Raw genomic sequence first — 57,671 nt, 5'->3', positions numbered from 1 at the left:
ATTCCATCGGCCGATTATTTATTGCTTTTTCACAGTCAGGGTTATAAAGATGCTTTGTATCCTGTTTCTATTCAAAATACTTTAGCATTAGATTTAGGAACCATTTTGTTAGAATTAGATCAGGTTGCTGACCAACAGGCAGCCGTCATCCAACTTTTTGAAGACGATTTAACCGATGACAACAGCAGTTCCGAAAACACTTCAGGATTATTGCAATCTTCCAGAGATGCTTTTCAACAGGCAGCTGCCTTTAACTGGGGACAGGCCCGTTTTAGAATTCGTGGTTTGGATAGTGAAAATGCCACTACAATGATTAACGGCGTTACAATGAACAAACTTTATGATGGCAGACCCAATTGGAATAATTGGGGCGGACTCAATGATGCCACGCGAAATCAGGAATTTTCCATTGGAACTGCTCCGTCTGATTATACTTTTGGAGGGATTTTGGGAACGCAGCAAATCAATACTCGGGCTTCTATTTATCGAAAAGGAAACCGAATTACATTATCAGGAACCAATACCAATTACAATGGCCGAATCATGGCAACTCATGCTTCGGGAATGAGTAATTCGGGTTGGGCTTACGTTATTTCGGCAGGAAAACGTTATGCTCAGGAAGGACATTTTGAAGGTACTAATTATGATGCGAATTCTCTTTTTCTTAGTATCGAAAAAAGATTGAACGACCAACATTCGATAAATATAACTGGATTTTATACGCCAAACGAACGCGGGAAAAATTCGCCCAACACTGCCGAAGTGACTAATTTAACCAACGAAACTTACAATTCGTATTGGGGATATCAAAATGGGAAAAAAAGAAATGCCCGGGTAAGAACGGTTGATGAACCCATTGTGATGTTGAATCATTATTTTAAGATAAATGATCATACGAATTTGAATTCGGCGGTGTTGTATCAGTTTGGAAAAATAGGCAACAGCAATATTGATTATCAAAATGCCAATAGTCCTGATCCTACTTATTTTAGAAAAATGCCGAGTTATTATACCTCTTTATATGCCGCAGATAATGGAGAATTCTCAGGCGAATTTACTCCGGATTATGCGAATGCTGAGAAAAGTAGGTTGGCATTTTTGGCCAATTCTCAGATTGATTGGGAGGCGATGTATCGGGCGAATCGAAATCCTGTGATTGATGAACATTCGAATATTATTGGTTACGAAGCCGCTCAAAGTCATTATGTTTTATATGAAGACCGAGCAGATGATAAAACGATAGCGTTTAATTCTAACTTTAATTCGCAGGTTTCTGAAAATTTGATTATGAACGCGGGAATTTCATATCGGGATTTGAAATCGCATAATTATCAAAAATTACTGGATTTATTAGGCGGTGCTTTTTTTGAAGATATTGATGGATTTTACAGCGGCAGTCAAGCCCAATCGGATTTAAATAATCCAAATCGCCAAGTTAAGGTTGGAGATACTTATGGTTATAATTATAAACTTTCGGCCGCTGTTTTAGAAGCTTTCACTCAGTTTAAATTTTCGTATAATACTATTGATTTCTATTTGGCACAATCTTTTTCCAGAACTAACTATCAACGCGAGGGTTTGTATAAAAATGGAATTTATCCGACGATTTCCTTTGGCAAAAGCCAAAAACTGAACTTTGAGAATTTTGGTTTTAAAGGCGGAATGCTATTTAAAATTTCAGGAAAACAATCCTTGAATTTGAATGCTGCCCATTTGACCAAAGCACCTAATTTAAGAAGTAGTTTTTCGAATGCCCGATTGAATAATACCGTAGTTGATGGTTTAGAAAGTGAAATACTCAATAGTGTTGATGCGACTTATGTTTTTCGAACTCCAAAACTAAAAACAAGATTGACAGCCTATTATTCGACCATTAAAGATGCTACTAAAATTAGCTTTTTTTATGCCGAAGGAATATTTGATAACGAAGCAGGTTATAGCAATACCAATGCTTTTGTGAGTCAGACGCTGACGGGGTTAGACCGGAAAAACCTTGGAGCCGAATTGAGTTTTGAATACCAAATAAATCCAACTCTCAAAACGAGTTTTTCAATGGCTTATGGGCAATTTATTTATGATAGTAATCCGAATGTGGGCATCAATAATGATGCGGTGGCCACGGTAGAAAATACAAATCCGTCTTTTGATTTTGGTACGGCACTTTTAAAAAATTATAAACAAGCGGGAATGCCGCAACAGGCGTATAGTTTGGGTTTGGAATATCGCGATCCAAAATATTGGTGGATAGGGACGAATGTTAATTATCTGGCGGAGAATTATATTGATGTTTCGCCTATTTCCAGAACCAATCGGTTTTATACCAACCCTGCGAGTGGATTTCCTTTCCCGGAAGCTACTGAAGAAAGAGCAGCCGAGTTATTAAAACAGGAAAAATTTGACCCTGTGAGTTTGCTCAATTTAATTGGTGGAAAGTCCTGGCGTATTAAAGGAAAATTTCTGGGACTTTTTGTGAGTATCAATAATGTGCTGGATAGCCAATACAAAACCGGCGGATACGAGCAAGCGCGGAATGCTAATTTCAGGCAACTCAATCAGGATGTTTCCAGTGGCACACCTTCTTTTGGAAACAAATATTTCTATGGATACGGCAGGACATATTTTGTGAATCTCAATTTTAGTTTCTAATTTAAAATTTTGGTTATTATGAAAAATTATACTTTTCAGTTTTTATTGATGATGCTAGTTCTGGGAGCTTGTGCAAATGACGCAACAGAGATTCCGAAACTCATTTGTAATCAACCCGATATTCCCGTAAACAAAACAGTAGCTAATATTAAAGAAACTGCTGCCGAAATTGTTGCTCAATATCCTTATGACGATGTGATCGAAGCCTATGTGGTTTCGAGTGATGAAAAGGGTAATTTTTTTAAAAGCATTTCGTTGCAAACTTTGGCTACAGCCACAACTCCTGCAGTGGGATTTAGTGTTCCTGTAGATGCAACTAATTTGTATGTTGATTATCGTTTAGGAAATAAAGTATATGTCAAATTAAAAGATCAATATACCGATTTGTATTATGGTGGTTTGCGCATTGGTAGTTTGTATGTGAATGCTTTTAACCAAGGCGGAGTAGGGCGGCTTTCGCAAAACGATTATAAAAAGGTCTTGCATGCTTCCTGTACCAATGTCAAAGAAGAGCAATTGGTGCGTTCAGTTGATTTAGGCGAAATTAACGATAGCCATTTGAACACACTCATTGAATTATCGGATGTACAGTTTACAGAGCCAGCCATTGGACGTCATTATTATGAAGAAACAAATGATGTGGGCGGTGCGACTAACTGGAATTTGGTAGACAAAAATGGAAATCAAATGATTTTTAGAACCAGTAGTTATGCTGATTTTTCGAAAAATATTGTCCCTGCCGGTAGCGGAAAAGTAAGAGGTGTTTTGACTAAATATGCTAACGATTATCAGTTAATTGCCAGAAAAGAATCAGATGTTACTATGACAGGAAAACGCCAAATTCCCTTTTTTATTGAAGATTTTCAAACGGTTTCCGATGGTACTAATTTAAGTTTACCTGGCTGGGGTAATATTAGAGAAACTGGAGCTATTTTTTGGAAAGGAGGTATTACATCGACTAATGGTTATGCCGAATTTGCTATAACGGGAACTAAGGTAGCTTCAAATATTGTTTGGTTGATTTCGCCAAAAATTGATATGGATACGCATACTAATGAAAAACTTTCGTTTAGAACAGCCCAGCATCATTTAGATGTAGATTCGCCATTAAACACATTGGAAGTTTATATTTCGAAAAATTTTGATGGAGTGAACATTAATACCGCAACCTGGACCAAACTTGCAGCAAAAATTCCCACTCAGGCTACGCCCTGGTATGAGTTTATTGGCTCAGGTGCTATTGATTTATCAGCTTATACCGGAAAAATTAATATTGCTTTTAAGTACATTGGCTCTGGAACTAATTTAGCTTTAGATGGTGCTTTTCAGGTAGATGATGTACAGATTTATGGAGATTAGTTATTGATAAAAACGGCTCGTAATGAAAAATCACGAGCCGTTTTGAAAAATAATTTGTAGCAAAATATACTTAGACTTTATTCATAAGTATAATTTAACACTGATGAGGAATACGAACCGTGTTTATCAATTGTATTAATTTTTATTTGATAAGTAGAGTTCAATTTAACAGCAAAATCAGCTAGTGATGTTTGAGTTTGATTTGTTAAAGAAACTTTTGAAACATTATCTTCTTTGATAGAGATATCATATTTTAATTCGTTAGTATTAGAATCTTCATCTTTACCTATCCAAGAAAGACTAGCCATACTTGTGCTGCTGTTTATATTGAAATTAATAACAGCTGCATAGGGAACATAATTACCAATAGGTTTTCCTGGTGTGGTAAAAGAGTGAGTTGTACTTAGATTTTCTCCATCTGTATTTTTAGCAGTAATTGTCCAGGAATAGGTTTTTCCTTTATCAAGAATTGCTTTGTGAGTAGTGGTTGAAAGCGTTTGGTTAACCACTAGATTTCCAGCCTGAGTAATTTTTAAAATATAGCTATCTGCATGAGAAGCTGCTCCCCAGCTGAAATTAATTTCGGCTTTAGTATCATCATTAGCAATTACTCCAAAAGCGGAACAAGTTTCGCCATTAACAGGCAATGCTAAAATTGATTTTTCAGGTAATTTTACTTCTGGTTCAGCAGGAGAATCGCCTCCGCTTCCACAAGAAGCGATTAATCCTAATCCTACAAAAAGGAATATTGTTTTGATATTTATAATTCTCATTTTAAAATTACTTTAAATGTTTCTATTACTGCTCCTTGTGTAACTTTTACAAGATACATACCTGGTGCAAACCCTTTTAAACTAATGCTTTTTGTGTTTTGAGCATTTTCTTCAATTAATAAATTACCGGTAATATTGTAAATCTGGATTAGACCATTTGTAATACCTTCAAAATTTACTATATCGGCAGTTGGGTTTGGATGTATTCGTACAGATAGGCTGGCAGAAAAAATATCCTGTACCGTTCCCTGACATTCGCTATTTGATGTTATAGTTACTGTATTAGTTTCTTTTAGCAAATTAGAATCAATATCAATTTTAGAAGTTTCACTAGAAGCTGTAGTGTAGGTTTTGGCAACTCCGTTAACTGTTACTTCATATTCACTACTGCCAGAAACCGTATAACTAATAGTTTTGTCAGTTTCAATTCTTTTAGCTGTAATAGCGCTAATTTCGTTAACTAATATTCCAAAACTTTGCTCGAATGCTATAGATGGAATGGTAACTGTAACTAAATAATTGCCTGCGGTAAGATCTGATTTTACCCAATTAGTGCTTGTTGACATGTTAGTATTAACCGATTGGTCAACTCCATTACCTTTAATCGAAATAGTATAAGCATAGTTGTCCATGTTAGTAGCAACGCTAATTTCACCGTTGCCCTTGCCTGGACAACTTGGTGTTTTCACAAATGCTTTAATTATTGGAGTAGTATGACTGAATCTAATTTTAGTTGCAGCAGTATTAATTTGCGGCGAAATATTTCCGGCTAAGTCAGTAATGTCAATCGTAAAAGGAATGTTTCCTGCAACATCTGTAGTTAGCATTGTATAAGTTGCTCTAAAAGAAGTAGAGGAAATAGCAGTAACGCTTACATTATGACCTGCAATGGTTACCAATGGTGTTTTTACAATTTCAGAAGAAGTGAAATTTAATGTTACAATATCTCCATCTTTTGCAATACTGTTATTTGTATTGTTTGAGGTGAATGTAAGTGTTGGTACTGTAGATGGAGTTCGGTCAAAAGTAACCGTTTTTGCATCAGTAACTGTATTGACTGTTATTCCGGAATTTCCTGCAGTGTCTTTAAACTGGATTTCAAATGGAATAATTCCTTCAGTGTCTGCATTTGTTAACTGATAACTAACACTGTAATTGTTATTACCAAGATGGTCGGCAGCAACTACATATCCAGCAATACTTACTCCTGGATTAGTGATACTTTCAGAAGCAGTAAAGTTTAGAGTAACGATGTCTCCTGTTTTTGCTAAAGTAGTAGCAGCATTATTTGAAACAATAGATACTGAAGATAAAGTAGGTACAGTACGATCAAAAGTAATTGTTTTTGCATCTGTAGTTGCTGTAATTGGACCCACTAAGTCCCCGAACGAATCTTTAAACTGAATAGCAAATGCAACAATACCTTGAGTGTCTGTATTAGTCAGTTGATAAGTAGCACTATAGTTGTTACCTCCAGTGTTGTTTGCGGTTACTACATGACTAGCAATTGTTACAGTAACATTGTTAATACTCTCAGATGCTGTAAAGTTTAAAGTAACGATGTCTCCGGTTTTAGCCAAAGTGGCATTAGCATTATTTGATACAATAGTTACTAAATTTAGATTTGCAGAAGTTTTGTGATATGTAATTCCAGTAGTTGCAGTTGTTACTTGGGAACCTGCATTTCCTGAAAGGTCAATTGGATTAATCGTAAAAGGAATTATTCCTTCTGTATCCGACATTAGCATAGTGTAAGTTGCAGTATAATTATTAGCCGTTACATTTGTAACATTTACACTGTGTCCTGCTATAGTTACTGTTGGAGTCTCAATGGTTTCAGATGCTGTGAAATTTAAGGTAACAATATTTCCTGATTTTGCAACAGCAGTGTTAGTATTGTTAGATGTAAAAGTTACATTGGATAATGTAGGTAGTGTACGGTCGAAAGTAACTGTTTTAGCATCAGTTGTAGTAATAACAGGAACAGCCGTATTTCCTACTAAGTCTTTAAACTGAATGCTAAAAGGAATTACTCCTTCAATATCATTATTTGTTAATTGGTAACTAGCGTTATATTTATTATTGCCTAGATCAGTTGCTGTTACTGTATGTCCAGCAATTGTAACATCTAAATTAGTTATGCTTTCAGAGGCAGTGAAGTTTAAAGTAATTGTATTTCCTGTTTTTGCGAAAGCTGATTTGGTATTATTAGATACGATAGTTGCACTAGTAAGTGTTGGATTAGTATGATCAAAAGTGAAGATATCACCAATTGTAAATCCGCCTGTTATTGCAGCGCTTGATTCATCAGTAATTCCAGTCCCACTAGTATTTAAATCTAATCGTAAAGTTCCGTCTCCACTAATATTATTTACAGTTATATCATAAGAAGCAGCGTTTACAGCAGTTATTGACATAATTGTTCCAGTTGCAGTTCCAGTTGCAGTAAGAGTAAAATCATTGATGTCAACTCCATTAACGTTTGCAGAAAAAGTAACATTATAGATGACACTATTTGCGTTTGTAGATGCTGTGGTAGGAGTTTTTCTTGTTATCGCTGTAACTCCTAATTTTGTAGATCCAACTACTGCAATTTTTGCTGTAGGAATATTGTTGACATCCATATCGTAGCCAATATAGTAACTCGTATATGGTGGTTGATTGTAACCTGAATTTTGCCATGCAATTGCGGTACGATATTGTGGATCATGCATTAAGGTTGGAATACGATAATTACTAGCTAAATCAGTTGTGAAGATTACAAGTGCAGTATTGTCAGATTTACGTAAAATTATTTCTTCTCTCCAGTCACCTAATATATCAGCTTGTAGAGCAGGATTACTCTTTGTACTATTGTTTGTTGATATAGGTGCAGCTTGATAAATAGTATACAAACGTCCTGCGCTTTTAGTAGTAGGATTCCATTTGTCTATATAACCCCTATCAAACAATTCGCGCCCTAAATCGCCGTCCCACCAAATTCCAGTATTAAAAGATGGTACATTAGTGCTGATACTATTTCCTTTTGAATCATATACATTTCCTCCTGAAGAACCCCACATTTCATAACCTTTGTAGTTAGGGTCTAAATCGGCAGCCATAGCACGACCTACGTCTCCAGTTGTGGCTACTCCCCAATTTGTTTGTCCGGTTTTAGCATCGTATTGTCTCAGTCCCATTCCGTCATAAGATCCTGGAGATTCTAAACAAATCCAAATTTCTTGTCCTGGACGGTCTAAATCCATATCGGTCATGTGTAAGGCATCCCCATGACCTAATCCATAAGTCCAAAGTGGTTTTCCATCATCATTAATGGCACTAGATCCATTGATTATTTCATCTTTTCCATCTCCATCCACATCTCCTATAGTCATTTGGTGGTTTCCTTGACTAGAATACGCATTATATTCAGGGTGATTCGGGTCTTTGCTATCAAAAACCCAACGTAGCGTTAATTGTCCATTTCTCCAGTCATAGGCTGCACGCATTTGTTTGTCATAAATTCCACGTGCGACAACTAAACTTGGTCTGGCACCATCAAGATAAGCAACTGCATTTAAAAATCGATCTTGTCGGTTTCCATAATCGTCTCCCCAATCAGAAGTATTTCCCCTAGAAAGTGCAAAGGCTACCGTTGACATAGCTTTTCCTGTTAATCCGTTAAAAACAGTGAGGAATTCGGGACCTTGTTGTACCCATCCATAAGCGTTACGATAATCAACTGAAGCATTACCAATAACATTTCCTTGACCGTCTATGGTTCCATCAGCAGTTCTCATAATCATTTCGGCTTTACCATCACCATCAAAATCATATACCATAAAGGGGTTGTAATGTGAACCTGAATTTATATTAATACCTAAATCGATACGCCATAATCGGGTACCATCAAGTTTGTAACAATCAAAAATCTGTTTTCCACTATATCCTCCTGAGTTAGTATTTGAAAGAGAAGGTTCCCATTTCAAAATGATTTCATATTCTCCATCTCCATCAACGTCACCTACTGAAGCATCATTAGCACTATAGCTATAAGTACGACCATCAGGTACGGTTCCATCAGGAGGTATTTGAATAGGAACTTCTAATTGGTTTTTTGCCCAAACTTTTACAGGAGTTGTTTCTGTTTCTTCTGTTCCGTTTATTATAGGTTTAATGCTATAATAATTATTATTGGCTGTAGTGACATCGGTATAATTAGTCGAGTTAGTTATTGGAGAAGGGTTGATTTTAACTCCATTTCGATATACATTAAAGGCAATATTCGAAGGATCGTCTCCTAGTAATCTCCAGCTTAAATATATAGAGTTAGTGCTTTTTTGAATTGCTATAAGTCCTCTGTTTAAAAATTCAACTTGTTTAGCAGTCGAAACTACTGCATCAGGTATTTGTAAACTGTTTAGTCTAACTGTGTTTCCATAAGAAGCAGCGCCGCCATTAATTGCATAAGCTCTGGTGTAGTAAAGAGCTCCAGGTATAAGCCCAGTAAGGTTAACAGAAAAATTACCCATACCTCCAGCGACATCTGCAACTTTAGTATCAGCCGTTGTTGGATTTCGATTAGAAATACTATAAACAATACCTCTTTCGGTGATGGCTTGACCTCCGTCTGAAGTAATATTACCTCCTGCTACTGCTGTGGTAGTAGTTATGTTGGTTATTTTGTTTGTAGTAAGTTCTGCAGGCGGTGGCGGTGGAGTGTACATCCTAACAACCGGAGTATTTACACTAGGAGTACTCGAATTTGCTTTGGTGTAAACTACATAAGGATAAGGCGCGTTACCAATAGCAATTGATGGCCAGCCTGTTGGTTCATCAATACCTCTGGTTACAGCGGGATCTTTTAATTCTGTCCATGTAGTACTTTCGGCTGCTAGAAAACGTACTCTAGTAGAACTTGTCCAAGTACTAGCAAATGCATCAATAAAAGAACAATAAAGATTGCCTGAATTATCATTGATTAAACTTAAATTTGGAGAATCGCGAGTACCAAGTGATGATGCAGTTCCCCATGTATTTGTTAATTTATTATATAAAATTGCTGTTGCTCTATTGGAATTACCTGTGTGAAAATAAGCAATACAAAGTGTATTATTGTCTTTAATTGCAATATTACTACCCCTCATTCCTGTTATAGCAGGTAAATTTGCTGGAGCATTCCAAATACTTCCATTGTAACTATATAAGGCTATTTCTCCACTATTAGAATTTGTAGCACTTAATTTACAATATGTTAACCAAGGTTTGTCATTAGAATCGATAACTAAACTAACAGCAGCAGCATACCCTGTCGCTACAGCTCCGGTGCCTACAGTTTCCCATGCCGTTTCATTGAATTTTTTAACATAAGGAATCATACCTGCTTCACTAAAGGCAATATAAGGAGCATTAAATGAGTCGAAGGCTAAAGAAAAACGATGATAGGAACTATACTGACTTACAGCACTCATACCATTTGCATTGCCTGTAGAAACATAAAGTGTATTAGGATCTTCAGGATTTAATGGATCCCAGGTTCCATTAGCAGCATCATACTTTTTTACCGCTAATTTAGATCCTGCTGAAAGATCGATATAAGCAACATACAAATCTCCAATTGAATTGGCATAAATACGAGTGTAAGAAGCATTCGTACCAAGGTTTGCGCCGACCTGCTCCCAGCTTCCGTCGGCTAAACGTCTTTTTACCTTTGGTACTCCGCTTTCAGTGAATGCAACATAAGGGACAAAATTGTTTCCGTCTTTTACCACAGCAATGCTGGTGTGAGCAGAAACAACTGAAGAGATCGCTTGTTCATTGCCTAATATATTCCATTGCTGTGCAAAGGAAGAAATAGAAACGAACAAAAAACACATCGACATGCAAAATCTAAGGTACAGTCGACGATAAGAAAAAGTAGTTTTTCTATTCATAAATAATTTGGTTAATGGTTAATAGTCAGTGGTAAATATAATTAGCTGTTAATCAATTAGTATCCTGTGGTGTCTTGTGGTGTCCTGAAAATCATACAGGTAAGTTTCATTGTTAATACTACTGAATTGAGAATTCTGTACTAAGAAAGCGTAATTATTATAAGGAAAAGTCGAATTTTACTATATTTGACCTATCTAAATAAAATTTACTATGAAACATTTATTATCAGCATTACTAATTATGACTCTTTTTATTTCTTGTAAAAAAGAAACTAGTGAAAGTAGTAGTGTAGCTCCGAGTGAGATTCCTTACATTACTAAAAATGAAAAAGAAATTGAAGATTATGTTGCTAAAAAAGGATTAAAAGGAACTAAAAGCGAATCAGGATTGTATTATGTAATTGATAATCCAGGAACAGGTAAGCAAGCTACTCCGGCATCCAATGTAACTGTGGCTTACAAAGGGTACTTTATGGATGGAAATGTATTTGATGAAAGTGACGAAAAAGGTATTTCTTTTGGTTTAAACCAAGTTGTAAAAGGCTGGACAGAAGGTATTTCATACTTAAAAGAAGGTGGAAGTGCTATTTTGGTTATTCCTGCTAAGTTAGGTTATGGCGGAAGCGATAATGGTAAAATTCCTGGAGGTTCTGTTTTGGTTTTTGAAGTAAAATTAATTTCAGTAAACTAAATTATTCGTTTTACTAAAAAGTAATAATTTTAAAGAAATTATAAAATCCCATTTCTATTCGGCAAATCATTAAATTTGCAGTTTATTATATGATATGTTAGAAAAAGAAGTAATAAATTTCGAAAAAACAGCCATTGTAGGCATTGTTACTCAAAACCAAAGTGAAGAAAAACTCAATGAATATCTTGATGAATTAGAGTTTTTAACCTTCACTGCAGGTGGTCAGGTGGTGAAACGTTTTTCGCAAAAAATGGACAAACCCAATCCTAAAACTTTTTTAGGTACAGGAAAAATAGACGAAATTCATCATTATGTAAAAGAAAACGGAATTTCGACTATTATATTCGATGACGAATTAACGCCTTCGCAGCAAAAAAATATTTCCAAAATTATTGATTGTAAAATTCTGGACAGAACCAATTTGATTCTGGATATTTTTGCCCAAAGAGCCGAAACCTCTTATGCAAGAACTCAGGTAGAACTGGCACAATGTATTTATTTGTTGCCACGTCTTTCGGGATTGTGGACACACCTTGAGCGTCAAAAAGGGGGAATTGGTATGCGTGGTCCCGGAGAAACAGAAATTGAGACCGACCGTCGTATTGTACGTGACCGTATTTCGTTACTGAAAGATAAAATCAAAGCAATCGATAAGCAAATGGGAACTCAGAGAAGCAATCGAGGAGCTATGGTTCGTGTTGCTTTAGTGGGTTATACCAATGTTGGTAAATCAACATTGATGAACGCCATTGGGAAAAGTGATGTTTTTGTCGAAAATAAATTATTTGCTACGTTGGATACAACGGTTCGAAAAGTCGTTATCAAAAATTTACCTTTCTTGCTTTCGGACACTGTAGGTTTTATTCGAAAATTACCAACACAATTGGTTGATTCGTTTAAAAGTACTTTGGATGAGGTGCGTGAAGCCGATTTATTGTTGCATGTAGTTGATATTTCGCATCCTGATTTTGAAGATCATATTGCTTCGGTAAACCAAATTTTATTAGACATTAAAGCGGGTGACAAACCCGTAATTATGGTCTTTAATAAAATTGATGCTTACAGGCATTTGACCATCGATGAAGATGATTTAATGACTGAAAAAACAACCAAGCATTACACACTTGAAGAGTGGAAATCTACCTGGATGAGTCGTGTAGGAGAGCAAAACGCCTTGTTTATTTCGGCTACCAATAAAGAGAATTTTGAAGAATTCAGAGAAAGAGTTTACGAAGCCGTACGACAGATTCACATTACCCGTTTTCCTTACAATAAGTTCTTGTATCCTGATTATAAAGAAGCAATTGATAAAGAAGAAAATGAATAATTTTTCTAAAAAAATACTGAATCCCTTTTGAGTTTTTCAAAAGGGATTTTTTTATGTTATATAATAGATTTCCAGTTCTTCAAAATTGTTTTTGAAATTGAAAATGCCATTGTATATTTGGCACGATTAAAAATGAATTATGAGAAAATTGTCCCAAGCTATTTTACTTTTTAGTCTGATTGTTTTGTCGTCTTGTAAATCCAGTAATTACAAATATTTTGCGCCAACAGTCAATCCTGTGCTTTTTCAGGATAAAGGCGAAGTGCATGTTTCGGGCGAAATTAGTTCTTCCGGTTTACTTGCTAAAAGTGCTGTTGCACTTACAAATCATTTCGGTATTATGGGAATGTATCATTCAGGAGGTTTAGGCAATTATCGTGCTCATGAAGGAGAAATTGCCGCAGGATATTTTACTAATAATGTATATGTGTCTGGTGGAATGGGATTTGGTTCTAATTTTGCTTACACAGACACTACTCATGTTGCTAAACGTTATGAAGGAAGTTTTCGGCGTCCTTTTGTGCAAATTAATGCAGGAGTTAGCGGACGCGAAATTATTGGCGGAATTAAAGGAGATGCTGTGTTTTGTTTAAAAAATAGTTATTTGTTTTACAATGGAAATCATTTAAATACAACCAGAGATCGTATTCATTCAGAATATTTTGTGATGGAACCGGGATTTTTGATGGGTTTAGGTTCAAGAGTTTTTCGATTCGATTTTCTGATGGGATTTCCTATTCATTTTACTAATACTCCGCTTTCTAAATATTCGAATGCCAGAACGTACCCTTTAAATATTGGTTTCGGAATTCGTTTTGTATTTGGAAGAAAAAAGAATTTAATCTAATAAGAAATCCCTTTTTGGCTTAAGTTAAAAAAGGGATTTTTCTATAATTTATTTTAGATTAAAAACCGTAATTAACGCCTAATCCAAATACTTCTCTAACCTGAACGCCTTTTATAGCGTTATCATCATAAATGGTTTGCAAAGCAATATTTGCAGAAAGGTATTTGTTAATTTTCATTACTACATTCATTTGGTAGTCGATATCAACATTTTGAGGATCTTCTAAATAATTAGAATATAAATTCAAACGATTTTCGATAGAAACATTCGTAAGAGCAACAAATTTATAATAAGCTGTGACACTGGCACCAAATTCAAAACGGGTATTGTCTCCTTGCAAAACACCAAAAGAAGGCCCAAGTTCTGTAAAATGTTTGTGAACCATAATTAATCTTCCAGCTGCAGGAGCAATATTTACACTTGCATTATTATCTTTTTTCCACAAGAATCCGGGACCAAACTGAAAATAAGCAGGAGAGAAAAAATGAGAAATTTTCACATTGTTTTTATCAAGACCGGTATCCATTTGAGATTTAAAGTTAAAATACATCGAATAGTACCAGTTTTTAGCTGCTGCTTTTTTACCCCAAAGCGAGTTTAATTCTAAACGGTCATCGGTTTTAGCAGTTAATTCATTTCCTTTTATTTTGCTCAATCCATAAGCAAGAATGAATTTGTTATCCCAAACTACATCTCCTTTTTTATAATTGAAATCATAGTTTAAACCAAAATTCCCGGCAATGTTTGAAGTTCCACCACCAAGCCATTGTCTATTATAAGCTGACTGACTTAACAATAAAGAGATATTACCTTTTTTAGTCCAAAGTTTTGTAGTGTCTTTGATGGTTTCTTGGGCTTTTATCGAAAAAACAGAAAATGTAAACACAAAGAGTAGAAGCAGTTTTTTCATATTTGAAGTAGTTTTTGAATAGTAAATATAAAAAAAATGCTACTGGAAAAGTAGCATTTGATTTAATAAATATAGCATTTAAGCTTTTTTAGGTGCTTTGTATAGCGGAACTGCTGAACAGGCTTCTCCATACATAATACTTCTGGCAAATGGCTGCAAATTGTGTGCTGCCAAAACATAAGCACGCATAGGCACAGGTTTCTTAGAACAACCTTTAATAATCACCGATTTATTTTCATAAGCCGTATAATCCAGTTTAGGAAGTAATTCTTCATATAATGCTGCATCCAAATCTTCAATGCTTCCATTGATGATTTTCTTGGCAAAAGGAGCTAATTGTATAGCAACTAAAATGGATGCCCAGGCCGGAACTATAGCATCGGTACTACAATAGATAGCGACATAATGATTCTGGTATTGCGACCAATCATGATTTTTTAGCTGTTCCCTAAAGTCTTTTTCTTTTAATAAAAAACCTTCGAGTAACCATTGCGAAATATCAATTTGCGAGCGAATACCCTTTGGATAGTAATCTTCTAAATCGAATACTTCCAAGGCGCTATTAGCTACTTTGTTAATTATCTCTTCCATTTTAAAAGTTTATAGTTTGTAGTTTATAGTTGAGGTTCTAAAACAGCCAACCATAAACCATAAACAAATTAACGGATTAAAGCATTCCTAGTTCCAGTTTAGCTTCTTCACTCATTAAATCTTTGCTCCAAGGCGGATCGAAAGTGATTTCTACTTCGGCACCTTTTACATGCTCAATTGATTTGATTTTTTCTTCAACTTCTCTCGGTAAACTCTCGGCTACCGGACAGTTTGGAGAAGTAAGCGTCATAAGGATTTTTACTTCGTAATCAGTGTTTACCATTACATCATAAATCAATCCCAGTTCGTAAATATCTACAGGAATTTCCGGATCGTAAATGGTTTTTAATTTTTTTACAATCGCTTCTCCTAATTCGTTTGTGTCTATTTCTTGTTCCATTTTATTTCGTTTTTTTGTTAAATTATATGACTTATTTTTTTAACATATAAGTCATATAAGTTTTTTGTTTTCTATTTTTAAGTTAAATATAAGTTCATATTAGCTTTTTGGCTTAGATGATTTATATGTTAAGTTTATTCTTCAAGTCTGCTGTAAAAATCATTCACCAATGTTTTTTGACCTTCATAGAAAATATTTTTTACATTAAAGTTAATCAGCAAACCAATTGGTGCGTTTAATAAGTTCATATAAGTTAGTAATTGTGCTTCATAAATCGGGTTGATTTCATTCACCGATTTTAATTCAACAACTAGCTTGTTTTCTATAAATAAATCACATCTGAGTTTAGATTCTAATTCATGTCCTTTGTACTTTAAAGGAATCAAAAGTTCTGAAGAATAATTAATTTTTCGTAATTCTAATTCTTTTTTAAAGCATTGGTGATATATACTTTCTAAAAGTCCTGGACCTAAACTTTTATGAACTTCAATAGCTGCGCCATTAACCTGATAAACTAAATCTTTGAGATAACTTTTTGTTACATTCATAATCTTAAAGAGTTTGCTTATATGACTTATATGTTTAAAAAACCTATCCTTTAGTATTGAATGCCAAAGCATACATTTTAATGTTTTTAATCATTGATACAAGGCCATTTGCTCTTGTAGGCGATAAATGTTCTTTTAATCCTATTTCGTCAATAAACCCCATATCGGCATCAATAATGTCTTTTGGTGTTTGATTTGAAAAAACACGGATTAATATAGCAATTATTCCTTTGGTTAGTATGGCGTCACTATCGGCAGTGAAGACTATTTTGTCTTCGTTTTGTTCTCCTTGTAACCAAACTTTAGATTGACAACCTTTGATTAAATTTTCATCAACTTTGAATTCTTCTTTGATTAAAGGAAGATTTTTTCCTAACTCGATGATGTATTCATATCGTTGCATCCAATCGTCAAACATCGAGAATTCGTCAACAATTTCTTCTTGTATATCTTTAATTTTCATTATTCTGTTTTGCAAATGAATTTATTTTAGTCACTATTTTTTTTATTTCAACAGGAGGAAATCCGTGATCAAAACTTTGTGATTCATAGTTTCTTCCTTTGTAATTTATTTTCAAATTAGCTATCGCTGCACCATCATAGAAACGTTTTTCAGTAGGCGATTTTAAATTTTTGATTTCTTCTAAATCAACTTTCTTAAAAAGAGTAATTAGCTCTTTCCAGTCAGCATCTGAGATTTTAGTTTGGATAGTTTTTTCTTTTCTGTCTTTTTTTATAATTGCAATATGATTTTCAATTACTATTTCCTGATGAAATCCTCTGGAGTTTGCGGTGTAAATTAACTGAGCTGCTTCCAATTTTTTTTGTGCATCTCCATCACAGCCTCTGCCTAGAAAAATGGTCAGGAATAATAACGATAGTAATTTCATATTTAATTTTTAAGATAACATCAATTGGGCTTTTTTAACAGCATCAACTAAGGTATCAATTTCTTCTTTGGTGTTGTAAAAAGAGAATGAAGCTCTTATGGTTCCTGGGATTCCGAAGAAATTCATAATGGGTTGCGCACAGTGGTGTCCTGTTCTTACTGCAATTCCTAGTTTATCAATAATACTACCAATATCATAAGGGTGAATCCCTTCTATGTTAAACGAAATTACCGAAGTTTTATTCTTAGATGTACCATAAATACGTAAGCCTTCAATTTCGGATAAACGTTCGGTCGCATAGGCTAATAACTCCAATTCCTGTTTTTGAATATTTTCAAAACCGACAGAATTCATATAATCAATTGCTGTTCCCAGAACAATTCCTCCTGCAATATGAGGTGTTCCTGCTTCAAATTTATGAGGCAATTCGGCATAGGTTGTTTTCTCGAAACTAACTTCCTTAATCATTTCGCCACCACCCTGATAAGGAGGTAATTTGTTTAACCAGGCTTCTTTTCCATACAAAATTCCCGTTCCTGTTGGTCCGCACATTTTATGTCCTGAAAAAGCATAAAAATCACAATCCAAAGCCTGAACATCGGGTTTTAAATGCGGTACTGATTGTGCTCCGTCAATCAGGATTGCAGCACCAACTTCGTGAGCTTTATCAATCATGTATTTGATTGGGTTGATAGTTCCCAAAGCGTTTGAAATATGATTTACTGCGACAATTTTAGTTTTCTCTGAAAGTAATTTGTCGTATTCAGTCATAACCAACTCTCCTTCTTCATTCATTGGAATGACTTTTAGAGTAGCTCCGGTTTTCTCGCACAACATTTGCCAAGGCACAATATTACTATGGTGCTCTAAATGGGAAACAATTACTTCGTCACCTGGTTTTAAAATTGAAGCAAAACCATTGGCAACCAAATTGATTCCAAAAGTAGTTCCTGAAGTAAAAAGTACTTCATGGGTGTGTTTAGCATTAATGTGGTTTTGAACTTTGCCACGGGCAATTTCGTAAGCATCAGTTGCTAATTGGCTTAGTGTGTGAACACCACGGTGAATATTAGCATTTATTTCCTGATAATATTTTGAAATGGCATCTATAACCACTTGAGGTTTTTGCGAAGTAGCTCCGTTGTCGAAATATACTAAAGGTTTTCCGTTTACTTTTTGATTAAGAATAGGAAAATCAGCTCTTATTTTTTGAATGTCTAGCATAACTATTTAGAAAAATTCTATTCTACAAAAGTACTAAAACTAAAATTGTTTTTTGCTTCAATTATTTGTTTTGATTGATTGTAGTATCAGTTTAACTTATTGAGTTAAAATTAATGGTTTTTTCCCTGTTTTTATATTTTTCCCGACTGATATTTAATCAGAAAGGGCACAAAGCTTATTTAACTTTGTGCCCTTAGCGTAAACCTTATTTAACTTTGCGGTTAAAACCTATAAATCAAATCCTAGTTTCACACCTAATTTATTGGCGATGATAGTAGTGATTCGTTTTTTTAATTCCGGTATTTTGATGTTTTCGATAACTGCGTTAGAGAAAGCATACATCAATAAAGCTTTGGCTTCTTTCTTAGGGATTCCGCGTTGTTGCATGTAGAACAAAGCGGTTTCGTCCAGTTGTCCTACGGTACAACCGTGAGAACATTTTACATCATCGGCAAAAATTTCCAATTGCGGTTTAGCGTTGATAGTCGCTTTATCGCTTAAAAGAATGTTGTTGCTTTTTTGGAACGCATTGGTTTTTTGAGCTTCTTTTTCTACATATACTTTTCCGTTGAAAACTCCTGTTGAGCGATCAGAGAAAATTCCTTTATAATCCTGGAAACTCTCACAATTAGGTTGTGCGTGATTTACCAAGGTATAATGGTCAACGTGTTGTTTTTCGCCAATAATGGTAATTCCGTTCAAAGTACTTGTCAATCTTTCACCATAATGGTAGAAATTCAAGTTGTTTCTTGTCAGGTTTCCACCAAAAGAAAAAGTATGAACATAAGCATGACTTTCCTTTTGTTGCGAAACATACGTATTGTCGATTAAGTTAGCTTCAAGGTCGTCATTTTGGATTTTGTAATAATCCACAATAGCACGTTTTTGAGCAAAGATTTCGGTAACTGAATTAGTTAGTACCGGATTCCCGCTTAAACTCTGATGACGCTCAATAATTTGTACATGAGAATTCTCACCTACAATTACTAAGTTTCTAGGCTGAACCATTAATGCTGATTCGTTTCCTGTTGAGAAATACATAATCTCAATAGGTTTATCGGCAACCTTGCTTTTAGGGATATTAATGTAAGCTCCTTCATTGGCGAAAGCCGTATTTAATGAAGTCAGACTATCGTCTTTGCTCGCAATTTTGTTAAAATAGTTGTCAATAACCATTTTGTATTTTGGTTTTGTCAATGCCGAAGACATTAAACAAACATCGATTCCATCGTGTGTTGTAGAAGATAGGTGAGAGCTGAAAATACCGTCAATAAAAACAACTTTATACGTATCGATTTCGTGGATAAAATATTTTTTTACCTGATTGAATTCAATAGCGCTATCTTTTTTAGGAAAAACGGTAAAGTCATTTTTTAGAATGGCATTTAGCGAAGTATATTTCCAAGCTTCTTCTTTTTTAGTTGGGAAGCCTTTTATCTCAAAGTTTTTTATTGCTGAAGTTCTAACATCATGCAGTTGTGAATGAACATCAACACGCTCTTCAAAAGCCATAAAAGACGATAGTAATTTTTCTTTTAATTCCATTTTTATAATGTTTATGGTTTATGGTTTTTTGTTTGTTGTTCTTGCCAGAACAACAAACTATAAACTATAAACAAATTTTAATTTTCTGCTTTAATCCAGTCGTATCCTTTTTCTTCTAGCTCATGTGCTAAATCAGCTCCGCCAGATTTTACAATTTTTCCATTGTATAATACGTGAACAAAGTCAGGAACGATATAGTCTAATAATCTTTGGTAGTGTGTAATTACGATGATAGCGTTTTTGTCGCTCTTCAATTTGTTTACTCCATTGGCAACAATTCTTAAAGCATCGATATCTAAACCAGAATCGGTTTCGTCAAGGATAGCCAATTTAGGTTCCAACATGGCCATTTGGAAAATCTCGTTACGTTTTTTCTCTCCACCAGAGAAGCCTTCGTTAAGAGAACGAGATAAAAATTTACGGTCGATTTCTAATAATTCTGATTTTTCACGAATTACTTTCAGCATTTCGTTTGCTGGCATTTCTTCCTGACCGTTAGCTTTACGAGTTTCGTTGATAGCCGTTTTCATGAAGTTGGTTACTGAAACACCTGGAATTTCAACTGGATATTGGAATGAAAGAAACACTCCTTTGTGTGCTCTTTCTTCAGGAGCTAATTCTGAAATATCTTCGTTTTCTAATAGGATTTCACCTTCGGTTACTTCATAATTTTCGTTTCCTGCAATAATTGCCGAAAGTGTACTTTTTCCGGCTCCATTTGGTCCCATTATTGCATGGATTTCTCCTGCTTTTACTTCTAAATCGATTCCTTTAAGAATTTCTTTATCACCTATTGAGGCGTGTAGATTTTTTATTGATAACATAAATGTTTTGTTTTGATATAAAGTCTTAAAAAGATTATCCTACTGATCCTTCTAATGAAATTTCTAATAATTTTTGTGCTTCTACGGCAAACTCCATCGGCAACTTGTTTAATACGTCTTTACTGAAACCGTTTACGATTAAGGCAATGGCTTTTTCTGTAGGTATTCCACGTTGGTTGCAATAGAAAACCTGGTCTTCACCAATTTTAGATGTGGTTGCTTCGTGTTCTATTTTAGCAGATGGGTTTTTACTTTCGATATAAGGGAAAGTATGTGCTCCACAATTGTTACCCATCAATAATGAGTCGCATTGAGAGAAGTTACGGGCGTTATCAGCTCTTGGGCTAATTTGCACCAATCCTCTATAACTGTTTTGCGATTTTCCGGCCGAAATACCTTTAGAAATAATGGTCGATTTAGTGTTTTTACCCAAATGAATCATCTTAGTTCCTGTATCGGCTTGTTGGAAATTATTAGTAACAGCAATCGAATAGAATTCACCTATTGAGTTGTCTCCTTTTAAAATAACAGAAGGGTATTTCCAGGTTATCGCAGATCCTGTTTCAACCTGTGTCCAGGAAATTTTAGCGTTAGTTTCGCAAAATCCTCTTTTGGTCACAAAATTGAAAACTCCACCTTTACCTTCTTTATTTCCAGGATACCAGTTTTGCACGGTAGAATATTTAATTTCGGCATCGTCCAAGGCAATTAATTCTACCACAGCAGCGTGTAATTGATTTTCATCACGGGTTGGAGCTGTACATCCTTCTAAGTAAGAAACATAGCTTCCTTCGTCAGCAATTAACAGTGTTCTTTCAAATTGTCCTGTTCCCGCCTGATTGATACGGAAATAGGTAGAAAGTTCCATTGGACATTTTACGCCTTTTGGAATATAACAGAAAGAACCATCTGAGAAAACAGCCGAATTCAACGCAGCATAAAAGTTGTCTCTTTGCGGAACAACAGTTCCTAAATATTTACGAACTAATTCAGGATGTTCTTTGATGGCTTCAGAAATACTCATAAAGATTATTCCTTTTTCGCCTAATGTTTTCTTGAATGTTGTAGCTACCGAAACCGAGTCAACTACGATATCCATGGCTACATTATTCAATTTTTTTTGCTCATCAATAGAGATACCCAGCTTTTTGTACATCTCCAGTAATTCTGGATCTACATCATCTAGAGTTTTGTTCGGGTCTGCTTTTTTTGGAGCTGAGTAATAAGATATAGCTTGAAAGTCCGGTTTTTGATATTTAACGTTTGCCCATTCTGGCTCAATCATCTCCTCCCATGCTCTGAAAGCTTCGATTCGCCAATCGGTCATCCATTGTGGTTCGTCTTTTTTCTGTGAGATGGCACGAACAATGTCTTCATTTAACCCAATAGGAAACGTCTCCGATTCTAATTCGGTGTAAAATCCGTATTCGTATTCTTTGTTTTCGAGTTCGATTTTTAAATCGTCTTCTGTATATTTACTCATTTTTTTTATTTAAAGATTGGAAAATTTAAAGATTAAAAAGTCCTTAAATAGTTTTTAAATTCTAAAAGATTTAAAGAGAAAAACTTTCTCCGCATCCACAAGTTCTGGTAGCATTTGGGTTGTTGAAAACAAATCCTTTTCCGTTTAATCCGCCTGAAAACTCAAGAATAGTTCCAGCCAGATATAAGAAAGATTTTTTTTCTACAGCAATAGTTATATCATTGTCTATGAAAATCTTATCATCTTCACCTTTGTTTTTGTCGAACTTTAAATCATAGGATAAGCCCGAGCATCCGCCGCTTTTAACACCTACTCTTACATAATCTGTGGCGGCATCAAAACCATCTTCTGTCATCAAGTCGATGATTTTCTTTTTGGCAGTATCAGAAACCTTTATCATTGTGTGTTGATTTTGTCTAAATTAACTGCAAAGATAAGGCATAAAAACCGTATTCTACAACAGATAACATTTTTATAACTAATAAGGAAATAGATAATAGTTATTTTTTTCGTTTAGTAAAAAAAATAGTATATTTTTATAATCTATTTTTTAATCAGAAAAACAATAAATAGTTATGGAAGAATCTTTAGAAAAAAGAGTGGAATACTCGTTAAATTACAATGGTAAAGGGAGTGATTTCTTTGGAATTATAATGGTAAATTGGTTGTTAACCGTAATAACTTTAGGGTTTTATTATCCTTGGGCAAAAGCCAAACAACTGCAATATATTTATAATTCAACTTCTCTCAATGAGGATTCATTTGCTTTTCATGGTACAGGAAAAGAAATGTTTAAGGGGTTTTTAAAAGCAATTTTGATATTTTCGATATTGTATGGAGTGCTTATTTTTTGTGTTCTTCAACAAATGCCGGGAACAGGAGTGTTAATATTTTATATAGGTTTAGTAGCTATTTTACCTATCGCAATTCACGGTTCGTATCGTTATAGAATGTCCCGTAGTTCATGGAGAGGTATTCGTTTTGGGTATAGAGGAGACAGAAAAGAATTTACATTGTTATTTTTTAAATGGATTTTCTTTACTATTATAACCTTAGGAGTTTATGGGCCATGGATGGCTATGAATATGCGAAACTATTTATTGGGAAATGTTCGTTTTGGCGATGTTGAATTTCAATATGATGGCGATGGCGGAGAGTATTTTGCACTTAACATTAAAGGTTATTTATTAACGATTGTTACTTTGGGTGTTTATTCTTTTTGGTGGCAAAAAGAGTTGTTTGAATACTATGTAAATAATTTAAGTTTAAAAAGAGGCGATGCTAAAATTTATCTTAATTCTAAAGCAACAGCGGGTGGATTTTTCCAATTGATTGTAACTAATATTTTGTTGTTAGTCTTTACTTTAGGCTTAGGTTACGCCTGGGTAGCAACCCGAACTATAAAATTTATTCTTGAAAATATTGAAGCCGAAGGAAATATTAATTTAGATGCCTTAACGCAAACTGAAGAAAATTATAAAGATGCTACTGGCGAAGATTTAAGCGATTTCCTGAATCTGGATACCATAATGTAATGTTATGAACAATACAACAACTGCTGTTTTTTATGACGGAAATTCGTCTGTTCCACAACAGATAGTATTGTCATTAAACAGTTTTAACAGAACCTTAGAATTTCAATTAGCCAATGGTTCAACTTGCAAATGGCTTATTCAGGAAGTAACTTTTGATAAGCGAGCGACAGGATTGCATTTAGAACACGGATTGGATGTTTTACAGCATATCAAAATCAAAGATGCCCATTTTATTGATTTAATTCAAAATTTTAGAAAAGTAAATGGACATATTGGCTGGTATCAAAAATTGATTGATTTAGGATTTGCTACCCATTTTGGGATAGCTGTGGTTATTATGGCGCTTATTGGTTTGTGTTATGTGTATATTATTCCCTGGGCGGCAGAACAATCGGTGAGTTTAATTCCTGAAGAGTATGATAACGAATTAGGTGCTTCGGCCTGGGCAGGAAATCAATATTTTATGGATGTTGATTCTGAGAAAACAAAATTACTGAATGATTTTGCAAAGGAATTGAAACTTCAAAACACCAAAAAGCTCAAATTTACGGTTGTAAACTCAAATGAAATTAATGCTTTTGCCTTACCCGATGGAAGTATTGTAGTTTTTACTGGTATTCTTAAAGAAATGAAAAATTACGATGAACTCGTGGGCTTATTAGGTCATGAAGCTTCTCATGTGAATAACCGTCATTCAATGAAAATGCTTTGTCGCAGTTTATCAGGTTATTTGTTTATTTCGGTAATTTTAGGAGATGCTAACGGAATTATGGCAACCATAGGCGACAATGTAAACAGTTTGCAATCCTTATCTTTTTCAAGAGAATTTGAACATCAGGCCGATGCAGATGGTTTTAAAATATTGTTGGAAAACAAAGTCAATCCTAAGGGAATGTCTAATTTATTCAAGCGATTACAACAACAATCGTATGCCATTCCGGAATTTTTGAGTTCGCATCCGGTGACCGAAAACCGAATAGATTTTATTGATAAAATGATTAAAGACAAAAAATTTCAAACAGTAGCGCATCCGCAACTAGAACGTTTGTTTGTTCAATTAAAGCAATAAAACGATTAACTTACTTTTGTTATAAAAAAGCATACTAATTCAACAATGAAACTACAATTATTTAGTAGTTTTATTGTTGAATTTTTATTTTACACTGCATGAATCTTTATCCCATAGAAACAGGAAATTTTAAATTAGACGGAGGCGCTATGTTTGGCGTAGTTCCTAAAACTATTTGGAACAAAACCAATCCTGCCGATGCCAATAATTTAATTGATATTGCTGCCCGTTGTTTATTAATCGAAGACGGAAATCGTTTGATTTTGATTGATACCGGAATAGGGAATAAGCAATCGGAGAAGTTTTTTGGGTATTATTCACTTTGGGGAACGCATTCTATGGATCAATCGTTGGCGCAATTTGGTTTCCATCGCGATGATATTACCGATGTGTTTTTGACCCATCTGCATTTTGATCATTGTGGAGGTGCTGTCCAATGGAATAAAGATAAAACAGGTTACGAACCCGCTTTTAAAAACGCTAAATTTTGGACAAACGAAAATCATTGGAAATGGGCAACCGAACCCAATTCCCGTGAAAAAGCGTCTTTTCTGTCCGAAAATATTTTGCCAATGCAGCAAAGTGGTCAGCTCAATTTCATCAAAAGAAATGAAACCGATTTTTTGGAAAAATCCGAATTGGATTTTGGAATTTTCTTTGTCGATGGACATACCGAAAAACAGATGATTCCGCATATTCAATACAAGGGAAAAACCATCGTTTTTTGTGCCGATTTATTACCAACAGCAGGGCATATTCCTATTCCGTATGTGATGGGATATGATACCCGACCACTTTTGACAATGGATGAAAAAACGAAATTCATGAATGCCGCCGCTGATAATAATTACTATTTGTTTATGGAACATGATGCCCATAATCCAATAATCACTGTGCAACATACCGAAAAAGGAGTGCGAATCAGTGAAGTTTTTTCTTGTGAGGATATTTTAAAAAGTAATATTTTATAGTAACTGCATCAAAATAAATTATTCAATTTTTGTACTATCGACCGGAGGAGTAACCGTTTCAGTGGGATTTGGAATTATTGATTTTTGCTCAGTAACCTTTACAGCTTCCTGAATGATTCCGGGACTTGGTTTAATGGTTTTTTTAATTGCCACGGCATCATTAAGTACAAATGGGGTTGGCATCATCCAGTCGGCTCTTTTGCGGATATTGAATAATGGATTTTGCATTAAATCAAAGGAACTTTCCAGTAGTTTCATGTCAAATACAGTAGCTGCATTGATGTTAAATTCCAAAAGTAGCGGTTCATTATCGACTACATAATAGCTGAGTAATTTTTTTCCTTCTCTTTTGAATATTTTTCCGTTTTGTTGTAAATGCGAAACACCATTTGTCTTGATATTGTAAATATCCATTTTTTCATTGGCAAAAATATCGTAACGATTGACTTTTCGATTAGGCGAAATACGAATTTTTAAATAGCGTAGATTATCAGCAATACTATCGGTTAAAAATTCGATGGTAGGATGGGGAATCCTTTGTAATGGTGCCTGAGCTGCAAAGGTAAATTGCGAATCGTATTTGCTGAAAAGCGGAATATCACTGATGCCTTTGGGAGTTTTTGGGTCTTCGCCCAAATAGTTTTTGGTCCAGGAATCCAGATTTTTATCATAAGTTAACCATTGCGCTTGGCTGGTATCGGCATCATAAAGATAAACCAGACTGTTGGATTTTGCTTTTCCTTTTTCGTAATCAGCATTGGAATGTGCTTTGGCAAAAAAGCCAATGGAAGCCAGTAAGAAAAGGATAGACCAGGTTCCCTTTTGGACATAATTGCCTAAAGTAGGCAAGAGTAATCCAAAGGATAAGACAGTTAAAATAGCACTACCAAACAGTATTTTAAGTCCTAATCCTATTGGGAACATTTGGATAAAAGGAGCAATAATCAATAAGGCAGGAATACTAAAAATGAGGTTGAAAACAGGACTGTATTTTTGCGTGAGAATATAAAAACCAAACATAAAAATGCCAAAATAAACCGGAATAATTAAAAATCCTGCTCCTTGTAAACTAAAAGCAATGCCGGTATTGATAAGTAGCCAAATGAATAATGGTGCTACAAAATGATTGGCTGTGATTTTATTGGGAGTAAAGAAGTGATAAAACGCAAAACTGATGGCAATACTCAATAAGACAAAAGCGGCAATGTAAGCGTGTCCGTTGTAAGTGAAGCCATTTAGTAAATCATTGTATTGCGGATAGATTTGTAATAATGCCTTCCAGCCTAGAAATGTAATTAATGCTGCTGAAAACAGCGAACCCAATAACGGAACAAATCCCTGAAGTATTTTTTGGATGGTTAGAATTCTTTTGGCAATTCCTAAGAAAATAAAGAAAAAGAAAAGACCAAAAGCGATGATTAGCATTGGAATTACCCAGCTAAAAGGATAACTGATAAAACTAAAAGGAATCGAAAAATAAACATAATCTTCAACGGATTTAGTGGTATTCAAATTAGAATTAGAGAAATGATTCAGTAAAGGCATCAGGTAAGAACCTTGATGAGTTAGCGAATTGGGGTCTAAATGATTGTAGTCGTCCTGGGCGGTGTGGTAGTTGTAATGTCCATCGATAAAAGCAAAATTAAATCCCTGAATATTGCTTTGTTCTCTGAAAATAGTCAAATCAGTATCGTTAGGCAGCATTTTGTATATGCTGTACATTAGCGAATTGGATACCGGAAAAGTAGGATTTGCAGCAGCGAAATTTTGAACCATTCCGGCATTTCCATTGTTGGTTTCCATTAGCATATAACTCGGTCCGGAGCTTCCGCGTGCTTCAAAGTTAAGTACTAAACCCACGTCTTTTGCCCATTGGTGTTGGGTTGCAAAAAGTGCAGCACCGTTGAGTCCTAATTCTTCGGCATCGGTAAACAGAATAATGATGTCGTTTTGATGTGGTGTTTTATTGTGTAAAAAAGTACGAACTCCCTCCAGTATGGTTGCAATTCCGGCAGCATCGTCACTCGCGCCGGGTGATGCCGAATGTGGAGCACTGTCATAATGCGACAATAATAGCAAAGCTTTAGTGTTTTTACTTCCTTCAATCCGGGCGATTATGTTTTTGGATTTTACTAAATTTCCCCAATCGGTTAGGGTAAATCCTTGCTGAATACTTGGTTTTAAGCCTAATTTAGTCAGTTCGGTTTGCAGATAATTGGCAACCTGATTGTGATTTTCTGAGCCTACATAGTGGGGTTTTTGGCTAATATTTTTTACATGAGTTAAGGCTCTTTTGGTCGAAAATTCCGTTAGTGCTTCTTCGTTAGTAAAAGTCCATCGGGGCATTATACTGAGATAAATAAAGCTGAGAACAGCTATAAAAAAAAGGGTATAGATTATCGAGGTTAGGTCTTTTTTCATTTTAAGTAGGTTTGGGGTAGGGCAACTAATTGTCTTTTTTTACAAGAATATATAAATCATTTTCTAATAACATATAACCTTGATCATACAGAAAATAGTATGTGTTTCCTGTTTTAGTTTTTAAAATATTGGTAAAAAAATCAAAATCGAAACCTTTACTTAATAATTTGCTTTTGGTGGTTTTTGATTTTCCATCGGTGTTCAGCTCGCTAAGAATGCGGTAATTCTTGCGCAATTTATTGTTGATGTTGCGCATGAAGTTGTTACTGTCCTTGTTCATTTTGTTGTTGTAGGCATTGCGACAGCCATCGCTGCAAAACTTCTTGTCTTCGCGACCTATAATTTTTTCGCCACATTCTAAACAGTTCTTTACCATAATTTTTTAAAATTGTCCCTTGTAAAACAAGGCTTGTTCAATATGTGCTAAATGATGATTACAATGCCAGGCATACACGCCAATAACTTCTTCTAAACATGAGGTTTTATGGGTTGCCGGATGGATAAATTGTCTTTTTAATTCTTTTTCGCTAAATGATTTTAATAGCAAAACCCATCGGGCATGTACTCCTTTGATTATTTGAAGGGAAGCCGTTAAGTCATCAGAAACGCCATCAATGAGTTCTGCCCATCGATCCTCTTCATACGGTTTAATGATTGGTTTTTCTTCAGTTAATGCCAATTTAAAACGGACAAAACTATTGATATGACTATCGGCACAATGGTGTACTACTTGTTTTATTTTCCAGCCGTTGGGTCTATAAATCCAATTTAATTCGTTTACCGAAAGGTTTTTGGTCAGTTCATTTATTTTGGAAGGAAAATTTTCAATAGTTTCAATCCATGTATCTAAGTAATCTGGGGTTATAGAATTAGGTTTTTGAAATTCTCCTATTGGAAATCGTAAGCTTTCTATATCATGCAATTGATGCTCCATATTTAATTTTTTAGTTTTTTAATTCGATATAAATCATGACGACGGTCTTTTAAGATTTTTACACTTCCGTGTTCATGTAATTCTTTTAAAAGATCTAAATCGACATCTACAATTAGCGTCATTTCGGTATTTGGTGTTGTTTCGGCTTTGATTCCATTGCTTGGGAAAGCAAAATCGGCGGGTGTAAATACAGCGGTTTGTGCATATTGAATGTCCATGTTGTTTACTTTTGGCAAGTTGCCTACACAGCCTGCAATGGCCACATAACATTCGTTTTCTATGGCTCTGGCCTGGGCACAATGTTTTACCCGAGTGTAGCCGTTTTGAGTATCGGTCAGGAAAGGAACAAAGAGAATGTTCATGCCTTCATCGGCCATTAATCGGGAAAGTTCGGGGAATTCCACATCATAACAAATCATAATTCCTATTTTTCCGCAATCGGTGTCAAAAGTCTGAATGGTATTTCCGCCTGTTATTCCCCAGTGAAAAACCTCGTTTGGGGTAATGTGGATTTTGGTGTAGGTTTCATAAGTACCGTCTCTTTTGCATAAAAAACCACTATTATAGAGGACTCCGTCAACTAAATTAGGCATGCTTCCGCTAATAATATTGATATTATATGAAATGGCTAATTCCTGAAAACGTTTCCTTATAGGTTCGGCGTATTTAGCCAGTTCCCGAATGGCATCGGCTTCAGACAAATGATTGTAATCGGCCATTAAAGGCGCAATAAACAATTCGGGGAAAACAGCAAAATCGCTGCCATAACCCGAAACAGCATCAATAAAAAATTCAGATTGTTCAAACAACGCTTCCAGATTTTTCAAAGGACGCATCTGCCATTGAATCAACCCCAATCGGATGACTGTTTTTTCGGTATTAATAATTGTAGGACTTTCAATGTAATAGATGTTATTCCATTCTAATAAAACAGCAAATTCTTTAGATTTTCTATCGCCTTCCAGATAGTTTTTCATCACCCGCATTACGTGAAAATCATTACTTAATTGAAAAGACAGTACGGGATCATGAATCTCTTTTCTTTTTACTTTGTCAATATAAGTTTTGGGATTGATTTCATGTGCATAGTTGGCGTAATTCGGAATTCTGCCTGCAAATACAATGGATTTTAGATTTAGTTGTTCGCAAATTTCTTTTCGGGCATCGTACAAACGGCGTCCTAAACGTAATCCACGGTATTTTGGTACTACAAAAACATCAATACCATACAAAATCTCACCTTTGGCAGTATGGGTAGAAAAGGTATAGTTGCCTGTAATTTTAGCATAATCGTGGTTTTGATCCACTAAATCTTCGTGTACAATAAGGGATAATGCGGCACCAACTACAATGTCATCAACTAAAATAACCAGCTGACCTTCGGGAAATATTTTGAGTAATTTTTTAATATCGGCTTCTCTCCAATAATCGTCAACCATTTCCGGATAAGATTCAATCATCGAATTTTTCAATTCTTTGTAGTCTTGAATTTTCAGATTTCGTAGTTCGACTTTGTTGATTTCTGCTTGCATAAAAGAATTGATTTGCTGAAAGATACGAAAAAAAAGTATCCGTTTACAAACGTTTACAAATATTTATAACCGAAAGTAAATAGATACTAACCGAATAAATGTTTGCCCTGGTTGCAACTTTGTATCGTCGAAAAGCAATAAAAGCAATGACAATTTTAAATCAAATTTATTCATTAACAATTAAATTTTATACGCCATGAATGCATTAAGAAACAAAGTACAGTTGATAGGTCATTTAGGAAATGAACCTGAAATCAAAAATTTTGACGGAGGTAAAAAGTTAGCCAATTTTACATTGGCAACTAACGAAATTTACAAAAACGATAAAGGAGAAAAAGTTGAGGAGACCCAATGGCATCGATTAATTGCCTGGGGAAAAACTGCCGAAATTATCGAAAAATACGTTACTAAAGGACGAGAAATTGCCATAGAAGGCAAATTGACTCATCGTACTTATGAAGATAAAAACGGCGAAAAACGTTATGTGACCGAAGTGGTGGTTTCTGATTTACTCTTATTAGGAAAACCATAAGCTGAGATTTGACTAGTTGTTTTTTATGTAAAAAAACAAAAGCCGAGAGTTAAAAAAAATTCCGCAAAGTTGAATGGCTTTGCGGAATTGTATTTTATAGAATAATGTATTTTAAACAGCTTTTTATTGGTTCGGATTTTTATTTAAAACCAGGGTTTTCGTCCTAATTGGTATGTTCTGTAAAATTCATCCTCTGATTTGGTCAAATAGATAATTCCTTCTATAAGTCCTAAAAGACCGGTTAATGCTCCAAAACTGATTAGACTTAGAAAAAGCCAGATGACTCCTTCTTTAGTGTAACCCAACAGAAATTTATGAATTCCCAAAGGCCCCAGAATAATAGCTAATAAACCTGCAGCCAGCCTTTTATTATCTTCTTCAAAAGGTTGTGGTTGATTCCAGTGTTCGTGTTTTGAATTTTCCATAATCATAGTATTTTGCTGATTATCAATCATTAAATTTATGAAATTTTATCTAAATACTAAAATAACACAAGCTGATTTACTTTAATTAAAGTATAAATTCTTGATTTTATCCACAATTACTTGTGCTAATCGCTCGTGACTTTCAAATGTCCAGCCAGCCACATGAGGCGACAATAACACATTATCGGCTTCTAATAAATACTGAAAAGCTTCGGGTGTAGTTTTGTCCTGAAATAAGGTCTCAAAAGACAATTTTTCATATTCTAAAACATCCAGTCCGGCACCTAAAACTTTTCCGGATTGCAAAGCAGCAACCAAATCAGCCGTTACAATGTTTTTCCCCCGAGAGGTATTAAAAATCCAAAGCGGCTTGGCAAAAGCATCTATAAAAGACGCATTAACCATTTTGTCGGTATCGGGAGTCCATGGAATATGCAAACTTAATACATCTGCTTTTTGTTGTAAATCGGCTAAAGAAACCTGCTTTGCATTGGCATCGGCCACATTTTCCTGAATATCATAACAAAGCACTTCGACATCAAAACCTCTGAGTTTTTTAGCAAACCATTTTCCCATATTTCCATAACCAATAATTCCCACGGTTTTTCCGTCTAATTCATGACCGCGATTGCTTTCTCTGTTCCAGTGTCCGGAACGTATTTCTCTGTCGGCACGGTTTAAATTATTAAAAAGAGATAAAATCATTCCTAAACTGTGTTCGGCAACTGCGTTTCTGTTACCTTCGGGAGCTGCTATTAGCCTAATGTTTTTAGTCAAAGCATAATCACAATCAATACTTTCCAAGCCTGCACCAACCCGGGCTATAAACTGCAAATTAGTTGCTTTGTCTAAAAAAGTTTTATCAATTTTAAATCGGCTACGAATGACAATTCCATGATAATCCTGAATTTTATTTTCGATTTCTTCTTTTGACGAAGTAAAGTCTTCGTGATTGATAAAACCCAATTGCTGTAATTGGCTCATCATTATTGGGTTATTACTATCTATGTGCAGAATTTTAATATCCATAAGTATTTTTATGTTGAGCTTTCAAAAATACTAAAAAAATAGGGGATTCATTTGTGTCTAAAAATGAGTATCCCGTAGCAACAAAAAACCATTTCTAAATTAAAACTAATTCAGAAATGGCTTGCTGTTGGATGACCCAAACTTAAAGTAGTGTTTTTTACATACGCTCTTTTTTTACTGATACAATTTTTCGTTAATATCTCGCCATCGTTTCGTCTCCGAATAAAAAACGGGAAATCTTGTCGTAAATCATGTTGAATAACTTTTTCATAATAAGGTATATTTAATGTTCGTTTTAACTTAAACCATTGATTAAGAAAAGTCAAGTAGCGATAGACTGGGTTTGCTTCTATAAAATTACATTTATTTTTACTTTTAGAAAAGCAACTAATTAAATATTCGATATAAAGCATTTTTATTAGATAAAATACTTGATTTTCAGTCATTTGAATTATTTTATTTACAAAAATAGTGTTGAAAATCAATTGTTTAAGATTTTTAATCAAAATTTACAAAAACAAACAGCAAATCAACATTATTGCTATCTTTGTTAAAAATGTATATTTTACATTTAAAATGACAACCACCCAATTTTTATTAAAAATGAACAAGAATCTGAACTTTTTACGGCTGACTTTTCTGTTGGCTTTTATAGTCATTGGAATGACAGCGCATTCGCAAAAACTGAAAAAAAACCAATTTGACAATCCTTTGGCTTTGCAACGGGCAGATCCGTTTGTAACCAAAACAGCCGATGGAACTTATTATTTTATTGCAACTGCTCCGGAGTACGACCGCATTGAAATACGCAGTTCTAAAACCATTAACGGAATTAAAGAGGCGAAGCCAGTTGTGGTATGGCGTAAACATGATAAAGGGGTTATGGGAAATCATATTTGGGCTCCCGAATTACATCGAATTGATGGCAAGTGGTATATTTATTTTGCAGCAGGATCGGCTGAAGACAGGTGGAAAATTCGCATTTATGCTTTATCAAATCCATCAGAAGATCCTACAAAAGGAGAGTGGAAAGAGGAAGGACAGATTGTGACTAAAAAAGATGTGTTTGCTTTAGATGCAACTACTTTTGAGCATAACGGACAACGTTACCTTATTTGGGTAGATAGAGGTCCGGGAAATGTAGTAAACACCAGCTTGTATATTGCAAAAATGACTAGTCCAACTACAGTAGATGAAAAACAGCTGGTAATTAGTCAGCCCGATTACGATTGGGAAATGCACACTTACAAAGTAAATGAAGGACCAGCTGTATTGATTAGAAATGGAAAAGTGTTTTTAACATTCTCTGCTAGTGCAACTGATGCGACTTATTGCCTTGGTTTACTTTGGGCAAAAGAAGGAGCCGACTTACTTGATCCAAAATCATGGAATAAATTAGATAAACCAGTTTTCTTTACCAACGAAAAATTCAAACGTTATGGTCCGGGGCACAACAGCTTTACAGTTGCCGAGGATGGAAAAACCGATATCATGATTTACCACGCTCGTGATTATGAAAAAATCAAAGGAGACGCCTTATCAGACCCAAACCGTCACACCCGTGCCAGAGTATTGAAATGGACAAAAGACGGAATGCCTGATTTTGGTCAGGAAATCGATGATAACGATATGGCTTTAAAAACCAAGAAAAAATAATATTTGCCTTTTAGTTAGTTATAATGAAAAAAGAGCTTCTCAAATTATCGGGAAGCTCTTTTTGTATTATATAAAACCGAAAATTAAACTCCTTTAATTTTCTTAACCGCTGCTTTAATTCCGCGGATTAATGAAGAACTGAATCCGTGTGATTCCATTTCGCTTAATCCTGTAATGGTGCAACCTTGTGGAGTGGTAACTCTGTCGATTAATTGTTCCGGGTGGATTTGTTCTTCCATCACCATTTCGGCGGCTCCTTTTACAGTTTGTGCCGAAATAGCCAATGCCGTTTTCCAGTCAAATCCGATTTCGATACCTGCCTGCATGGAAGCTCTGATGTAACGCAAAGCAAAAGCAGTTCCGCTGGCAGCTAAAACAGTTGCCGCATCCATTAATTTTTCGTCAATAACCGGTGCTGTTCCTAATTCTTTGAAGATGGTTACTAGTTTTTGACCTTGTTCTGCATGTTTTTCGTTAAAAGAAATACAGGTTGCCGAAGCTCCGTATTGTGCAGCAATGTTGGGCATAATTCGAATAGCCTGATGACCTTCGCCAATTTTATTTTGCAAGGCTTCAATAGATAATCCGCTTACTCCCGATGCAATTATTTTATTCGAAATAACAGGAAGAATTTCTGCTAAAACGGTGTCCACCTGATACGGTTTAATCGTTAAAATAATAACATCAGCTTCCTGAATATTGTGTTTGTTATCTGAAGAAACGCTTACGCCTAATTTTTCTAAATAGAGAATACTGGCTGTGTTTCTTCTGGTTACTGTAACCTGGTGTTCACTGGCATTTTTTGCCATTCCTAATGCAATAGCTGCTCCTAAGTTACCTCCTCCAATGATATGTACTTTCATGTTGTTTGTATTTTTTTATCTTCTAAAATATTAAAAACCTAAAATCATTTTGGCAATCGAAAAATAAATCAGGATTCCGCAAATATCGTTGCTAGTAGTGATAAACGGTCCTGTTGCCAAAGCAGGGTCAATCCCAAATTTATCCAATAATAAAGGGATAAAAGTCCCTATCAATGAAGCTATTACAATCACCGAAATCAAGGCTGTGGTTACTATAAGTCCCACAATAACTTCTACATTAAGTAAAAAATGACTTCCTATGAATAATATACTGGCCAGAATAATACCGTTGAGTAAACTCAACGAAATTTCTTTTATTAATCGGTTAAACAAAGAGCCGCTCAGAGTGTCATTAGCCAAACCCTGTACAATAATTGCCGAGGATTGAACTCCTACATTTCCTGCCATCGCCGCAATAAGTGGTGTAAAAAAGAAAAGATTGCCATGTTCTAACATCGCTCCTTCAAACAATCCCAAGACTCTTACCGTTATAAAACCACCGAGTAATGCTAAAACTAACCAAGGCAAACGTGCTTTAGTTAACTCCATGATACTGTCATCGGCTTCAACGTCTTGAGAGATACCTGCCGCTAACTGGTAATCCTGGTCGGCTTCGTCCTTAATTACATCTACGATATCATCAATGGTGATTCGTCCTACCAAACGTCCCAATTCGTCCACTACCGGAATGGCCTCTAAATCGTATTTCTGCATGATACGGGCTACTTCAACGTCTTCGGCATCTACGTTGACATAATTCAGCTTTCGGATATAGACATCGCTAATAGCTGTCTTGGTCGAAGTAGTTAATAAATCTTTCAGAGAAAGGCGTCCTTTTAATCGACCTTCGTCATCTACTACATAGATGGAATGCACACGGGAGATGTTTTCGGCCTGAATGCGCATTTCTTTTACACAGGTTAGTACATTCCAATTTTCATTGACCTTTACTAATTCTTTGTGCATGATTCCACCCGCAGTGTCTTCTTTATAACGAAGCAAATCGACAATGTCTTTGGCGTGTTCAACGTCTTGTAATTCCGATATTACTTCGGCTTTAATCTCTTGCGAAAGTTCGGCAATAATATCGGCAGCGTCGTTGGTTTCAAGTTCATCTAGCTCCTCTGCGATTTCTTTTGGCGAAAGCCTACTCAATATATTTTCACGCAAATCATCTTCCAGTTCCAGAAGAATTTCTGCCGTTTTATCACTGTCTAATACCTTAAAGATATAAGTTGCATCGTCAAAATCAAGCTCATCCAGAATTTCGGCAATATCAGCATGGTGAATATCATTCAACAAAGTTTCCAGTTTTAGGTCACTTTTGTTTTGAATGAGTTCCTTTACTTGTTGAATTAATTCCTTGCTGATTTTAAACTCCATCGGCTTCTATTTTTTTGGTAAGTGCTATAAATTCTGCTACGCTAAGTTGTTCCGGACGAAGATCCAATACTTTATCCTCTCTGAGATTATCGGACAAATTTAGAGTTTTTAAACTATTCCGCAAGGTTTTCCTGCGTTGCTGAAATGCTGTTTTTACTACAGTAAACAACAATTTTTCGCCGCAAGGCAGGCTGTAATCTTCTTTTCTACGCATACGCATCACTCCTGATTTTACCTTGGGAGGCGGATTAAAAACATTTTCGTCAACAGTAAATAAATATTCGGTATCGTAAAAAGCCTGAGCCAAAACAGATAAAATACCGTATGCCTTACTTCCTTTTTTCTCACAAATTCGTTCCGCTACTTCTTTTTGAAACATCCCTGAAAATTCAGGAATTTGATCTCTGAATTCCAATACCCTAAAAACAATTTGAGTCGAAATATTATATGGAAAATTCCCGATAATGGCAAATTGCTTATTCTCGAAAACTTCATTGATATTGTATTTCAGGAAATCCTGAGAAATAATTCTACCATGCAATTTTGGATAATTCGCTTCCAAATAAGTCACCGATTCGGTATCAATTTCAATTACGTAAGTATTGATGGGTTTATCCAACATATATTTGGTCAAAACCCCCATTCCCGGTCCTATTTCCAACACATCATCATATCCTTCTAAGCTTAGTGTATCAGCAATATCTTTGGCAATACTCTCGTCTTTTAAAAAATGTTGTCCGAGGTGTTTCTTGGCTTTTACTTTATCCATTTTGTTGTTGCTTTTGTCTTCAACGGATTAAAATCCGTTGCTACAATATGATTCGTTCCTACGGAACTTTACTTATTTCAAAGAGCCTTCGGCTCGACATATTTTGTAAGGCTGGACTTTAGTCCAGTTATTCTCTAGTGCTCCGAAATAACCTGCAATTCGGTTCTAAAAGTGAGCATTTTTTCACCAAAAAGCTTTTGTCCTTCTGCCTGAAGCACTGCGTCATCTTCCTGATAAAATTTCTCTAAAGTCGCTAAACTATCTGTGGTAAATTGAGCCGAATAAGTCACTCCTCCCATTTCTTCTTCTACTAAAACACGAACTAATTTAGCATTGGTGAATTTGCCCGTGGCTAGCATTTCAGGAATGTGTTTGTGCTGCATCCAGATTATCCATTGGTCATGAACGCTTTCGTGTATATTAATTGTAATGTTATAAATTATCATTTTAAAAGTATTAAGATTGGAGAGTTAAGTATTAAGACAATAAAAGTCAATCAATATCAAAATCTCTAGTGCAATCTGTTTTCTGTTATATTCTCTATTCTGAAATCTAAAATCTGCTATCTAAAATTTACAGATTTTTATCTCCTCTTAACTCCCTGAATTTCTTTCTGGCTTCGACAAAATAAATACTATCCTGATGATTAAAAATCAACTTTTCGTATAATGGTTTCGCCTTTTCGGGTTCGTTTAACTTCTTACTATAAATTTCTGCCGAAAAAAACAGTGCTTCATCAATGTAAATTCCATTACTATGATGGTCAATTATCGATTGGTATTGGCTTAAAGCCAAATTATATTCGGCTGTTTTATCATAGACTTTTCCCAGTCGCAATTGCGTTACTGCTTCGATTTCTTGTCCTTTAAAAGTTTTTAAAACCAACTGGAACTGCGCAATCGCTTCCTGATTCCTATTTTGATACAACAAATAATCGCCTTTGGCAAAAGCCTTCAAAGCCGTCTGTGTCGAATCGGCTACTGTGTTATCATTTATAAGTAAAAAATATTCTAGGGCATCATTAGCAATCAACTGCGTATTTGCCGATTTCAATTCCTTAAACTGTTTTAATGCCCAAGGAAAATCACCTTTAAAATAACTCGTTTTGGCCGCTTTCAAACTCGCTTCATGAGCCACCACATCGTTTTTCAAATCCATTTCAATTTGCGAATAATACAACAACGCCTGATTGAATTTTTCTTCAAAAAGCAAAATATCCGCTAATTCCATTTTGGCCTGAGCCACTTCGTAATCATTGAGCTGCAACTCCAAAGCTTTCTTTACAATCGCTCTTCCCTGCTCCGGTTTTTTCAAATTGAAAGCCACAAAATGCGCCTGAATCAGCTGCAAAGATAAGGTAAAAGGACTTATTTCAAATTGTTTCAGCAAAGCCTCAATTTCCGTATTGATGATTGCGTAATCTTTTTCGGTTGCTTTAGCGATTTTTAATTCCAATAAATACGAATGTGCCTGAACCAACAGCCCTAAATCCTTAGTATTTTCAATTACAAAATCCAGTATTTCTTTGGCTACTTCCTGATTTTCTTCTTCAATGGCCAGATTTGCCAAATTCAAAATAGTAGAAAGCGATTCAGGATTGCGTTTATAGATGGCTTTTTCCTGAATAAAGGCTTTCGAAAACTCTTTTTGTTGGATATAAAACCAACTCAAATAACGACTCCAGAACAAATCCTGACTTTTTTGAACCTTTAAAACCAAAGCTTTTCGCAAAGCATTGCTAAAACTCACATCGGCTTCATCAGTCATAAAACGCGACAATTGATTCTGAATCACAATTGAAGTTTGAGGATTTGCATAGGCTTCGTCCAGAAAGGTGTTAATCATCATTTCGAAATTACCTAATTGTCCGTATAGCAATCCTTGTTGGTAATTGAAATTAAAATTAGGCTGGATTTCAGTAGCGGTTTTATAAGCTTTTAATGCGTATTCTAATTGTACTTTTCGTTCAAAAGAATTAGCAATTCCGTACACTTCATTGGGATTTTTCCGGATGCGCTCTATTGCCTCATCATAATAACTTTTGGCTTTAGCATCATTCTTTTGCAGTTGGTAGTTATATCCTAATTCAACTAAAAGACTGCCTTGATTGTATTTTGCGAGACGGTTTTGGATGGCTTTTTCGGCAACATCATATTGTTGCAATTGCTGGTAACAATCTACTGTCCGGAGAAAGTATTGCATGTTTTGAGGGATGTTTTCCAATAATTCCTCATAACTGATTTTGGCTTTTTCAAAATCGCCTTTGTCGTAGTAATACTGTGCTAATTGTTCGTTCTGACCAATCGCAAACAGCGAGAATAACAAAGTGATATAAAGAAAGAGCTTTTTCATAACCGGATAAGGTTTGAAATTAAATTTGAAAAATTTCCTTTTTTCTTTAAACCATTAAGAAATTAAGAACATTAAACTTAATGGTTCTTAATTTCTTAATGGTTGTAGATAATTCTTTCTGTTTTTAAACAGAACTAATTGATAATATCAAATCCGCAGTACGGACGTAAAACTTCCGGAATTACAATTCCTTCCGGAGTTTGGTAATTTTCAAGAATTCCCGCAAGTACTCTAGGCAAAGCCAATGAACTTCCGTTTAGGGTGTGTGCCAGTTGGTTTTTTCCGTCTTTGTCTTTGAAACGCAATTTCAAACGATTCGCCTGGAAAGTCTCAAAGTTAGAAACAGAAGAAATTTCTAACCAACGGTCTTGGGCTGTAGAAAACACCTCAAAATCATAAGTCAAAGCCGAAGTGAAACCCATATCGCCACCACAAAGACGCAAAATTCGGTATGGCAATTTCAATTCGTTCAAAATCTCTTTTACATGTTCTACCATTCCGTCTAAAGCCTCATATGATTTCTCAGGATGTTCGATACGTACAATTTCCACTTTGTCAAATTGGTGCAAACGATTCAATCCACGTACGTGAGCACCATAAGAACCCGCCTCACGACGGAAACATGGTGTGTAAGCTGTAGTTAAAATTGGCAACTCATTTTCGTTTAAGATTACATCTCTAAACAAATTGGTTACCGGAACCTCAGCCGTTGGGATTAAATATAAATTATCGGTTGCATCATGATACATTTGCCCTTCTTTGTCCGGCAATTGCCCTGTTCCATAACCTGAAGCTTCGTTTACCAAATGTGGTACCTGAACTTCATTGTAACCTGCAGCCGTATTCTTGTCCAGGAAATAATTGATTAAGGCACGTTGCAAACGAGCTCCTTTTCCTTTATAAACCGGGAAACCTGCTCCTGTGATTTTATTTCCTAATTCGAAATCGATGATGTCGTATTTTTTTACTAATTCCCAGTGCGGTTGAGCTCCTTCGTGTAAAACCGGTACTTCACCAGCTTCAAAAATGTTTAAGTTTTCTTCCGGCGTTTTTCCTTCCGGAACAATATCGGCAGGAAGATTAGGTAATGTATATAGTTTTTCTGTTAACTCAGCAGCAATAGCATCGGCAGTTTCAGCCAGTTGCTTGCTCTTTTCTTTATTGCTAACCGTTTTTTCTTTTAAGATGGCTGCTTTAGACTTCTCACCCGCTTTCATCAATTCACCTATGTCTTTGGACAATTTATTAGATTCAGCTAAAATGTTGTCTAACTCTACTTGCGCAGCACGACGACGCTCATCAAGTTGTACCACTTCTTCCACAACACTTTTGGCATCCAAATTTCTTTTTGCCAAAGCCTTGATCACTTTTTCCTGATTCTCTCTAATAAATGCAATTTGTAACATAGTTTGATTTTTATAACTATTAAATTTCTAATAACGGTAGCAAATTTAAGGAAATGTTTGAGACTTATAAGGCAAACTTTTAAGGAAATGTTTTGTGAAAAGTTATTTTGCAAAGTCCCGCAAAGTGAACATTAAGATTCGCTAAGTTTTATTTCAAAATCCTTTGCGAGCCTTAGTGTGTTTTCCTTTAGAATCTCTGTGAAATTCTATAAATTATCGGGGATGCTGAACATGAAATCACTTCCTTTTCCCGGCTGACTATTGACCCAAATTTGACCGCCATGTTTTTCGACAAAATCCTTACATAGCATCAATCCTAATCCGGTTCCTGTTTCGTCATTGGTTCCTGATGTGGTGTTTCGATTATTTATTGCAAACAGCTGTGCTATTTTATCGGGAGCAATTCCAATGCCGTTGTCTCTGACAGAAAATACAAGCTGACCATTTTCTTTTTTCATCGAAAGTACCACATCGCCGTTGGTATTGGTAAATTTGATAGCATTTGAAATCAGATTTCTAAAAATAGTTTCCAGCATATTCCTGTCGGCTACCAGATGTTGTTTTTCTTCAAATTCAGAACGTATTGAGATGTTTTTGCTTTTGGCAATATTGGACAACAAACTGATAGTTTTGTCGGTTACGGAATGTATTTCGAGTTCTTTGGGACTGAATTCGATGGTGCCGGTTTGTGATTGTGCCCAGGTTAACAGATTGTCTAATAATGAAAAAGCGCTTTTTGACGATTGATTGATGAGTTGGATAAATTCATTTGTTTCTTTATTGTCTAATTGATTGTCATTTTCCAATAACAATTCTGACAGTCCAATAATTCCGTTAAACGGCCCTCTTAAATCATGTGCAATGATGGAAAAAAATTTGTCTTTGTCGTCTAATAATTTCTTGATTTGTATTTCTTTTTCTTCCTGTAACAAAAGCAAATAACCTACTCCGCTAATCATCATCATTAGAAATATAATCAGGAATATGATTTTTTGTGTGGGATCGACTGAGTACAGCGTTGTTGAGGTTTTAAAAAGCGGATAAATCGTTCTGAAAACCAGTACTACTAACAATATGACGTAATTAAAACCCAGTATTTTTTTAAATAAACTGCTTCGTGCTGCTGTTAAAAATCGTAAAGAGGGCACAATTAATAGTGTGAAAATAACGAAGGATGCTAATGAAACACGGATATTAGCAGGGGCTTCAAACCAAACGGTACTGTAAAAAAGTAAAAGGGTAATGGCAAATAATATAGACTGTATTCGATAGGCTTTTTTAGAACTGTCTTTCACCATCATCAACATGGCAACGGATTCAAGATAGTAACTGGTAAAAATCAAAGTATTGGTAATAACAATGTTGATTGGGTTAATGTTAATGGTGTCTGTTCGAAGAAAAAAAGCCAACCATGCAAAAGCCTGAAAAATTTTAGAACAACCAAATACTAATAAATGTGTTTTGTTATCCTTGCTGAAAAGTGCAAATCGAAAAGTGAAAACTAAAGTGGCTAAAGCAAAATTTCCCCAAAATAATAATCCCATTGTATTGCGAATATCCAATACAAATAATTTCGAAAATTGATTGAGGATCTCCATAAACTATCTACGCCTTCTATTTTTTTAGATTAAGCAAAGTGCTTGTAGTTCAGGCAAAAATAGACTTATTTTGATATGATTTTTAAAAAATGTTACAATTTAAGCATCACTAAGTCAATTTAGTTATTCTCTTTTTATCTCGCGGCCTACAAATTCTTCTAAAGCAGCAAACATTTCGTCAACCGAAAGCACTTCGGTATCGGGATGGGATTTTAAAAAAGCAGCGTTCAGTTCCACCAGATTTTCTTTTCCTGAAATTTCTGGGCTGAAAAATGTGTCGTTGTTTAAAGCGTCTCTAATTGGGTTTACGCCTTCGAGTTTCCCTTTTAAAAATTTAGCCAATTTAACACTGCTCATCAAACGGACTTTTTTAGCCTGTGCCTGAAATAATTCCAAATGTTTTTCGGCACCAATTAACTGCAAACCTTCTTCAATCAGTTCGTTCAGTTCTTTATTCCAGCCCGAATTATACACAAATTGCGCAAAATTTCCCTGACTGTATTGGGTGTAATAATAATCTAAATAATAGCTCATTAAAGCATCTTCGTGAATCAAATCATCATCAATTTTTTCCTCACGCATCAGGTTAATTACCGAAATATTCGAGTTGATGATGTCTTGAGGATTTTCGCTATTGGCTGCGTTTTCTGAAATAATGATTCTTCCGAATTCCATAGATTTTGGGTTTAATTTGCCGTATTGTTTTTTAAAACTGTAAAGTTAGATTCTTTTTGCAATTTATATAATTCTGATGTTCGGAATAGTTCAATTATTTATTCAAATTTATAGTTTCAGTCTGTGTTCATCTGTTAAATCTGTTTCATCTGTGTTCCAATTATTTTTAGTGACTTTTAATATTAATTTACTTTGTAACTTTGCGGTTCAATCAAAATAACGATGAAATACAAACTATCATACTTTCTTTGTTTACTTATCTTATTTACTGCTTGTAATAAAGAAGCGAATCAACAAAGGATTGCCGAAAATGCTAAAGATGCCAAAAAGAAAGAACTCGTTTTTAACAACATAAAAAAAGGCTGGGATTTTTATGACGAGCCTATTAATGAGGCTACTGAGGAAAGTATAAATACCTGGCTTGATTTGCGTGCATTTATGCAGGAATTAGGTCAGAAACCTAAGAAAACAATTAGTGCTTATCAGCAAAAAGCAGCTGCCATTTCTAAAAAAGCAATGGCTTTGAATAATAGTATTCCGGAGTTGTTTAATAAACCTCAGATAAAAAGTCGTGTTTCGGTCTTGATTACCAAGGTACGTTTGCTGGATATGTTCATTCATTTGGATAATATTCCCGATAAAAAAGTGGTGCAATTAGTGGGTGAAATCAACAAAGAATTAGCCACTTTGCAACGTCAAATGGATATTTTGACTGAGAAAAGTAAGATTCCGGTGGAAGAAGGTGAAGACGAGATGAGAAGAATGTTATTGGATTCGGCACGTGCAATACCTAATGGTCCAATGATGCTCAATCAATCCGTTATTCCGCAAGGTACAAGAACAATAATTAATCCAAACGACGCCAGAGTTGAGTAAATCTGCCTTATATACCCTCTACGAAACTTCGCCTAAAACGCAACAAATTGTTGCTTCGTTGCAGGAAAAAAATACAGCAAAACTACATCTTAGCGGTTTGCTGGGTTCGGCAGTTTCATTTGTAATTCGTTCGGCGTTTAAAAAAGCCGAACTTCCTTTTTTACTTATTTTAAATAATAAAGAAGAAGCGGCTTACTATTTGAATGATTTGGAACAAATGATAGGTGAGCAGGATGTGTTGTTTTATCCGGCTTCGTTTCGTCGTCCGTATCAAATTGAAGAAACGGATAATGCCAATGTTTTGCTTCGTGCCGAAGTATTAAACCGCATTAATTCCCGTAAAAAACCGGCCATAATCGTTAGTTATCCTGAAGCGCTTTTTGAAAAAGTGGTAACGCGTCGCGATTTGGATAAAAACACTTTGAAAGTAAGTGTTGGCGATAAAATTTCGATTGATTTTATCAATGAAGTTTTATTCGAATATGAATTCAAAAGAGTCGATTTTATTACCGAACCTGGAGAATTTTCAGTTCGTGGAGGAATTGTCGATGTATTTTCTTTTTCGAATGATAATCCGTACCGAATTGAGTTTTTTGGTGATGAAGTCGAAAGTATCCGAACTTTTGATGTAGCAACGCAATTGTCATTGGCACAACAAAAGAAGATTACCATTATTCCCAATGTAGAAAACAAGGTTTTTCAGGAAAATCGAGAAAGTTTCTTAGATTATATTTCGGAACAAACGGTTATTTTTATTCAGGATACTGAAGATTTATTATCGCAATTAGACAGACAATTTGTGAGAGCCGAAGAAGCTTTCGAGAAATTATCTAAGGATATCAAGCACGCTACTCCAGAGCAATTATTTCTGGATCAAAAAGCATTTGTAAAACGGGCGCTGGATTTTTCGGTTGTAGAATTCGCTTCAAAAGCCATTTTTAGAACCACTAAGAAATTCGAATTTCACATTCAGCCACAACCTTCGTTCAACAAACAATTTGATTTGTTATTGAATAATTTGAGCGAGAATCATTTTAACGGTTATAAAAATTATTTGTTCTGTTCGAATGAAGCGCAGGCAAAGCGTTTTCACGATATTTTTGAAACTTTGGATGAAGCCAATTCGGAGAATATCCGCAAGCAATACAATACCATAGTTTTGCCTTTGTATCAGGGTTTTATTGACGAAGAAAACCAAATTTCATGCTACACTGATCATCAAATTTTTGAGCGCTATCATAAATTCAGCATCAAGAATGGTTATTCGAAAAAGCAAAATATTACGCTTAAAGAATTAACGACACTTTCGGTTGGCGATTATGTAACGCATATTGATCACGGAATTGGGAAATTTGGTGGATTACAAAAAATCCAGGTCGAAGGAAAAACGCAGGAAACTATTAAGCTCGTTTATGCCGATAATGATATTGTGTATGTGAGTATTCATTCGCTACACAAAATTTCGAAATACAACGGAAAAGACGGAACGCCTCCAAAAATATACAAATTAGGTTCGAATGCCTGGAAAGTTTTAAAACAAAAAACCAAGGCGAGAGTCAAACATATTGCCTTTAATTTGATTCAATTGTATGCCAAAAGACGATTGGAAAAAGGCTTTCAGTATGCGCCAGACAGTTATTTGCAAAACGAATTAGAAAGTTCGTTTATCTACGAAGATACGCCAGACCAGACCAAATCGACTCAAGAAGTAAAAGCCGATATGGAAAGCGATCGCCCGATGGATCGTTTGGTCTGTGGAGATGTAGGTTTTGGAAAAACAGAAGTCGCTATTCGTGCTGCTTTTAAAGCGGTGGATAATAGCAAGCAAGTAGCTGTTTTAGTACCAACAACTATTTTGGCTTACCAGCATTTCCGTACTTTTTCAGAGCGATTAAAAGACATGCCGGTTACTATTGGCTATTTGAATCGTTTTAGAACTGCTAAACAAAAGTCGGAAACTTTAAAGCAATTAGCCGAAGGGAAACTGGATATTGTTATTGGAACGCATCAATTGGTCAACAAAAATGTAGTTTTTAAAGATTTGGGATTATTGATTGTCGATGAAGAACAGAAGTTTGGAGTAAACGTAAAAGACAAATTGAAAACCATTGCGGCTAATGTAGATACCTTGACTTTGACGGCAACTCCAATTCCGAGAACTTTGCAGTTTTCGTTGATGGCTGCGCGTGATTTATCGGTAATTACAACGCCTCCGCCTAACCGTTATCCTATTGAAACCAATGTGGTTGGTTTTAACGAAGAAGTGATTCGCGATGCGATTTCGTATGAAATTCAGCGTAACGGACAGGTATATTTTATCAATAACCGAATTGAAAATATAAAAGAAGTGGCTGGAATGATTCAGCGTTTGGTTCCTAATGCCAAGGTTGGAATCGGTCACGGACAAATGGACGGTAAAAAATTGGAAGAACTGATGTTGGCTTTCATGAACGGAGAATTTGATGTTCTGGTAGCTACAACCATTATCGAAAGTGGATTGGATGTTCCTAATGCCAATACGATTTTCATTAATAACGCCAATAATTTTGGACTGTCTGATTTGCATCAAATGCGAGGTCGTGTGGGTCGAAGTAATAAAAAAGCGTTCTGTTATTTTATTTGTCCACCTTATTCGTCAATGACTGAAGAGGCTAGAAAACGAATTCAGGCTTTGGAACAATTTAGCGAATTAGGGAGCGGATTTAACATTGCGATGAAAGATTTAGAGATTCGTGGTGCCGGAGATTTATTGGGTGGTGAGCAATCGGGTTTTATCAACGAAATAGGATTTGATACCTATCAAAAAATCATGAATGAGGCTATCGAAGAATTGAAAGAAAACGAATTCAAGGATTTATATCCGGTAGAAAACGATATTGAGACCAAGGAATACGTAAAAGACCTGCAAATCGACACTGATTTTGAATTGTTATTCTCGGATGAATACATCAATAACATTTCGGAACGTTTGAATTTGTATAATGAATTGAGTGCGATTAAAAACGAAGAAGAATTAGTGGTTTTTCAAAATAAACTGATTGACCGTTTTGGTCCGTTACCTCCGCGAGCCAATGCATTAATGAACAGTATCCGTATTAAATGGGTGGCAACTAGAGTTGGAATTGAAAAATTAGTGATGAAACAAGGAAAAATGATTGGCTATTTTGTGTCTGACCAGCAATCTGATTTTTATCAGTCCAATCGTTTTCATAAGGTGTTGCAGTTTGTGCAAAAACATCCTTCGCTTTGCAAAATGAAAGAAAAACAAACCGCTAACGGTTTAAGATTGTTGTTAACTTTTGACAACGTAAAATCAACCCGAAGAGCTTTGGAGTTGATGGATATGTTGGGAGGGAAAGAAGCTTAAAAGAAGTGCTTTTTGGTCTTAATTACAAGGATTTTTGTGATATTTTAATAATTATAGTGTAGAATATCGAATACTTTGTAAACAGGTTTAAAAATTGATTTATTTTTATTAATTTAATTTTTTTAACCTGATATAGTCAGCATTTAAATTTATGATATTAAAAAAATCGTCCCCAAAAATACTTTTTTTAATAGTTTCCTCTAGTATTGTTTTTTTGCTGCTTTATGCTGTGCTGTTTTATTATATCAACCAAACAGAAAAAGAAGCCTATCGTAATTCGGTTGAATTGTTTGAGAGCAAAGTCAGTCAGTTGTTAATTTTGGAATCAAAACCTATTTTAACAGCCATAAACAATGATACCAATTGGGATGAGTTTGTAGATTTTACAGTAACTAAAGATAGTGTTTGGTATCATGAAACCATTAGTAATGAGCTGGCTATTTACGGAGCTGATTATCTAGGGGCTTATGATAAACACAAGCAATTTATCATTCGCACTCCAACTCAAACCATTAAAACCCTGGATTTTATTCCTAAAGAAGCCATGCTTTATTTGGATAAAGTGGGTATAGGTAAATTTTACCTTCAAATTCCGGAAGGTATTGTAGAGGTAACCGGGGCCACGATTCACGCTTCGGATGACCCACTTAAAACCAAAACTAAAACTTCGGGTTATTTCTTTGCTGCGCGCTTGATTAATGCTAAATTCATTAAAAATTTAGAGAATATTACCTCTTCAAAAATCAAAATTATCGGTGCCGAAGAAGCTGTTGCTGAACAAAGACACGTGGTAAGTTCGGTTTTTCCGCTGAAAGATTCTAAGGGGAAATTAATAGGCAAACTTCTTTTTGAAAGAAAATTTGAAGTTTATTTTGAAAACACAATCAATATTCTTTATGCCATCATTGTTGTTTTTATTCTCTATTTGATAATAAGTTTGTTTTATACTCAAAAATTAGTTTACAGACCGCTTTATTTGGTTCGGAAAGCTCTTGAAAAAAGCAGTAAAAGTGCCATTAACGAACTTAAAAAAACAAGTGGTGAGTTTAGTTATATTGGAAATTTATTTGAAGAAAACAACAGTCAAAAATTGGATTTGATAAAGGCAAAAATTAAAGCCGAAGAAGGCGATTTGCTAAAAGCTTCCTTTCTGGCTAATTTGTCGCATGAGATAAGAACACCTATGAATGCCATTAATGGTTTTACAGAGCTTATTCTGAATACCGAACTCAGCAAGGAGGAAACTGTTGAGTACCTTAATGTGATACAAAATAACGGTAAAAATCTGGTGTCTATTATTGATGATTTGATAGAAATGTCTAAGATCGATTCCAATCAAATTGTGCCTAATTTTAGCGAAATCAATTTAGAATCCTGTATAGTTGAGCTTTATAAAACAATTAAGGTAACTATTCCTAAGAGCAAGAACATAAAATTCAAATTGATAAAAAGTCCCGTTACCGCCGCTTATAATATTATTACGGACGAAATTAAACTGAAACAGGTTATTATTAATTTACTGACCAATGCCATCAAATATACCGATGAAGGTTTGGTGACTTTTAGCTATGAAATTGATGAAAATGAAAATCGAATTCATTTTACCATTCAGGATACCGGCTCCGGAATTGACCAAGATTATCACAAACACGTTTTTGATCGTTTCAAGCGTGTGGAAAATGACAAGTCAATTCAGGTGGGAGGTTTAGGACTGGGACTTTCTATTTCAAAGGCCTACATAGAAATTCTGGGAGGAACCATTAGTTTAGAATCTGAAGTAGGTGTGGGATCTACTTTTTATTTTTCAATTCCGTTGCAATATGCTAAAGTAGGGCATATTGTGGTCAAGCCAATTAGGGAGAAAGAAGTTGTAAAATCAGAAAATAAAGTGATTCTGATTGCCGAAGATGATAATATCAATTTCTTGTTGTTTCAAAAAATGATGCAAAAAATGTCCTACACCATTATCAGAGCTCATGATGGTCAGGAGGCCGTTGATATTTGTATCAATAATTCGGATATTGATTTGGTACTGATGGATATTAAAATGCCGGTTATGAATGGTTTTGAAGCCATTGAACAAATAAGATCTATTCGTCCTGAATTACCGATTATAGCGCAAACAGCTTATTCTTCTTCGGAAGATAAGGTTAAAATTAAGAAAGCCGGATTTGATGATTATATAACCAAGCCTCTGAATCGGGAACGTTTGTTTGAACTTATAAATACGTATTAATTGGAATGAAAATTATCAAAAAACCTTGGGTTTTAATTTTAGGTATGATGTCAGTTGTTTCTTTTTCCCAACAGGCTAAAGATACTATAACAGAAAAAAAACTCAGTTTGAATGTTGATATTATCAATCGTTATCTCTGGCGCGGACAGTGTTGGGGAGGGAATTATGCGGCAATTCAGCCTACTGTTGAGTACGAAGTTGTTCCAAAGTTAAGCTTAGGATTTTGGGGAACTACTAATTTTAAAAACGACTATTTTTATCCTGATGGCGAATCTTTATACAAAGGCTATCAGGAAATAGATTTTTATATTAGCTATCAAATTAATGATTTTTTGCAGTTCCAAATTTGGGATTATTATTGGCCTTCGGTAAGTCGGGTAGAAGGAGTAAGCAACAAACTTTTTGATTACGGCCCTACGAGTTCGCAAACAGTAGATGCCATGCTGTGTTTTGATTTTTCTGAGGGTTTTCAATATCCTTTTAATGCCACCATAAGCACCCTAATTGGTGGAAATGATTATCGTTATGATAGCAATGACAATCCTAAACGAAATTACACCACTTATTTAGAACTGGGATATACTTTTAATTTATTCGAAAATTCATCTTGTAAAACACTTCAAAATATTGCATTGGTACCGGTAGCAGGCGTTGTACTGAATAACAAGGCAGAGTATTATAATTTTGCCGATTATGATAAACCTTCCTGGGTAAATCTGGGAGCAAAAGCCACTAAGGAATTTGATTTAGGCAAAGGAATTACAATGCCATTGTCATTAAATTATGTTCATAATGCCGCAACAGCAAATACCGATTTTTTTGGTAAGGATTTTTTAGTGGCCGGAATTAGTTTTGCGTATTAGTAGAAAATTGACATAAAAAAAGCAGGCAATTGAATCAAAATGCCTGCTTTTTGTCTATTTATATCGAAATTAATTCTTCAAATCTTTGATTACTTTGAAAGCAACATCTACTTGTTCTTCGCTAACCAGGATCGTGAATTCATTTGAAGTAGAAATTACTTCGTTGATGATGATTCCTTCCCAGGCCAAACGTTGGAAAATGAAATAATATATCCCTGGAATTACAATGTTTTCTTTTGGTAATTTAACCGTAATAGAAGCCAGATTATCTAGTTTCTGAATCAATTTTTCGTTTGAAAAGTGTTTGTCAACCAGTTTGTTGACCGTGTTGCTTACTACGATGTTGATTTCGTTTACTCCTCTTGACGAAGTGTAAAAAACATCCGGAAAACCGTTGATGTCCGAAATTAATTCTGCCTGTTTGTTTAAAACAGTTTCTGAAACAGCAAAAGTATAATCGGTCAAGGCTGAGCGAACAGTAATTTCACCTATGTTTTTGATTACTTTGTTGATTTTGTGGTTTAATCGAAAGTCCAATTCTTCTGTTAGTCTTTTTAAAGACATTACAACAGCACCCTGTTTTACTTCTTTTCCAAATTCGCTCTCTAATTCCGACATGATGTTTCTGGAAAGAGAGGTTAAATTGATGATCCCAAGTGACAAAGCATTTAATAAAAATGGTTTTGTTTTGATGTAATTTTCGACAATTGAAGAAACAGTTTTCATAATTATATAGGTGTTTATACTTAGTTTTTAATCTGATTTACTTAGATAAATCGTTAAAAATTTAGGCAAAGATAATTAAAAAAACAATTTGTTACAAAAATAACATAAAAAATTATCGTTAAAAGTGATAAAAAGCATCTGTAAGGTGTTCAATTACAAAAGATTTATCGCTTTTTTGGATGGCAATGATGTCAAAACGAACATTAATATCGAGGTTTTTTTCAACTACGTAGTTGTCTATGGCTTTCGTAAGTAGTTTTATTTTTTTTGATTTTACAAAGTCCTGAGGCAGACCAAATTCAATCGAAGAACGGGTTTTTACTTCGATAATAGCGAGTGTGTCTTCTTTTTGGGCAATGATGTCCACTTCGGCTTTTTGAAAAGTCCAATTGGTTTCTAAAATGGTGTAGCCGTCTTTTTGTAAAAAATCAACAGCCAATTCTTCTCCCAGTTTTCCTAATTCGTTGTGTTCGGCCATTGTTGTCTTGGTTTAACATATAAGTCATATAAGTTTTTTGCTCTTATTTGTTCTGTTAGAAGCTAGTTAAAACACAGCTCATATAAGTTAAGTTGAAGTTGAATGCTAACTTATATGACTTATATGTTGAAAGATAATTAATCTTCAAATTTCAATGTGCTTTTTTCCGGAGTAACTTCCATAGAAACTGTACTTCCTAAAATTAAAGCTCTGTTGTCCTGAATGTGTCCTGCCGGGAAATTATAAATAACAGGAATATGGTATTTTTTAGTCACATCTTCAATAATTTGGACAGCATTTTTTCCCCAGGGAATTTCGTTGTCTTTCATTTTTGTCATTGAACCTACCACAATTCCTCTGATGCTTTCCAGACAGCCATTGCGTTTTAAGTTCATCATCATACGATCAATATGATACAGGTATTCGTCTAAATCTTCAATGAATAAAATTTTATCGTTACAATCAATCGCTGATGGAGAACCAAACAAACTATACAAAATAGACAGATTTCCTCCAACCAATTCCCCTTTGGCAGAGCCAATACGATTCATTGGGTCAGAAGGAATTTCGTAACTCAAAGCTTCGTTAAACAAAGCTTGTCTCAGGGTTTCAATAGCCTCTTTGGTTGCTCTTGGGGCAGTAACAGGCATAATACCGTGAATGGTTTTATAACCTAGAGTATTCAAATGATTGTGTAAAACAGTAATATCGCTAAAACCTACAATCCATTTTGGGTTTTGTTTGAATTTGGTAAAATCCAATGTATCAATGATTCTAACCGTTCCATAACCGCCTTTTACACACCAAATGGCTTTGATGTTGGGGTTGTCCAGTTGTGCTTGAAAATCGGCAGTTCTCTCTTCGTCGGTTCCAGCCAGTTGATTGTTATCTAATCCAATGCTTTTACCAAGAACGACTTCAAGTCCCCAGCTACGCATTAAATCAATAGCGGGTTGCAGGTGGTTATCAGTATATTTTCTGGCGGTGGCTACAATGGCAATAGTGTCTCCTTTTTGTAAAGCGGCTGGTGTAATCATTTGTTTTTGGGCTTGACTGTTGAAAGATTGAAAAATAATAATCAGGAATACGCTAATGGTTCGGTTTAAAACTAAAAATCGAGGAGTAGGCATAGTGGTGTTTTTCCTGAATAAATAAAAATTGAGAATGCTTTTGCGAAGCATCAAAACAAAGATAACTAAATTCAAAAATAATTGGTTCCTAATTGTATAAAATGGATTAAATTTACTACAGTCCTTAAAATAGAGTTGGTTATGCGAATACTGAGATTGTTTTTTGTGCTTGCTTTTCTGTTTTTGTTTCGAACAGGCTTTTCACAGCAAAAAAGCTATCGGATTCATACACTGGCTTTTTATAATTTCGAAAATCTTTTTGATACTATAAATGATCCAAGTACAAATGATGATGAGTGGACTCCAAAAGGAGAACAACGCTGGACTTCTAAAAAATACCATCAAAAATTAGAAAATCTCGCCAGGGTGGTACTCGAAATAGGTAAACCGGAAAACGCCAATTCTCCCACATTTATTGCTGGTTCCGAAATAGAAAATCGGGGTGTGCTGGAAGATTTAGTGCAACAACCTAAAATGGCAATGCAGGATTATGGAATCATTCATTTTGATTCACCCGATAAAAGAGGAATTGATGTGGCTTTGTTGTTCCAAAAGAAATATTTCAAGCCTACTTCTTATGCCAATATTCCGCTTTATATTTATAAAAAAGAATTTCAAAATGAGGAATTAGTTTCCGCTTCAGGAGAAGATGATGATGAACTGGTTCAGAACAGATATGATAACCGGGTTTTTACACGTGATCAACTTTTAATTACCGGTTTTTTAGAAGGCGAAGAGATTCATATCATTGTCAATCACTGGCCGTCACGTGCAGGAGGGGAGAAAAAATCAAGTCCGTTTCGAGAAGCGGCTGGAATCTTGAACCGTAAAATAATCGATTCATTACAAAGAATAAATCCCGATGCTAAGGTGATTACACTGGGCGATTTGAATGATGGTCCTTTTAATAACAGTATCAAGAAAGCGCTTGGAGCCAAAGCAAAAAAGCAGGAAGTTCCTGAATTCGGAATCTATAATCCATTCGAAGAAATGGCTAAAAAAGGCCTGGGAACTATTGCTTTTAGAGATTCTTGGGATATTTTCGATCAAATTTTGCTTACTCAATCATTAATAAAAAGTGATTTTTCGACTTATCAATATTGGAAAGCAGGCATTTTCAACAAAAGCTATTTAATTCAGAATTCGGGGCAATATAAGGGTTATCCCAAACGACATTCGGCTACCGAAGTGGGTTTTAGTGATCACTTTCCCGTTTATATTTATCTGATTAAAGAGGCTAAATGACGTTTTTCAGCTTGTTACACAAAGATTCGCAAAGAAAACCGCAAAGATTCGCAAAGATTTTTTAAAATGAATGCAGATGAAGTTGTTTTTAAGAATTTATTTCAATTTGTTTCTTTGTGTGTCTCTGCGGTTTTCTTTGCGAATCTTCGTGAAACCAAAATTGAAACCAAAATTCTTTTTTTCGTACCTTAGCTTTTCTTAAAGAACAACTCAAAATGGCAATTTCAAGACCTTTTAACCTGGCCAAATGGATTGATGAAAATCGTCAATTGTTAAAACCACCTGTTGGCAACAAGAATTTGTATGTGGATTCAGGGGATTATATTGTGATGATTGTTGCGGGTCCAAATGCCCGAAAAGATTTTCATTACAATGAAACCGAAGAGTTGTTTTATCAGTTGGAAGGTTTTATTGAAGTTCATATTCAGGAAGACAATGAGCGTAAAGTGATACAGCTAAACGCTGGCGATATGTATCTGCATGCTGCGAAAGTTCCTCATTCTCCCGTTCGTTCCGAAGGTTCCATCGGTTTGGTTATCGAACGAAAAAGAGCCAAACAAGGTTTTACAGATGGTTTATTATGGTATTGCGACAACTGCAATCACAAATTGCACGAAGTCTATTTTGAACTCAACGATATCGAAAAAGATTTCTTGCCCCATTTTGAGAATTTTTACAATTCAGAAAAATTACGAACTTGCGAAAAATGTGGAACTGTTATGGAAGCAGATCCAAGATTCACAGCCAAAAAATAATTTTTTTCAGGAGCTATTTCCCGTCATCCGCTCTATCTTTTCCTGCTTAAAGAAAGCAGGAAAAGGATGCCGCTACTACCGGGGCTAATCAGTTTTAAATAAAACAAATAATGTTAGAGATTAAACTTAAAAATTATTTAAATAATTATTTCGATTCATTAATAGAATACAAACATGTAGCTTTACGAACCAATACAGTTTTATTTAATGATTTAAAAAGATTTGCTTCTGAAGATTCTAAGTTAAGATTTGGTTCGTCTTTAGTTTTAAATGACTGGAGTGGTAAAACTGATAACGGCTGGGTATATACTTATCCAACAGATAGTATGTTGGAGACTACTAAAGAAAGTTATCCAGAATTTATTAATGATTTGATTTCAAAACAATTTTGTTTGTTTTATGCTCAATCTTTTGAAGGTTTAGAAAGATTGTTGAAAAATTTAATGTTTGAATTTTCTTCTATTGATTCAGAATTGAAATGTCTTATTGAAGAAAAACTTAAAAATAATCAAAAGTTTTCTAGAGAAAATATGCCTAGTGGAGATCATCTTCGGGAGATAGTCGATGCACAGTTAGATTCATTTTTATATGGAAAAGACAGGATGAAGTTTGATTTAAAAACGTCATTTTTTATCTTATCCAAGACTAGGCATAATATTATTCATAACAATTATGTTTTACATAAAAATATAATTAGCTCACCTGATAGAAAGAACTTGTTTTTTGAATTATTCTTGTATGATGAAATTGATAGTAGAGAAATAAAAGTAAAATTAGATATTTTACATTTCAAAAATCTAATAGATTTCATGTGTAATTTCAGTTTTCAAATATTTAAAAAATTGTGTTTAAAATATGATTTGAATTGGAAAATATATAAAAATATGGATAAGCATTAAGTTATAAAATATAAAAAAAGCCATTACAATGACAACAATAGCAACTCAATTTGAAATAAAAGCCGTTTTGGCACAACTGGGAATTCGTGATATAAACGAAGGGACATCAACAGGAACGAACTCTTTTTCTTCGGGATCAATTTTTGAAAGTTATTCGCCGGTGGATGGACAATTGATTGCAAAAGTAAAAACAACTTCGGCAACTGATTATGAAAAAGTAATGCAGACTGCTGTTGAGGCTTTCCAGTCTTTCCGATTGATGCCGGCGCCACAACGTGGAGAAATCGTGCGTCAGTTTGGAGAAAAATTACGTCAAAATAAAGAAGCACTGGGAAAATTAGTTTCTTACGAAATGGGGAAATCCTTGCAGGAAGGTTATGGCGAGGTTCAGGAAATGATTGATATTTGTGATTTTGCAGTTGGACTTTCCCGACAATTGCATGGCTTGACTATGCACTCGGAAAGACCCAATCACCGAATGTATGAGCAATACCATCCGTTAGGTGTAGTCGGAATTATTTCGGCATTCAATTTTCCGGTTGCCGTTTGGTCCTGGAATGCTGCATTGGCTTTGGTTTGTGGTGATGTTTGTGTTTGGAAACCATCTGAGAAAACACCGCTTTGTGGTATTGCCTGTCAAAATATTTTAGCAGAAGTTTTAAGAGAAAATAATCTACCGGAAGGAATTTCGTGCTTAATAAACGGCGATTTTAAAATAGGTGAATTATTGACTAAAGACAGTAGAATTCCTTTGATTTCAGCCACCGGTTCTACCCGAATGGGGAAAATTGTGGCGCAAACCGTTGCCGGACGTTTGGGGAAATCTTTATTGGAATTGGGCGGAAACAACGCTATTATTGTTACTCCCGATGCTGATATTAAAATGACTGTTATTGGGGCTGTTTTTGGCGCAGTAGGAACGGCCGGGCAGCGTTGTACTTCGACGCGTCGTTTGATTATTCACGAAAGTGTTTATGACAAAGTAAAAAGTGCTTTGGTTGCTGCTTATCAACAATTGCGTATTGGAAATCCATTGGACGAAAAAAATCATGTTGGGCCGTTAATTGATATTGATGCTGTCGAAAAATACAATAAGGCCTTAGAAAAAGCAGTTTCTGAAGGAGCCAAAATTCTGGTAAATGGTGCAGTGCTTTCAGGTGATGGTTACGAAAGCGGATGTTATGTACAGCCTGCTATTGTTGAAGCTGAAAATTCATTTGAAATTGTGCAATGCGAAACTTTTGCTCCTATTTTGTATTTGCTAAAATATTCAGGAACTGTAGAAAATGCTATCGCTATTCAAAACAGCGTGACACAGGGATTGTCATCTGCTATTATGACAACTAATTTGCGTGAAGCTGAATTATTTTTGTCCGTTTCAGGTTCTGATTGTGGAATTGCCAATGTTAATATTGGAACTTCCGGAGCCGAAATTGGCGGTGCTTTTGGTGGTGAAAAAGAAACCGGAGGCGGCCGGGAATCAGGTTCAGATTCCTGGAAAGTTTATATGCGAAGACAAACGAATACGATTAATTACGGTAGTACGTTGCCTTTGGCACAAGGAATAAAATTTGATTTGTAAAATTAAATCACAGTTTTTAGAGCTGTTTTTATTGATTTTTTTGAATAATCTTCAATAGGAGCATTAGGCGATACAATTTTCACAAGTTGAATTGCGTATTCGCGAGTGGCTTTGTCTTCGAATATTTTGCTTGTGCCTAAAATTTGTCCGTTTGATGATTTGAGGTTGAAATAGCATTCATTGTCAGTAGTTCTTTTTCTGTAGAATTTGGAATCATCCTGAGCATTTCGCTTTATGGATTCGATTACTTTTAAGCACATGGCTTTGTGGATATGCAAATAAAAATTACAGTTTAAGTTAAGCTACATTTTTGTAAATATCGTTTTGATAATTGAACTCCTCTATTGTTTTATAATTCAAAGCACGATGTCTTCTTTTTCTGTTGTACCATATT

The 57,671-nt window shown here is 35.1% G+C and carries 49 protein-coding genes (1 of these 49 running past the window's edge); 18 read left to right on the top strand and 31 right to left on the bottom strand.

Annotation, left to right across the window (positions count from 1 at the left end):
• Positions 1-2,646, top strand: the 3' portion of a protein-coding gene (locus FDM27_RS04350; protein ID WP_317133609.1) for a TonB-dependent receptor. Its footprint begins 141 nt before the window's first position; only the last 2,646 of its 2,787 coding nucleotides appear in the window; the start codon falls outside the window, past its left edge; the stop codon is at positions 2,644-2,646.
• 18 nt (positions 2,647-2,664) lie between these two features.
• The gene (locus FDM27_RS04345) at positions 2,665-4,005 is read left to right on the top strand and encodes a DUF5689 domain-containing protein (RefSeq protein ID WP_140485340.1); all 1,341 of its coding nucleotides are present in this window, start codon (positions 2,665-2,667) and stop codon (positions 4,003-4,005) included.
• A gap of 77 nt (positions 4,006-4,082) precedes the next feature.
• Here FDM27_RS04345 and FDM27_RS04340 read toward each other — a convergent pair whose 3' ends face one another.
• Both FDM27_RS04340 and FDM27_RS04335 read right to left on the bottom strand, forming a co-directional pair.
• Positions 4,083-4,778 carry a hypothetical protein gene (locus tag FDM27_RS04340; RefSeq protein WP_140485339.1) on the bottom strand — a complete coding sequence of 232 codons (696 nt, stop codon included), beginning with the start codon at positions 4,776-4,778 and terminating at the stop codon, positions 4,083-4,085.
• Positions 4,775-10,633, bottom strand: a complete 5,859-nt coding sequence (locus FDM27_RS04335; RefSeq protein ID WP_181161629.1) for a T9SS type A sorting domain-containing protein — start codon at positions 10,631-10,633, stop codon at positions 4,775-4,777. Before FDM27_RS04335 ends, FDM27_RS04340 begins: the two co-directional genes overlap by 4 nt.
• A 268-nt stretch (positions 10,634-10,901) precedes the next feature.
• Here FDM27_RS04335 and FDM27_RS04330 point away from each other — a divergent pair, with 268 nt between their 5' ends.
• The 3 genes from FDM27_RS04330 to FDM27_RS04320 all read left to right on the top strand — a co-directional run bounded on the left by FDM27_RS04330 (position 10,902) and on the right by FDM27_RS04320 (position 13,555).
• On the top strand, positions 10,902-11,381 hold the full coding sequence (locus tag FDM27_RS04330) for an FKBP-type peptidyl-prolyl cis-trans isomerase (protein WP_140485337.1): 480 nt from the start codon (positions 10,902-10,904) through the stop codon (positions 11,379-11,381).
• A gap of 94 nt (positions 11,382-11,475) precedes the next feature.
• Positions 11,476-12,708 (top strand): GTPase HflX, encoded by a 1,233-nt coding sequence (gene hflX, locus FDM27_RS04325; RefSeq protein WP_140485336.1) that lies wholly within the window; start codon positions 11,476-11,478, stop codon positions 12,706-12,708.
• 139 nt (positions 12,709-12,847) lie between these two features.
• Positions 12,848-13,555: a hypothetical protein gene (locus FDM27_RS04320; RefSeq protein WP_140485335.1), complete on the top strand. Its 708-nt coding sequence runs from the start codon at positions 12,848-12,850 to the stop codon at positions 13,553-13,555.
• Between the two features lie 58 nt (positions 13,556-13,613).
• Here FDM27_RS04320 and FDM27_RS04315 read toward each other — a convergent pair whose 3' ends face one another.
• The 11 genes from FDM27_RS04315 to FDM27_RS04265 all read right to left on the bottom strand — a co-directional run bounded on the left by FDM27_RS04315 (position 13,614) and on the right by FDM27_RS04265 (position 22,370).
• Positions 13,614-14,465, bottom strand: coding sequence for a DUF3078 domain-containing protein (locus tag FDM27_RS04315; protein ID WP_140485334.1), 852 nt, complete (start codon positions 14,463-14,465; stop codon positions 13,614-13,616).
• 78 nt (positions 14,466-14,543) lie between these two features.
• Positions 14,544-15,056, bottom strand: coding sequence for a DUF2480 family protein (locus FDM27_RS04310; RefSeq protein WP_140485333.1), 513 nt, complete (start codon positions 15,054-15,056; stop codon positions 14,544-14,546).
• 76 nt (positions 15,057-15,132) lie between these two features.
• Positions 15,133-15,456, bottom strand: coding sequence for an SUF system Fe-S cluster assembly protein (locus tag FDM27_RS04305; protein ID WP_071184273.1), 324 nt, complete (start codon positions 15,454-15,456; stop codon positions 15,133-15,135).
• A 134-nt stretch (positions 15,457-15,590) separates the two neighbouring features.
• Positions 15,591-16,004, bottom strand: a complete 414-nt coding sequence (locus tag FDM27_RS04300) for a GxxExxY protein (protein ID WP_140485332.1) — start codon at positions 16,002-16,004, stop codon at positions 15,591-15,593.
• Positions 16,005-16,047: 43 nt separating this feature from the next.
• Positions 16,048-16,467, bottom strand: a complete 420-nt coding sequence (locus tag FDM27_RS04295; RefSeq protein ID WP_071184272.1) for a SufE family protein — start codon at positions 16,465-16,467, stop codon at positions 16,048-16,050.
• Complete coding sequence (locus FDM27_RS04290; RefSeq protein WP_140485331.1) at positions 16,457-16,894, bottom strand: hypothetical protein; 438 nt, start codon at positions 16,892-16,894, stop codon at positions 16,457-16,459. Before FDM27_RS04290 ends, FDM27_RS04295 begins: the two co-directional genes overlap by 11 nt.
• Before the next feature lie 9 nt (positions 16,895-16,903).
• Positions 16,904-18,118 (bottom strand): aminotransferase class V-fold PLP-dependent enzyme, encoded by a 1,215-nt coding sequence (locus FDM27_RS04285; RefSeq protein WP_140485330.1) that lies wholly within the window; start codon positions 18,116-18,118, stop codon positions 16,904-16,906.
• Between the two features lie 228 nt (positions 18,119-18,346).
• Positions 18,347-19,663 carry a Fe-S cluster assembly protein SufD gene (gene sufD / locus FDM27_RS04280; protein ID WP_071184269.1) on the bottom strand — a complete coding sequence of 439 codons (1,317 nt, stop codon included), beginning with the start codon at positions 19,661-19,663 and terminating at the stop codon, positions 18,347-18,349.
• A 77-nt stretch (positions 19,664-19,740) separates the two neighbouring features.
• Positions 19,741-20,487 (bottom strand): Fe-S cluster assembly ATPase SufC, encoded by a 747-nt coding sequence (gene sufC / locus FDM27_RS04275; RefSeq protein WP_071184268.1) that lies wholly within the window; start codon positions 20,485-20,487, stop codon positions 19,741-19,743.
• 34 nt (positions 20,488-20,521) lie between these two features.
• Positions 20,522-21,970, bottom strand: coding sequence for a Fe-S cluster assembly protein SufB (gene sufB, locus FDM27_RS04270; RefSeq protein ID WP_071184267.1), 1,449 nt, complete (start codon positions 21,968-21,970; stop codon positions 20,522-20,524).
• 70 nt (positions 21,971-22,040) lie between these two features.
• Positions 22,041-22,370 carry a HesB/IscA family protein gene (locus FDM27_RS04265; RefSeq protein ID WP_071184266.1) on the bottom strand — a complete coding sequence of 110 codons (330 nt, stop codon included), beginning with the start codon at positions 22,368-22,370 and terminating at the stop codon, positions 22,041-22,043.
• Positions 22,371-22,545: 175 nt separating this feature from the next.
• Between FDM27_RS04265 and FDM27_RS04260 the strand changes: the two genes are divergently transcribed.
• The 3 genes from FDM27_RS04260 (at position 22,546) to FDM27_RS04250 (ending at position 25,545) form a co-directional block, all read left to right on the top strand.
• Positions 22,546-23,505: a YjgN family protein gene (locus tag FDM27_RS04260; RefSeq protein WP_071184265.1), complete on the top strand. Its 960-nt coding sequence runs from the start codon at positions 22,546-22,548 to the stop codon at positions 23,503-23,505.
• Between the two features lie 4 nt (positions 23,506-23,509).
• The gene (locus FDM27_RS04255; protein ID WP_140485329.1) at positions 23,510-24,574 is read left to right on the top strand and encodes a M48 family metallopeptidase; all 1,065 of its coding nucleotides are present in this window, start codon (positions 23,510-23,512) and stop codon (positions 24,572-24,574) included.
• Positions 24,575-24,672: 98 nt separating this feature from the next.
• Positions 24,673-25,545, top strand: a complete 873-nt coding sequence (locus tag FDM27_RS04250; RefSeq protein WP_140485328.1) for an MBL fold metallo-hydrolase — start codon at positions 24,673-24,675, stop codon at positions 25,543-25,545.
• 18 nt (positions 25,546-25,563) lie between these two features.
• On the opposite strand, the gene FDM27_RS04245 is transcribed toward FDM27_RS04250, so the two are convergent.
• Genes FDM27_RS04245 through FDM27_RS04230 form a run of 4 tightly spaced genes read right to left on the bottom strand, consistent with a single transcriptional unit; the run spans position 25,564 to position 30,432 of the window.
• Entirely contained in the window at positions 25,564-27,966 is a 2,403-nt protein-coding gene (locus FDM27_RS04245; protein ID WP_140485327.1) for a M20/M25/M40 family metallo-hydrolase, read from the bottom strand.
• 25 nt (positions 27,967-27,991) lie between these two features.
• Positions 27,992-28,342, bottom strand: a complete 351-nt coding sequence (locus tag FDM27_RS04240; RefSeq protein ID WP_071184262.1) for a hypothetical protein — start codon at positions 28,340-28,342, stop codon at positions 27,992-27,994.
• Between the two features lie 6 nt (positions 28,343-28,348).
• Positions 28,349-28,900, bottom strand: a complete 552-nt coding sequence (locus FDM27_RS04235; protein ID WP_071184261.1) for a YfiT family bacillithiol transferase — start codon at positions 28,898-28,900, stop codon at positions 28,349-28,351.
• Between the two features lie 2 nt (positions 28,901-28,902).
• A complete protein-coding gene (locus tag FDM27_RS04230; RefSeq protein ID WP_071184260.1) occupies positions 28,903-30,432 on the bottom strand; it encodes a carbon-nitrogen hydrolase family protein in 1,530 nt (509 codons plus the stop codon).
• 196 nt (positions 30,433-30,628) lie between these two features.
• Between FDM27_RS04230 and FDM27_RS04225 the strand changes: the two genes are divergently transcribed.
• Complete coding sequence (locus tag FDM27_RS04225) at positions 30,629-30,964, top strand: single-stranded DNA-binding protein (RefSeq protein ID WP_071184259.1); 336 nt, start codon at positions 30,629-30,631, stop codon at positions 30,962-30,964.
• Positions 30,965-31,107: 143 nt separating this feature from the next.
• Here FDM27_RS04225 and FDM27_RS04220 read toward each other — a convergent pair whose 3' ends face one another.
• Positions 31,108-31,389: a TM2 domain-containing protein gene (locus FDM27_RS04220; RefSeq protein ID WP_071186174.1), complete on the bottom strand. Its 282-nt coding sequence runs from the start codon at positions 31,387-31,389 to the stop codon at positions 31,108-31,110.
• An 81-nt stretch (positions 31,390-31,470) separates the two neighbouring features.
• Positions 31,471-32,418, bottom strand: coding sequence for a 2-hydroxyacid dehydrogenase (locus tag FDM27_RS04215; protein ID WP_140485326.1), 948 nt, complete (start codon positions 32,416-32,418; stop codon positions 31,471-31,473).
• A gap of 603 nt (positions 32,419-33,021) precedes the next feature.
• Between FDM27_RS04215 and FDM27_RS04210 the strand changes: the two genes are divergently transcribed.
• Positions 33,022-34,074 (top strand): family 43 glycosylhydrolase, encoded by a 1,053-nt coding sequence (locus FDM27_RS04210; RefSeq protein WP_140485325.1) that lies wholly within the window; start codon positions 33,022-33,024, stop codon positions 34,072-34,074.
• An 83-nt stretch (positions 34,075-34,157) separates the two neighbouring features.
• Here FDM27_RS04210 and proC read toward each other — a convergent pair whose 3' ends face one another.
• The 8 genes from proC to FDM27_RS04170 all read right to left on the bottom strand — a co-directional run bounded on the left by proC (position 34,158) and on the right by FDM27_RS04170 (position 43,120).
• Complete coding sequence (proC, locus tag FDM27_RS04205; RefSeq protein WP_140485324.1) at positions 34,158-34,937, bottom strand: pyrroline-5-carboxylate reductase; 780 nt, start codon at positions 34,935-34,937, stop codon at positions 34,158-34,160.
• A 30-nt stretch (positions 34,938-34,967) separates the two neighbouring features.
• Positions 34,968-36,320, bottom strand: a complete 1,353-nt coding sequence (gene mgtE / locus FDM27_RS04200; protein WP_071184255.1) for a magnesium transporter — start codon at positions 36,318-36,320, stop codon at positions 34,968-34,970.
• Complete coding sequence (gene rsmA, locus FDM27_RS04195) at positions 36,310-37,089, bottom strand: 16S rRNA (adenine(1518)-N(6)/adenine(1519)-N(6))-dimethyltransferase RsmA (RefSeq protein ID WP_140485323.1); 780 nt, start codon at positions 37,087-37,089, stop codon at positions 36,310-36,312. Before rsmA ends, mgtE begins: the two co-directional genes overlap by 11 nt.
• 134 nt (positions 37,090-37,223) lie before the next feature.
• Complete coding sequence (locus FDM27_RS04190; RefSeq protein ID WP_140485322.1) at positions 37,224-37,535, bottom strand: DUF4286 family protein; 312 nt, start codon at positions 37,533-37,535, stop codon at positions 37,224-37,226.
• Between the two features lie 127 nt (positions 37,536-37,662).
• The gene (locus tag FDM27_RS04185; protein ID WP_140485321.1) at positions 37,663-39,441 is read right to left on the bottom strand and encodes a tetratricopeptide repeat protein; all 1,779 of its coding nucleotides are present in this window, start codon (positions 39,439-39,441) and stop codon (positions 37,663-37,665) included.
• 134 nt (positions 39,442-39,575) lie between these two features.
• Complete coding sequence (gene serS, locus FDM27_RS04180; protein WP_140485320.1) at positions 39,576-40,847, bottom strand: serine--tRNA ligase; 1,272 nt, start codon at positions 40,845-40,847, stop codon at positions 39,576-39,578.
• A 206-nt stretch (positions 40,848-41,053) separates the two neighbouring features.
• Positions 41,054-42,445 carry a sensor histidine kinase gene (locus FDM27_RS04175; RefSeq protein ID WP_140485319.1) on the bottom strand — a complete coding sequence of 464 codons (1,392 nt, stop codon included), beginning with the start codon at positions 42,443-42,445 and terminating at the stop codon, positions 41,054-41,056.
• Between the two features lie 123 nt (positions 42,446-42,568).
• Positions 42,569-43,120, bottom strand: coding sequence for a hypothetical protein (locus FDM27_RS04170; RefSeq protein WP_140485318.1), 552 nt, complete (start codon positions 43,118-43,120; stop codon positions 42,569-42,571).
• 222 nt (positions 43,121-43,342) lie between these two features.
• Here FDM27_RS04170 and FDM27_RS04165 point away from each other — a divergent pair, with 222 nt between their 5' ends.
• The 4 genes from FDM27_RS04165 (at position 43,343) to FDM27_RS04150 (ending at position 50,462) form a co-directional block, all read left to right on the top strand.
• Positions 43,343-43,996 carry a hypothetical protein gene (locus FDM27_RS04165; RefSeq protein ID WP_255510471.1) on the top strand — a complete coding sequence of 218 codons (654 nt, stop codon included), beginning with the start codon at positions 43,343-43,345 and terminating at the stop codon, positions 43,994-43,996.
• On the top strand, positions 43,989-47,363 hold the full coding sequence (mfd, locus tag FDM27_RS04160) for a transcription-repair coupling factor (protein WP_140485317.1): 3,375 nt from the start codon (positions 43,989-43,991) through the stop codon (positions 47,361-47,363). The genes FDM27_RS04165 and mfd overlap by 8 nt, the downstream gene beginning before the upstream one ends.
• A 151-nt stretch (positions 47,364-47,514) precedes the next feature.
• Positions 47,515-49,599, top strand: coding sequence for an ATP-binding protein (locus FDM27_RS04155; RefSeq protein ID WP_140485316.1), 2,085 nt, complete (start codon positions 47,515-47,517; stop codon positions 49,597-49,599).
• A gap of 5 nt (positions 49,600-49,604) precedes the next feature.
• The gene (locus FDM27_RS04150) at positions 49,605-50,462 is read left to right on the top strand and encodes a TorF family putative porin (protein WP_140485315.1); all 858 of its coding nucleotides are present in this window, start codon (positions 49,605-49,607) and stop codon (positions 50,460-50,462) included.
• A gap of 69 nt (positions 50,463-50,531) precedes the next feature.
• Here FDM27_RS04150 and FDM27_RS04145 read toward each other — a convergent pair whose 3' ends face one another.
• The 3 genes from FDM27_RS04145 to FDM27_RS04135 form a co-directional block, all read right to left on the bottom strand.
• Positions 50,532-51,188 (bottom strand): aspartate kinase, encoded by a 657-nt coding sequence (locus tag FDM27_RS04145; RefSeq protein WP_071184243.1) that lies wholly within the window; start codon positions 51,186-51,188, stop codon positions 50,532-50,534.
• 118 nt (positions 51,189-51,306) lie between these two features.
• Positions 51,307-51,666, bottom strand: a complete 360-nt coding sequence (locus FDM27_RS04140) for a YraN family protein (RefSeq protein ID WP_071184242.1) — start codon at positions 51,664-51,666, stop codon at positions 51,307-51,309.
• A gap of 137 nt (positions 51,667-51,803) precedes the next feature.
• Positions 51,804-52,703 carry an LD-carboxypeptidase gene (locus tag FDM27_RS04135; protein WP_140485698.1) on the bottom strand — a complete coding sequence of 300 codons (900 nt, stop codon included), beginning with the start codon at positions 52,701-52,703 and terminating at the stop codon, positions 51,804-51,806.
• 234 nt (positions 52,704-52,937) lie between these two features.
• Between FDM27_RS04135 and FDM27_RS04130 the strand changes: the two genes are divergently transcribed.
• The 4 genes from FDM27_RS04130 to FDM27_RS04115 all read left to right on the top strand — a co-directional run bounded on the left by FDM27_RS04130 (position 52,938) and on the right by FDM27_RS04115 (position 57,277).
• Entirely contained in the window at positions 52,938-54,041 is a 1,104-nt protein-coding gene (locus FDM27_RS04130) for an endonuclease/exonuclease/phosphatase family protein (RefSeq protein ID WP_140485314.1), read from the top strand.
• 215 nt (positions 54,042-54,256) lie between these two features.
• Positions 54,257-54,796, top strand: coding sequence for a 3-hydroxyanthranilate 3,4-dioxygenase (locus FDM27_RS04125; protein ID WP_140485313.1), 540 nt, complete (start codon positions 54,257-54,259; stop codon positions 54,794-54,796).
• A gap of 110 nt (positions 54,797-54,906) precedes the next feature.
• On the top strand, positions 54,907-55,695 hold the full coding sequence (locus FDM27_RS04120; protein WP_140485312.1) for a hypothetical protein: 789 nt from the start codon (positions 54,907-54,909) through the stop codon (positions 55,693-55,695).
• 28 nt (positions 55,696-55,723) lie between these two features.
• On the top strand, positions 55,724-57,277 hold the full coding sequence (locus FDM27_RS04115; protein ID WP_140485311.1) for an aldehyde dehydrogenase family protein: 1,554 nt from the start codon (positions 55,724-55,726) through the stop codon (positions 57,275-57,277).
• 2 nt (positions 57,278-57,279) lie between these two features.
• On the opposite strand, the gene FDM27_RS04110 is transcribed toward FDM27_RS04115, so the two are convergent.
• Positions 57,280-57,537 (bottom strand): YegP family protein, encoded by a 258-nt coding sequence (locus FDM27_RS04110; RefSeq protein WP_140485310.1) that lies wholly within the window; start codon positions 57,535-57,537, stop codon positions 57,280-57,282.
• Positions 57,538-57,671: the final 134 nt, after the last annotated feature.

The organism is Flavobacterium sp. GSA192 (genome assembly GCF_006386525.1).
Classification (GTDB): domain Bacteria; phylum Bacteroidota; class Bacteroidia; order Flavobacteriales; family Flavobacteriaceae; genus Flavobacterium; species Flavobacterium commune.
This window is presented reverse-complemented; position numbering and strand designations above follow the sequence as displayed.

Coding starts and splice junctions, on each gene's coding strand:
- FDM27_RS04340 (WP_140485339.1), bottom strand. CDS start 4,778: ATGAGAATTATAAATATCAAAACAATATTCCTTTTTGTAGGATTAGGA.
- FDM27_RS04250 (WP_140485328.1), top strand. CDS start 24,673: ATGAATCTTTATCCCATAGAAACAGGAAATTTTAAATTAGACGGAGGC.
- FDM27_RS04155 (WP_140485316.1), top strand. CDS start 47,515: ATGATATTAAAAAAATCGTCCCCAAAAATACTTTTTTTAATAGTTTCC.
- FDM27_RS04265 (WP_071184266.1), bottom strand. CDS start 22,370: ATGATAAAGGTTTCTGATACTGCCAAAAAGAAAATCATCGACTTGATG.
- FDM27_RS04225 (WP_071184259.1), top strand. CDS start 30,629: ATGAATGCATTAAGAAACAAAGTACAGTTGATAGGTCATTTAGGAAAT.
- FDM27_RS04305 (WP_071184273.1), bottom strand. CDS start 15,456: ATGGAACAAGAAATAGACACAAACGAATTAGGAGAAGCGATTGTAAAA.
- FDM27_RS04345 (WP_140485340.1), top strand. CDS start 2,665: ATGAAAAATTATACTTTTCAGTTTTTATTGATGATGCTAGTTCTGGGA.
- FDM27_RS04175 (WP_140485319.1), bottom strand. CDS start 42,445: ATGGAGATCCTCAATCAATTTTCGAAATTATTTGTATTGGATATTCGC.
- FDM27_RS04260 (WP_071184265.1), top strand. CDS start 22,546: ATGGAAGAATCTTTAGAAAAAAGAGTGGAATACTCGTTAAATTACAAT.
- FDM27_RS04220 (WP_071186174.1), bottom strand. CDS start 31,389: ATGGAAAATTCAAAACACGAACACTGGAATCAACCACAACCTTTTGAA.
- FDM27_RS04135 (WP_140485698.1), bottom strand. CDS start 52,703: ATGATTACACCAGCCGCTTTACAAAAAGGAGACACTATTGCCATTGTA.
- FDM27_RS04115 (WP_140485311.1), top strand. CDS start 55,724: ATGACAACAATAGCAACTCAATTTGAAATAAAAGCCGTTTTGGCACAA.
- FDM27_RS04240 (WP_071184262.1), bottom strand. CDS start 28,342: ATGGTAAAGAACTGTTTAGAATGTGGCGAAAAAATTATAGGTCGCGAA.
- sufD (WP_071184269.1), bottom strand. CDS start 19,663: ATGGAATTAAAAGAAAAATTACTATCGTCTTTTATGGCTTTTGAAGAG.
- proC (WP_140485324.1), bottom strand. CDS start 34,937: ATGAAAGTACATATCATTGGAGGAGGTAACTTAGGAGCAGCTATTGCA.
- hflX (WP_140485336.1), top strand. CDS start 11,476: ATGTTAGAAAAAGAAGTAATAAATTTCGAAAAAACAGCCATTGTAGGC.
- sufB (WP_071184267.1), bottom strand. CDS start 21,970: ATGAGTAAATATACAGAAGACGATTTAAAAATCGAACTCGAAAACAAA.
- FDM27_RS04150 (WP_140485315.1), top strand. CDS start 49,605: ATGAAAATTATCAAAAAACCTTGGGTTTTAATTTTAGGTATGATGTCA.
- FDM27_RS04140 (WP_071184242.1), bottom strand. CDS start 51,666: ATGGCCGAACACAACGAATTAGGAAAACTGGGAGAAGAATTGGCTGTT.
- FDM27_RS04235 (WP_071184261.1), bottom strand. CDS start 28,900: ATGGAGCATCAATTGCATGATATAGAAAGCTTACGATTTCCAATAGGA.
- FDM27_RS04335 (WP_181161629.1), bottom strand. CDS start 10,633: ATGTGTTTTTTGTTCGTTTCTATTTCTTCCTTTGCACAGCAATGGAAT.
- sufC (WP_071184268.1), bottom strand. CDS start 20,487: ATGTTATCAATAAAAAATCTACACGCCTCAATAGGTGATAAAGAAATT.
- FDM27_RS04230 (WP_071184260.1), bottom strand. CDS start 30,432: ATGCAAGCAGAAATCAACAAAGTCGAACTACGAAATCTGAAAATTCAA.
- FDM27_RS04120 (WP_140485312.1), top strand. CDS start 54,907: ATGTTAGAGATTAAACTTAAAAATTATTTAAATAATTATTTCGATTCA.
- FDM27_RS04130 (WP_140485314.1), top strand. CDS start 52,938: ATGCGAATACTGAGATTGTTTTTTGTGCTTGCTTTTCTGTTTTTGTTT.
- FDM27_RS04170 (WP_140485318.1), bottom strand. CDS start 43,120: ATGGAATTCGGAAGAATCATTATTTCAGAAAACGCAGCCAATAGCGAA.
- FDM27_RS04165 (WP_255510471.1), top strand. CDS start 43,343: ATGAAATACAAACTATCATACTTTCTTTGTTTACTTATCTTATTTACT.
- serS (WP_140485320.1), bottom strand. CDS start 40,847: ATGTTACAAATTGCATTTATTAGAGAGAATCAGGAAAAAGTGATCAAG.
- FDM27_RS04210 (WP_140485325.1), top strand. CDS start 33,022: ATGAACAAGAATCTGAACTTTTTACGGCTGACTTTTCTGTTGGCTTTT.
- FDM27_RS04125 (WP_140485313.1), top strand. CDS start 54,257: ATGGCAATTTCAAGACCTTTTAACCTGGCCAAATGGATTGATGAAAAT.
- FDM27_RS04110 (WP_140485310.1), bottom strand. CDS start 57,537: ATGTGCTTAAAAGTAATCGAATCCATAAAGCGAAATGCTCAGGATGAT.
- mgtE (WP_071184255.1), bottom strand. CDS start 36,320: ATGGAGTTTAAAATCAGCAAGGAATTAATTCAACAAGTAAAGGAACTC.
- FDM27_RS04255 (WP_140485329.1), top strand. CDS start 23,510: ATGAACAATACAACAACTGCTGTTTTTTATGACGGAAATTCGTCTGTT.
- FDM27_RS04185 (WP_140485321.1), bottom strand. CDS start 39,441: ATGAAAAAGCTCTTTCTTTATATCACTTTGTTATTCTCGCTGTTTGCG.
- FDM27_RS04315 (WP_140485334.1), bottom strand. CDS start 14,465: ATGAAAAAACTGCTTCTACTCTTTGTGTTTACATTTTCTGTTTTTTCG.
- FDM27_RS04245 (WP_140485327.1), bottom strand. CDS start 27,966: ATGAAAAAAGACCTAACCTCGATAATCTATACCCTTTTTTTTATAGCT.
- FDM27_RS04320 (WP_140485335.1), top strand. CDS start 12,848: ATGAGAAAATTGTCCCAAGCTATTTTACTTTTTAGTCTGATTGTTTTG.
- FDM27_RS04145 (WP_071184243.1), bottom strand. CDS start 51,188: ATGAAAACTGTTTCTTCAATTGTCGAAAATTACATCAAAACAAAACCA.
- FDM27_RS04295 (WP_071184272.1), bottom strand. CDS start 16,467: ATGAAAATTAAAGATATACAAGAAGAAATTGTTGACGAATTCTCGATG.
- FDM27_RS04310 (WP_140485333.1), bottom strand. CDS start 15,056: ATGGAAGAGATAATTAACAAAGTAGCTAATAGCGCCTTGGAAGTATTC.
- rsmA (WP_140485323.1), bottom strand. CDS start 37,089: ATGGATAAAGTAAAAGCCAAGAAACACCTCGGACAACATTTTTTAAAA.
- FDM27_RS04330 (WP_140485337.1), top strand. CDS start 10,902: ATGAAACATTTATTATCAGCATTACTAATTATGACTCTTTTTATTTCT.
- FDM27_RS04190 (WP_140485322.1), bottom strand. CDS start 37,535: ATGATAATTTATAACATTACAATTAATATACACGAAAGCGTTCATGAC.
- FDM27_RS04300 (WP_140485332.1), bottom strand. CDS start 16,004: ATGAATGTAACAAAAAGTTATCTCAAAGATTTAGTTTATCAGGTTAAT.
- FDM27_RS04290 (WP_140485331.1), bottom strand. CDS start 16,894: ATGAAATTACTATCGTTATTATTCCTGACCATTTTTCTAGGCAGAGGC.
- FDM27_RS04215 (WP_140485326.1), bottom strand. CDS start 32,418: ATGGATATTAAAATTCTGCACATAGATAGTAATAACCCAATAATGATG.
- FDM27_RS04285 (WP_140485330.1), bottom strand. CDS start 18,118: ATGCTAGACATTCAAAAAATAAGAGCTGATTTTCCTATTCTTAATCAA.